The sequence below is a fragment of the Pseudarthrobacter phenanthrenivorans genome, assembly GCF_036455295.1.
GTDB classification, from domain to species: domain Bacteria; phylum Actinomycetota; class Actinomycetes; order Actinomycetales; family Micrococcaceae; genus Arthrobacter; species Arthrobacter phenanthrenivorans_C.
This window is the reverse complement of record NZ_JAYXNX010000011.1, coordinates 1-55,218: the sequence shown is the minus strand read 5'-3', so window position 1 is coordinate 55,218 and position 55,218 is coordinate 1. Positions and strand designations below refer to the sequence as shown.

The 55,218-nt window shown below is 65.9% G+C and carries 56 protein-coding genes and 1 pseudogene; 23 read left to right on the top strand and 34 right to left on the bottom strand.

Annotated features, from left to right (window positions below):
• Positions 1–68: 68 nt before the first annotated feature.
• Positions 69–386: a hypothetical protein gene (locus VXJ37_RS14925; protein ID WP_331323819.1), complete on the bottom strand. Its 318-nt coding sequence runs from the start codon at positions 384–386 to the stop codon at positions 69–71.
• Between the two features lie 132 nt (positions 387–518).
• Here VXJ37_RS14925 and VXJ37_RS14920 point away from each other — a divergent pair, with 132 nt between their 5' ends.
• Both VXJ37_RS14920 and VXJ37_RS14915 read left to right on the top strand, forming a co-directional pair.
• Positions 519–2,993, top strand: a complete 2,475-nt coding sequence (locus VXJ37_RS14920; protein ID WP_331323818.1) for a Tex family protein — start codon at positions 519–521, stop codon at positions 2,991–2,993.
• A 50-nt stretch (positions 2,994–3,043) separates the two neighbouring features.
• Positions 3,044–3,268, top strand: coding sequence for a hypothetical protein (locus VXJ37_RS14915; RefSeq protein WP_331323817.1), 225 nt, complete (start codon positions 3,044–3,046; stop codon positions 3,266–3,268).
• On the opposite strand, the gene VXJ37_RS14910 is transcribed toward VXJ37_RS14915, so the two are convergent.
• From VXJ37_RS14910 to VXJ37_RS14885, 6 genes are all read right to left on the bottom strand, one after another.
• Complete coding sequence (locus tag VXJ37_RS14910) at positions 3,265–4,074, bottom strand: YqjF family protein (RefSeq protein WP_331323816.1); 810 nt, start codon at positions 4,072–4,074, stop codon at positions 3,265–3,267. The genes VXJ37_RS14915 and VXJ37_RS14910 overlap by 4 nt on opposite strands.
• A gap of 39 nt (positions 4,075–4,113) precedes the next feature.
• Complete coding sequence (locus VXJ37_RS14905; RefSeq protein ID WP_331323815.1) at positions 4,114–4,893, bottom strand: isocitrate lyase/PEP mutase family protein; 780 nt, start codon at positions 4,891–4,893, stop codon at positions 4,114–4,116.
• Positions 4,890–6,665: an HNH endonuclease signature motif containing protein gene (locus VXJ37_RS14900; protein ID WP_331323814.1), complete on the bottom strand. Its 1,776-nt coding sequence runs from the start codon at positions 6,663–6,665 to the stop codon at positions 4,890–4,892. Before VXJ37_RS14900 ends, VXJ37_RS14905 begins: the two co-directional genes overlap by 4 nt.
• A gap of 74 nt (positions 6,666–6,739) precedes the next feature.
• Entirely contained in the window at positions 6,740–7,135 is a 396-nt protein-coding gene (locus VXJ37_RS14895; protein ID WP_331323813.1) for a DUF1622 domain-containing protein, read from the bottom strand.
• Positions 7,136–7,203: 68 nt separating this feature from the next.
• On the bottom strand, positions 7,204–8,064 hold the full coding sequence (locus tag VXJ37_RS14890; protein ID WP_331323812.1) for an NAD-dependent epimerase/dehydratase family protein: 861 nt from the start codon (positions 8,062–8,064) through the stop codon (positions 7,204–7,206).
• A 3-nt stretch (positions 8,065–8,067) separates the two neighbouring features.
• Positions 8,068–8,988 (bottom strand): MSMEG_6728 family protein, encoded by a 921-nt coding sequence (locus VXJ37_RS14885; protein ID WP_331323811.1) that lies wholly within the window; start codon positions 8,986–8,988, stop codon positions 8,068–8,070.
• A gap of 156 nt (positions 8,989–9,144) precedes the next feature.
• Between VXJ37_RS14885 and VXJ37_RS14880 the strand changes: the two genes are divergently transcribed.
• Positions 9,145–9,732, top strand: coding sequence for a hypothetical protein (locus VXJ37_RS14880; RefSeq protein ID WP_141943352.1), 588 nt, complete (start codon positions 9,145–9,147; stop codon positions 9,730–9,732).
• A 175-nt stretch (positions 9,733–9,907) separates the two neighbouring features.
• Here the strand turns inward: VXJ37_RS14880 and VXJ37_RS14875 are convergent, their stop codons facing one another.
• Positions 9,908–10,540 (bottom strand): transglycosylase family protein, encoded by a 633-nt coding sequence (locus VXJ37_RS14875; protein WP_331323810.1) that lies wholly within the window; start codon positions 10,538–10,540, stop codon positions 9,908–9,910.
• Positions 10,541–10,849: 309 nt separating this feature from the next.
• Here VXJ37_RS14875 and VXJ37_RS14870 point away from each other — a divergent pair, with 309 nt between their 5' ends.
• The 3 genes from VXJ37_RS14870 (at position 10,850) to VXJ37_RS14860 (ending at position 13,540) form a co-directional block, all read left to right on the top strand.
• Positions 10,850–11,911: an adenosine deaminase gene (locus VXJ37_RS14870; RefSeq protein WP_440589818.1), complete on the top strand. Its 1,062-nt coding sequence runs from the start codon at positions 10,850–10,852 to the stop codon at positions 11,909–11,911.
• 259 nt (positions 11,912–12,170) lie between these two features.
• Positions 12,171–13,106, top strand: a complete 936-nt coding sequence (locus VXJ37_RS14865) for a pullulanase X25 domain-containing protein (protein ID WP_331323809.1) — start codon at positions 12,171–12,173, stop codon at positions 13,104–13,106.
• 107 nt (positions 13,107–13,213) lie between these two features.
• Positions 13,214–13,540, top strand: coding sequence for an acylphosphatase (locus tag VXJ37_RS14860; protein WP_331323808.1), 327 nt, complete (start codon positions 13,214–13,216; stop codon positions 13,538–13,540).
• 29 nt (positions 13,541–13,569) lie between these two features.
• On the opposite strand, the gene VXJ37_RS14855 is transcribed toward VXJ37_RS14860, so the two are convergent.
• The 4 genes from VXJ37_RS14855 to VXJ37_RS14840 all read right to left on the bottom strand — a co-directional run bounded on the left by VXJ37_RS14855 (position 13,570) and on the right by VXJ37_RS14840 (position 21,450).
• A complete protein-coding gene (locus tag VXJ37_RS14855; protein WP_331323807.1) occupies positions 13,570–17,235 on the bottom strand; it encodes a TM0106 family RecB-like putative nuclease in 3,666 nt (1,221 codons plus the stop codon).
• 143 nt (positions 17,236–17,378) lie between these two features.
• Entirely contained in the window at positions 17,379–18,581 is a 1,203-nt protein-coding gene (locus VXJ37_RS14850; protein ID WP_331323806.1) for a TerC family protein, read from the bottom strand.
• Between the two features lie 35 nt (positions 18,582–18,616).
• Positions 18,617–20,359: a RecQ family ATP-dependent DNA helicase gene (locus VXJ37_RS14845; RefSeq protein ID WP_331323805.1), complete on the bottom strand. Its 1,743-nt coding sequence runs from the start codon at positions 20,357–20,359 to the stop codon at positions 18,617–18,619.
• 116 nt (positions 20,360–20,475) lie between these two features.
• Complete coding sequence (locus VXJ37_RS14840) at positions 20,476–21,450, bottom strand: aldo/keto reductase (protein ID WP_331323804.1); 975 nt, start codon at positions 21,448–21,450, stop codon at positions 20,476–20,478.
• Between the two features lie 231 nt (positions 21,451–21,681).
• Here VXJ37_RS14840 and VXJ37_RS14835 point away from each other — a divergent pair.
• Both VXJ37_RS14835 and VXJ37_RS14830 read left to right on the top strand, forming a co-directional pair.
• A pseudogene (locus VXJ37_RS14835) lies at positions 21,682–22,065 on the top strand (formaldehyde dehydrogenase, glutathione-independent); the annotation flags it as partial.
• Between the two features lie 113 nt (positions 22,066–22,178).
• On the top strand, positions 22,179–22,532 hold the full coding sequence (locus VXJ37_RS14830; RefSeq protein WP_331323803.1) for a GNAT family N-acetyltransferase: 354 nt from the start codon (positions 22,179–22,181) through the stop codon (positions 22,530–22,532).
• On the opposite strand, the gene VXJ37_RS14825 is transcribed toward VXJ37_RS14830, so the two are convergent.
• Positions 22,529–23,014, bottom strand: coding sequence for a hypothetical protein (locus VXJ37_RS14825; RefSeq protein WP_331323802.1), 486 nt, complete (start codon positions 23,012–23,014; stop codon positions 22,529–22,531). The genes VXJ37_RS14830 and VXJ37_RS14825 overlap by 4 nt on opposite strands.
• 440 nt (positions 23,015–23,454) lie before the next feature.
• Here VXJ37_RS14825 and VXJ37_RS14820 point away from each other — a divergent pair, with 440 nt between their 5' ends.
• The 3 genes from VXJ37_RS14820 (at position 23,455) to VXJ37_RS14810 (ending at position 26,636) form a co-directional block, all read left to right on the top strand.
• Positions 23,455–24,396 carry a serine hydrolase gene (locus VXJ37_RS14820; RefSeq protein WP_331323801.1) on the top strand — a complete coding sequence of 314 codons (942 nt, stop codon included), beginning with the start codon at positions 23,455–23,457 and terminating at the stop codon, positions 24,394–24,396.
• A gap of 67 nt (positions 24,397–24,463) precedes the next feature.
• Positions 24,464–25,825, top strand: coding sequence for an MFS transporter (locus tag VXJ37_RS14815; protein ID WP_331323800.1), 1,362 nt, complete (start codon positions 24,464–24,466; stop codon positions 25,823–25,825).
• 67 nt (positions 25,826–25,892) lie between these two features.
• Complete coding sequence (locus VXJ37_RS14810) at positions 25,893–26,636, top strand: dienelactone hydrolase family protein (RefSeq protein ID WP_331323799.1); 744 nt, start codon at positions 25,893–25,895, stop codon at positions 26,634–26,636.
• A gap of 15 nt (positions 26,637–26,651) precedes the next feature.
• Here the strand turns inward: VXJ37_RS14810 and VXJ37_RS14805 are convergent, their stop codons facing one another.
• The 4 genes from VXJ37_RS14805 to VXJ37_RS14790 all read right to left on the bottom strand — a co-directional run bounded on the left by VXJ37_RS14805 (position 26,652) and on the right by VXJ37_RS14790 (position 30,734).
• Positions 26,652–27,092 (bottom strand): hypothetical protein, encoded by a 441-nt coding sequence (locus VXJ37_RS14805; protein ID WP_331323798.1) that lies wholly within the window; start codon positions 27,090–27,092, stop codon positions 26,652–26,654.
• A gap of 243 nt (positions 27,093–27,335) precedes the next feature.
• On the bottom strand, positions 27,336–28,631 hold the full coding sequence (locus VXJ37_RS14800; RefSeq protein ID WP_331323797.1) for a hemolysin family protein: 1,296 nt from the start codon (positions 28,629–28,631) through the stop codon (positions 27,336–27,338).
• 77 nt (positions 28,632–28,708) lie between these two features.
• Positions 28,709–29,461 (bottom strand): ArsR/SmtB family transcription factor, encoded by a 753-nt coding sequence (locus VXJ37_RS14795; protein WP_331323796.1) that lies wholly within the window; start codon positions 29,459–29,461, stop codon positions 28,709–28,711.
• A 40-nt stretch (positions 29,462–29,501) separates the two neighbouring features.
• Positions 29,502–30,734: a mechanosensitive ion channel family protein gene (locus VXJ37_RS14790; RefSeq protein ID WP_331323795.1), complete on the bottom strand. Its 1,233-nt coding sequence runs from the start codon at positions 30,732–30,734 to the stop codon at positions 29,502–29,504.
• An 89-nt stretch (positions 30,735–30,823) separates the two neighbouring features.
• On the opposite strand from VXJ37_RS14790, the gene VXJ37_RS14785 reads away from it, so the two are divergent.
• On the top strand, positions 30,824–31,159 hold the full coding sequence (locus VXJ37_RS14785) for a cupin domain-containing protein (protein ID WP_331323794.1): 336 nt from the start codon (positions 30,824–30,826) through the stop codon (positions 31,157–31,159).
• Between the two features lie 115 nt (positions 31,160–31,274).
• Here VXJ37_RS14785 and VXJ37_RS14780 read toward each other — a convergent pair whose 3' ends face one another.
• From VXJ37_RS14780 to VXJ37_RS14720, 13 genes are all read right to left on the bottom strand, one after another.
• Entirely contained in the window at positions 31,275–32,111 is an 837-nt protein-coding gene (locus tag VXJ37_RS14780; RefSeq protein ID WP_331323793.1) for a hypothetical protein, read from the bottom strand.
• Positions 32,108–32,656: an RNA polymerase sigma factor gene (locus tag VXJ37_RS14775; RefSeq protein WP_331323792.1), complete on the bottom strand. Its 549-nt coding sequence runs from the start codon at positions 32,654–32,656 to the stop codon at positions 32,108–32,110. Before VXJ37_RS14775 ends, VXJ37_RS14780 begins: the two co-directional genes overlap by 4 nt.
• 103 nt (positions 32,657–32,759) lie before the next feature.
• On the bottom strand, positions 32,760–33,407 hold the full coding sequence (locus tag VXJ37_RS14770; protein ID WP_331323791.1) for a protein tyrosine phosphatase: 648 nt from the start codon (positions 33,405–33,407) through the stop codon (positions 32,760–32,762).
• Between the two features lie 154 nt (positions 33,408–33,561).
• The gene (locus VXJ37_RS14765; RefSeq protein WP_331323790.1) at positions 33,562–34,803 is read right to left on the bottom strand and encodes an MFS transporter; all 1,242 of its coding nucleotides are present in this window, start codon (positions 34,801–34,803) and stop codon (positions 33,562–33,564) included.
• 179 nt (positions 34,804–34,982) lie between these two features.
• The gene (locus VXJ37_RS14760) at positions 34,983–35,171 is read right to left on the bottom strand and encodes a hypothetical protein (RefSeq protein ID WP_331323789.1); all 189 of its coding nucleotides are present in this window, start codon (positions 35,169–35,171) and stop codon (positions 34,983–34,985) included.
• On the bottom strand, positions 35,164–36,438 hold the full coding sequence (locus VXJ37_RS14755; RefSeq protein WP_331323788.1) for an AGE family epimerase/isomerase: 1,275 nt from the start codon (positions 36,436–36,438) through the stop codon (positions 35,164–35,166). The genes VXJ37_RS14760 and VXJ37_RS14755 overlap by 8 nt, the downstream gene beginning before the upstream one ends.
• Before the next feature lie 37 nt (positions 36,439–36,475).
• Complete coding sequence (locus tag VXJ37_RS14750) at positions 36,476–37,219, bottom strand: sulfite exporter TauE/SafE family protein (protein ID WP_331323787.1); 744 nt, start codon at positions 37,217–37,219, stop codon at positions 36,476–36,478.
• Entirely contained in the window at positions 37,220–38,659 is a 1,440-nt protein-coding gene (locus VXJ37_RS14745; RefSeq protein ID WP_331323786.1) for an NAD-dependent succinate-semialdehyde dehydrogenase, read from the bottom strand.
• A 59-nt stretch (positions 38,660–38,718) separates the two neighbouring features.
• Complete coding sequence (locus tag VXJ37_RS14740) at positions 38,719–39,534, bottom strand: carbohydrate ABC transporter permease (protein WP_331323785.1); 816 nt, start codon at positions 39,532–39,534, stop codon at positions 38,719–38,721.
• Between the two features lie 4 nt (positions 39,535–39,538).
• Entirely contained in the window at positions 39,539–40,495 is a 957-nt protein-coding gene (locus tag VXJ37_RS14735; protein WP_331323784.1) for a carbohydrate ABC transporter permease, read from the bottom strand.
• Positions 40,492–41,781: an ABC transporter substrate-binding protein gene (locus VXJ37_RS14730; protein ID WP_331323783.1), complete on the bottom strand. Its 1,290-nt coding sequence runs from the start codon at positions 41,779–41,781 to the stop codon at positions 40,492–40,494. The genes VXJ37_RS14735 and VXJ37_RS14730 overlap by 4 nt, the downstream gene beginning before the upstream one ends.
• A 111-nt stretch (positions 41,782–41,892) precedes the next feature.
• Complete coding sequence (locus tag VXJ37_RS14725) at positions 41,893–42,777, bottom strand: aldolase (RefSeq protein WP_331323782.1); 885 nt, start codon at positions 42,775–42,777, stop codon at positions 41,893–41,895.
• A 48-nt stretch (positions 42,778–42,825) separates the two neighbouring features.
• On the bottom strand, positions 42,826–43,728 hold the full coding sequence (locus VXJ37_RS14720) for a PfkB family carbohydrate kinase (RefSeq protein WP_331323781.1): 903 nt from the start codon (positions 43,726–43,728) through the stop codon (positions 42,826–42,828).
• Between the two features lie 136 nt (positions 43,729–43,864).
• Between VXJ37_RS14720 and VXJ37_RS14715 the strand changes: the two genes are divergently transcribed.
• The 7 genes from VXJ37_RS14715 (at position 43,865) to VXJ37_RS14685 (ending at position 48,771) form a co-directional block, all read left to right on the top strand.
• Positions 43,865–45,007, top strand: a complete 1,143-nt coding sequence (locus VXJ37_RS14715; RefSeq protein ID WP_331323780.1) for a Gfo/Idh/MocA family protein — start codon at positions 43,865–43,867, stop codon at positions 45,005–45,007.
• Between the two features lie 70 nt (positions 45,008–45,077).
• Positions 45,078–45,860: a DeoR/GlpR family DNA-binding transcription regulator gene (locus VXJ37_RS14710; RefSeq protein WP_331323779.1), complete on the top strand. Its 783-nt coding sequence runs from the start codon at positions 45,078–45,080 to the stop codon at positions 45,858–45,860.
• A complete protein-coding gene (locus VXJ37_RS14705; RefSeq protein ID WP_331323778.1) occupies positions 45,857–46,774 on the top strand; it encodes a 2-hydroxyacid dehydrogenase in 918 nt (305 codons plus the stop codon). The genes VXJ37_RS14710 and VXJ37_RS14705 overlap by 4 nt, the downstream gene beginning before the upstream one ends.
• Before the next feature lie 114 nt (positions 46,775–46,888).
• Positions 46,889–47,233 (top strand): iron chaperone, encoded by a 345-nt coding sequence (locus VXJ37_RS14700; protein WP_331323777.1) that lies wholly within the window; start codon positions 46,889–46,891, stop codon positions 47,231–47,233.
• A gap of 67 nt (positions 47,234–47,300) precedes the next feature.
• Positions 47,301–47,624: a hypothetical protein gene (locus tag VXJ37_RS14695; RefSeq protein ID WP_331323776.1), complete on the top strand. Its 324-nt coding sequence runs from the start codon at positions 47,301–47,303 to the stop codon at positions 47,622–47,624.
• Between the two features lie 244 nt (positions 47,625–47,868).
• Positions 47,869–48,255 carry a VOC family protein gene (locus VXJ37_RS14690; protein WP_331323775.1) on the top strand — a complete coding sequence of 129 codons (387 nt, stop codon included), beginning with the start codon at positions 47,869–47,871 and terminating at the stop codon, positions 48,253–48,255.
• 183 nt (positions 48,256–48,438) lie between these two features.
• A complete protein-coding gene (locus VXJ37_RS14685; RefSeq protein ID WP_331323774.1) occupies positions 48,439–48,771 on the top strand; it encodes a cupin domain-containing protein in 333 nt (110 codons plus the stop codon).
• A gap of 48 nt (positions 48,772–48,819) precedes the next feature.
• Here VXJ37_RS14685 and VXJ37_RS14680 read toward each other — a convergent pair whose 3' ends face one another.
• A complete protein-coding gene (locus tag VXJ37_RS14680; RefSeq protein WP_331323773.1) occupies positions 48,820–50,076 on the bottom strand; it encodes an MFS transporter in 1,257 nt (418 codons plus the stop codon).
• Positions 50,073–50,534, bottom strand: coding sequence for a MarR family winged helix-turn-helix transcriptional regulator (locus tag VXJ37_RS14675; RefSeq protein WP_331323772.1), 462 nt, complete (start codon positions 50,532–50,534; stop codon positions 50,073–50,075). Before VXJ37_RS14675 ends, VXJ37_RS14680 begins: the two co-directional genes overlap by 4 nt.
• Before the next feature lie 134 nt (positions 50,535–50,668).
• On the opposite strand from VXJ37_RS14675, the gene VXJ37_RS14670 reads away from it, so the two are divergent.
• Both VXJ37_RS14670 and VXJ37_RS14665 read left to right on the top strand, forming a co-directional pair.
• Entirely contained in the window at positions 50,669–51,247 is a 579-nt protein-coding gene (locus tag VXJ37_RS14670; protein ID WP_331323771.1) for a DUF3592 domain-containing protein, read from the top strand.
• Positions 51,240–51,842 carry an SOUL family heme-binding protein gene (locus tag VXJ37_RS14665; protein WP_331323770.1) on the top strand — a complete coding sequence of 201 codons (603 nt, stop codon included), beginning with the start codon at positions 51,240–51,242 and terminating at the stop codon, positions 51,840–51,842. The genes VXJ37_RS14670 and VXJ37_RS14665 overlap by 8 nt, the downstream gene beginning before the upstream one ends.
• 31 nt (positions 51,843–51,873) lie before the next feature.
• Here the strand turns inward: VXJ37_RS14665 and VXJ37_RS14660 are convergent, their stop codons facing one another.
• Positions 51,874–52,272, bottom strand: coding sequence for a VOC family protein (locus VXJ37_RS14660; protein WP_331323769.1), 399 nt, complete (start codon positions 52,270–52,272; stop codon positions 51,874–51,876).
• A gap of 281 nt (positions 52,273–52,553) precedes the next feature.
• Between VXJ37_RS14660 and VXJ37_RS14655 the strand changes: the two genes are divergently transcribed.
• Positions 52,554–53,903, top strand: a complete 1,350-nt coding sequence (locus VXJ37_RS14655) for a GmrSD restriction endonuclease domain-containing protein (protein ID WP_440589817.1) — start codon at positions 52,554–52,556, stop codon at positions 53,901–53,903.
• A gap of 68 nt (positions 53,904–53,971) precedes the next feature.
• Complete coding sequence (locus tag VXJ37_RS14650; protein WP_331323767.1) at positions 53,972–54,688, top strand: PASTA domain-containing protein; 717 nt, start codon at positions 53,972–53,974, stop codon at positions 54,686–54,688.
• A gap of 218 nt (positions 54,689–54,906) precedes the next feature.
• Here the strand turns inward: VXJ37_RS14650 and VXJ37_RS14645 are convergent.
• Positions 54,907–55,218: hypothetical protein (locus VXJ37_RS14645; RefSeq protein ID WP_331323766.1), on the bottom strand; the 312-nt coding region annotated here is incomplete at its 5' end.

The following is a 55,218-nucleotide window of genomic DNA, read 5'->3' as shown; positions in this document are numbered from 1 at the left end:
GCGGTGATCAGATGATACTCCAACGAATGGACTCTTACCAGAGCCAGTTTCCGGGCCGGGAAAACTGTCTAGAGCACGGCTTCGCGGCCGGTGCCTTCCTTCATCCGCAGCCGCCCGTCCTCAATGGAGACCAGCACGCTTTTAGGCTTGCCGCTGACCTTGGTGATGGCCTTCAGCCCCCGATTGGTGACCTCCACTCCCACCTGGGCCCCCTTCGCCGGCAGCTCTACGGACACCTCCGACGCGATGCCCAGCAGGGGATTGGTGGAGACACCCACCTCCCTGCTCACTTCCTTGCCGTTGACGGTCATGGTGATGTTGGCGTCCTCGAACCCCTCCTGGAACACCACAAGCAGCTCCCGCATGACGGCCTCTTCCTCGAGCATGGAACGCCAGTAACGGCATGTCCACTACAGCACTTTGCAGGGCCCAAAGGAATACCCTCTCCCACCCCCTAGCCATCCACATAGAGGCATCGTCCGGTGGAGCCCGGCAGGCCGGTAGGGCAAGATGTTCTGGTGACTCAAGTGCCTGCGCCTTCTCCCGTTCCCACTTCCCCCGATGCCTCGGAGGAAGACGCCATCTTCGCCCAGATCGCGGCAGAGCTGGGCGTGAAGGCCTGGCAGGTGAAGGCGGCGGTGGGACTGCTCGACGGCGGGTCAACAGTGCCGTTCATCGCCCGGTACCGCAAGGAAGCCACCGGGACGCTGGACGACACCCAACTCCGTGACCTCGACGAGCGGCTGCGCTACCTCCGAGAACTCACGGACCGGCGTCGTGCCGTTCTCGAAGCGATCGAGGCGCAGGGGCAACTGACGCCGGAACTGCGCGCGGCCGTCCTCGCGGCAGACACCAAATCACGGCTCGAGGACATCTACCTGCCATTCAAGTCCAAGCGCCGGACCAAGGCCCAGATCGCCCGGGAAGCGGGCCTTGAGCCGCTCGCGGACTCGCTGCTCAAGCGCCCGGACCTGGATCCAGAGCGTGAGGCCGGAAAGTACCTCAACAGCGAGCACGCGATTGGTGACGCCGCTGCCGCGCTGGCGGGCGCGCGGGCCATCCTGGTCGAGCGGGTGGCGCAGGATCCCGACCTCGCCGCGAACCTCCGCGACCGGATGTGGACGCAGGGCCGGATGGTGTCACGCGTCAAAAAGGGCAAGGAAGCTGAAGGCCAAAAGTTCGCGGACTACTTCGAGTTCGCCCAGTCACCCGACCGCATGCCTTCGCACCGGGTGCTCGCGCTGTTCCGCGGCGAGAAGGATGGCATCCTCGAGTTGGACCTTGCCGAAGCCGACCCGGCGGACGACGCCGCCCTCACCGCCGCCCGCGCCCGCTACGAGTCCGCCGTGGCCAGGTTCCTCGGGGTTGCCGACCGCGGGCGTCCCGCCGACGCGTGGCTGATGCAGACAGCACAGGTGGCCTGGCGCACCCGGGTGCTGGCACGCCTCACCTCAGACCTCCGCGCCAGGTTGTTCATGGCAGCCGAAGACGAAGCAGTCCGGGTGTTCGCCGCGAACCTTCGCGACGTGCTGCTGGCCGCTCCTGCGGGAAACCGCCCCACGTTGGGCCTCGATCCCGGGCTGCGGACCGGCGTGAAAGTTGCCGTGGTGGACGGCACCGGCAAGGTGGTAGCCACTGACACGGTCTACCCGCATGCACCGGCACGTAAATGGGACGACGCCCTGGCCACCCTGGTCCGTTTGGCGCGGCAGCACGCTGCCGAACTCGTGGCCATCGGCAACGGGACGGCGTCGCGGGAGACGGACAAGCTGGCCGCCGACCTGATCAAACTGCTGCCCGAGGTGGACCGGAAGCCGCAAAAACTCGTGGTGTCCGAAGCAGGCGCATCCGTGTACTCGGCCTCCGCGCTCGCTGCCGCCGAACTTCCGGGAATGGACGTCTCCCTGCGCGGGGCCGTCTCCATTGCCCGGCGCCTGCAGGACCCGCTCGCCGAGCTGGTCAAGATCGACCCCAAATCCATCGGGGTGGGCCAGTACCAGCACGACGTAACGGCATCGAAACTGGACCGCAGCCTGGACGCCGTGGTGGAAGACTGCGTGAACGCCGTGGGGGTGGACGTCAACACGGCCTCGCCCGCGCTGCTAAGCCGGGTGGCCGGCGTCGGGCCCCTGCTCAGCGAGAACATCGTGGCCTACCGGAACGAACATGGACCCTTCAAGAAACGGGCCGATCTCAAGAAGGTGCCGCGGCTGGGCGCCAAGGCGTTCGAGCAGTGCGCCGGGTTCCTCAGGATCACCGGGGGAGCGGACCCGCTTGATGCGTCCAGCGTGCACCCGGAGTCCTACGCGGTCGCGCGGAAAATCCTCGTGGCCGCCGGCCCGGCACCCGCGTCGTCCCTGGACCCGCACAAGTTCGTGGACGATACCGTTGGCCTGCCGACCGTCAAGGACATCCTCGCCGAGTTGGACAAACCGGGCCGCGACCCGCGTCCTGCCTTCACTACCGCAACCTTCTCCGAAGGAATTGAAAAGATCTCGGACCTGCGGCCCGGCATGGTTCTCGAGGGAACGGTGACCAATGTTGCCGCCTTTGGCGCATTCGTGGACGTGGGGGTCCATCAGGACGGCCTGGTCCACGTCTCGGCCCTGTCCAACCGCTTTGTGTCCGACCCGCGCGAGGTGGTGAAATCCGGGCAGGTCGTCCGCGTCAAGGTCTTGGAGGCTGACCCGGAGCGAAAGCGTATCTCCCTGACGCTAAGGCTCGACGACGAACCTGCCGCCGCCGGTTCGGGCTCCGGCCGCCGTTCTTCCGGACAAGGCACGACGGCGCCCGCCGGCCAGGGTAAGCCGGGCGGGCAATGGAACCGTGAGGGAGCGGAACAAAAGGGTGGACGCAGCGGCCGGCCGGACCGGCAGCAGCAGGGAAAGCAGGTGCCGGGCAGGGGCGGCAGCGGTGGGAGTCCTGCCCCGAAACCCCAACCCGTCAACACCGCAATGGCCGAGGCGCTCAGGAAGGCTGGGCTGGGCAAGTAGCGGAGTGGGCTTTTGGCGACGGTGCCGCTCACCAGACCGACGCCGAACGTGTGCATACGCCCGATCTGCCGGCGCGGACCGGAATTATCGGTGCAACCGTACCTGAGGCGAAGCTTGAGGCTGAGCAGCTGATCACCCACAGCCGTGCGTCAACAGCGTCCCTGTACTTCGACCCTTCCAACTCTCTGCAGTCAGGGATTGGCACGTTGGTCAGTACCTACACGGAGGGCAGCGGCTGGCAGGACGTGCAGGATGTGCGGGAGGCTACTTTCTAGCCGCCGTTTCCGACCAGGCGCGGCCTGCCGAATCTCGTACGGACCCCAGGCGAGTACAGGACAGATTCCGGCGCCCCGCTAACGGGGATGCCGGCCGCTCCGACCAATTCGTCGCTGATCTGGTGGACGTCAGCCTCGAAGAGGGGCCACTCGTGGTGGGTATTCGGAACGTGAATTGTCCTGCCGTGGAACCGGCCGTGCATCCCGAACCTGGCGGTGAGGAATATGGACAGCGGATCGCATGCTGCGGTGCGGAGCCTGGGGATCACAGTGAAGTCGCTTCGTGCCCCTGAGCCGCCGAACCTGTGGACGGAATAGCCCAGGGGAAAGTCACCGGCACGGTTGCCGCCCGCGGCTTCGCTGGTGATCCCCTGGACCTGGCCGCCGTTCCCGGGAAAGGGCGGCCAGTGACGGATCCGCGACCACACGTAGGGGATTCCCGCTGCCCTGGTGGCCAGGACAACGGGCAGCCGGTTCGCATCCAGGGTCAGGAACACTACCCCGCGGGTCCCGTCCGCCTCCCGCGAGTAGAGCCGCACGTTGACCTCGTTGAAGCTCCCCAGATAGGGGATGCCGGGTCCCCGTCCAAGCCCGGCTTGCTCCATGCGGAATCCGATAAGGCCAACCCATGAGCTGCCATCGAACACATCCGGTTGTACACCGTCAGGCATAAAGCCGGCGGCCACTTCCTCCGGGATGCGCCAGTGGAGGAACACGGCGTCGAGCCACCGCTGGTCCGAGAATACCGGCTGCGGCAAGGCAGGCGGCAGCGGCCACAGTTCTGCCGCACTCAAGTTCCTCGTCAAGGTTTTCGGCTCCTTTGCTCGGTACGGCCGCGGCAGCCGCTAGTTCAACGGACGCGTGTTCCCAGGGAGCTGGCCACCTGCAAGAAGCTCGGCGGCTGTGTCCGCCAGGGCGGTCAGGGCGACCCGCTGCGTCCAGGGACCGTACGAGATGCGGGCGACGCCCAGTTCCTGCAGCCTGGCAGGCGGTAGTGATCCGGGGACGTTGATGACAGAGATCCTGTTCCAGCCGATGCCCTCCACCAGGGCAGTCACCGTCGGTTCGTCCAGGAGGCCCGGGACAAAGACAGTGGTGGCACCTACGTCCAGGAATGCCCTCCCGCGCCCGATGGCATCGGCCAGTACCTCACCGGGCTCCCGGTCCTTGCCTTTCAGGAAGGCATCGGTGCGGGCATTCAGGACGAAGTCGATTCCCTCAGCAGCGCCGGCGTGGACAACGGCTGCCATCTGGTTGACGGCGTCTGTCAGCGGCTGCATCTGGTCCTCGATGTTGGCCCCCACGATTCCCACGCCGATAGCCCTGCGGGTGGTCTCACCCGGATTGCCGTAGCCGGATTCAAGATCCGCGCTTACCGGCAGATGGGTGGCTGCGGCGATGCGGCCCACAAAGCTGATCATCTCGTCGACTGGAATGTTCTCACCGTCCTCGTAGCCCAGCGTTGCGGCGATTGAGTGGCTTGCTGTGGCCAGGGCAGTGGTTCCCGGGATGTCGCTAATGACTTTGGCGGTGATGGCGTCCCAGACGTTGACCACCTGGAGGATCTCCGGGGCGCGGTGGAGGCGGAGAAGTTCCGAGGCTTTGGCGCTGCTGGATTGAGTCATGCGTGAAGCCTAACCGACGGCTGGGGGCGGTGATTATTCCCGCGGGTGGGCGGTGGGGGTGGTTTGAAGTAGTCGTTTTGTTGGGGTGTTTGGGTGGGGTCGATGTGGGGTGGCGGGATGAATGCCGGCATGCCGTGGGTGGTGGTGATGGTCCATTGTTCTTTGTGGATGAGGTGGTGATGGTGGCCGCAGAGCAGGACGCCGTTGTTGGTGGTGGTGGGTCCGCCCCGTGACCAGTAGGTGATGTGGTGGGCTTCGCACCAGGGGGCGGGGATTGTGCAGTTGGGGAAGGCGCAGCCCTGGTCACGGGCGGTGAGGGCGGTGCGTTGGGCTGGGGTGAAGAGGCGGATTTTGCGGCCGAGGTCGAGGATTTCGCCTTGGGTGCCCAGGAGGGCGGGGATGATGTCGGCGTCGCAGGCGATTTTGCGCAGCGTGGCCGCTGCGACGGGTCCGGTGAACATGAACGCCCCGGTTGCACTCCCGGCGGATATCCTTGGCCGGAATTCCGGCACCGTTCCCCGTTCCGCTCCTGTGTGCGTTCGCGCCTCCGAACTTGGTTCTGATCTTTCGGACGCGGCGGTGGGCTGGGGGAAGAGATCCTGGTAATTGATGGTGGCGATGATTTGGGGCCGGTTGCCGCCGGTGGCGGGCAGGGTGTTGGTGGCGAGGGCGGTCTTGGCAGCGGTGACGATGCCGTCGAGTTGCTTTTGGGCGCGGGTGCGCCGGTCCAGGTCAATCCGTCCGGTTTGGCCTGGTTGGTAGTTCCCGCTGGTGCGGGGGTTGGTGGCGGTGTTCATCACCGTGAGGAGGTGTTCGTATTGGTCGGTGGTGGCGAAGATTTCGAGGTGGTGAAGGCCGTGGCGGGGCTTGCGGATGAAAGCGCCTTGGGTGTGGCGGAGGGCTTCTTCCGTGGGTTCGGTGCCGTCCGCGTCAATGGTGTCGGTCCAGCGCTGGGCCAGGCGGGTGAGGAAGTCAGGGTCGCACCTGGTGGCGGCGGTGGTGAGGTGGTGTTCGATCGTGTCCAGGGTCTCTCCGGTGGTGCGGTGCTGAAGCCGGTCGAGGGTGGCGGTGATGATGGTTGCGGCATAGGAGGACACCGCAGGGCCGCCAAGTGTTCCGGACCCTGTGTCTGCCCCGGCGGCGGTTTGGGTGTCAGTGCTGAGGGTGGGGACGAGGGCGGCGGCGAGGTGGGGCCGCCGTGGTGTGAGTGGTTCGCCGGTAAGGGTGGTGCCGGGCAAGATGTTGTGGGAGAGGGTGAGTCTGCGGCGGGCTTCGCGGATGGGGATCTGGAGGCGGAGGCGGAGGAACTCTGCGGTGTTCCGGCACCCGTCATCGGCCGGGGACACCACCGGGCGGCCATCCCGGGAGGGCCGCCGGGGCCATTCCGAATCGGTCTCGCCCGCAGCCTCAGTCCCGCTCGTCGAGAACCGGGCGGTGCGGGTCTTGGCAGCGGCCCCGGTGATGGCCTGGGTACGGGTGCGATCCACTGCACCGGCGCCCACCAGTTGCAGGAACTCCACGGTCCGGGCAAGTCCCTCGGCCCACGCCGCGAAGTCGGCAGCCTCGACATAACTGGCCGTTGCAAGCACCTCCGGGGCGGCAAGGGCCACGGCGGCGATTCGGACGGCCACCTCGGCCATGACGTCTCGGCTGCCAGGGACCGTTTCGGGTTGCTCTAGCCGGTCGCCGGGGACGGCGTGAAGGTGAGCCGGGCGCGGCAGCCAATTGCCGGCGTCGTACGCCCCACCAAGATCCTCCCCAATGGCCTCCATAACCCCACTCTGCCAGCCACCACTGACAATCAAGCCGGCCCAATACCCCTATGTGGAAAACCTGTCCACTGCCCTCAGCGCGTCGCAGCGGCGGAGGCGGAACGGGCCGGGGAGGTTTCCTTTTGCCACGGCCAGCGTCCGGTGATCTCCAACTTCAGGGAGAAGCTGAGGAAGGTCCTGATCAGCACGATGATGGCGAGCACGCCCACGCTGACGAACGTCGGGGTGACGGCGACGGTCCGGATGATGTCGGCGGCGACGAGCAGCTCAAGGCCCAACAGGATGGACCTGCCCAGCAGCTGCCGGTTCGAGCGGTAGAAGTTCAGCTTCCCAGTGCCTGGCGGGAGCTGCCGGGGCTGATGACCGCGGATCGCCAGCGGGAGGGAGACCACCGCCCCGATGACCATGACCGCCACTCCTGCGAAGTCGACCAGTTGCCCAACCGTCTCTATGATCTGCCGAAAGTCCATTCCCTGCCCTACCCCGGGCCAGGCGTCTCCGCAACCAGCCCGGCAGTGACTAAGGGAAGGCCGACCAGTTACGGATGGCGGACGCCGTTCCCCGCTATAACGTCCCTGTACCCTTCCCTGAAGGTCGGAAACGCCAGGGTGAACCCGGTGCTGCGCAGGAGGTCGTTGCGGCAGCGCTTGTTGCCGCCACGGGCAGGCCCCGCGTCACCGAGCCGCGGTGCCGGAAGGCCGAGTTCGCTTGCCAGGAAGCGCAGTACGCTGCCCAGGTCGGCAGGCTCATTGTCCACACCCACGTAGATGGGCGCAGGGGCAGCCTCCATGGTGGCAAGGTGAACGAGGGCCGCCGCAGCATCGTCGCGGTGGATCCGGTTGGTGTACCGGACGTCCTCGGGAATGACTGCCGAGCCGCTCCGCACCTGGTCGATCAGCCGGGTCCGTCCCGGCCCGTAAATGCCACCCAGCCTGACGGAGACACCGAGAGTGCTGGTTCCTTCAAGCCTTGCCTGCAGCAGTTCCTCCGCTTCCACCAGGATGCGGCCAGAGAAGCCGCCGGGGTCGGCGGCCGTGGACTCGTCCACCCACCCGCCGCTCGCGTCCCCGTATACGGCCGTCGAGGAGACAAAGATGATCCGCTTGGGGGTTACAGCATCCCGCTTCAGCGCAGCAAGGACGTTTTCCACTCCACGTACATACGCGGCCCGGTATGCCTCCTCAGTGGGTGAATCGGCGGCAACGGCAATTACGACGGCGGTGGCATCCTCGGGGACAGGAGGCAGGTCCCCAGCGGTAAGGTCAGCCGCGGCACCTTCGATTGCGGCCGGCAGCTTCGCCGGGGAACGGCGCCACCCGACAACCCGGTGGCCCAAGCCGGCAAACCGCAACCCCGCCTCAGTACCAAGATCGCCGCATCCGGCCAAGAGAATCGTCATAAGCTACGGTGCCTCCACCGGGAAGAAGACGCGCGGATCCTGCAGCAGCGCCGGGTAGGCGAACGCGGAGCGGTCCACGATCTCGGTGACTTCGAAGTTCCTGCCGAAACGGCCGTCATCGAGGGTGATGGGCCGCCCCACGACCTGTCCCACCGCGAACCTGGCCCCGTTCTCGAACGGGACCGCCACCGGTGTCTTTCCGGGAAGGGTCCGGAAGGCCTCCTCCTGCGCCAGCCGTTTGCGGGTGGGTTTCTTCGCCTGCGGCCTGGGCGGTGCCTTCTTCGGGGCACGGGACGGCCGGCGGGAGCCGTCTTCAACATAGACAGGGGAGTAGCCGTCGTCTCCGGCGGCCATTGCCGCAGCGGCGGCCGCGCTGCGGTTAACCGGCGGGAGTGCCACAGTCGTTAGGGACTGGGGGTCGAGGTCCTCATGTGGCTCCCGCAGGATCCAGAGAATATCCCCCTCCGGTTCCTGCGGAAGGAACTCGTGCCGGGGCTCGGGCCAGACGTAGTCCATGTCCGGGATCGCGTCGGGAAAGACAGCGGTGTAGAACTTGGGTTCCTTGTGGACCAACTTGGAACGGTGGCTCAGGTGGAAGTCGGGCTCACCCAGCCACGGCGGCATGACGATTTTGGCCGCGTAGTCCGGGTGCGCTGCCTGCGGGGCGAACTCGGCGATGTTCGCACGGGTGTTGTCCGGGTGGCCGCGTTCGATCCATTCGTCCACCATGGCCAGGCCGTACATGGTGAGGGCGGGCACGTGGCCCATCCACATCCGGATGGCCGGGTGGGTCTGCCAGCCGTAGCCCGGAATGACCAGCGCGCGCAGGGTTTGCAGCGCTTCAACCCGCTGCTTGCCCAGCCGTGCGGTGTCCAGGGCTGCGGCACTTTGGCGGAAGTCAGGGTACGGAAGGAAGGTTTGCATCTCTTCAGTCTGACGGTCCCCGGCGGAAGTGCCAATTGCTGTGCCTGCGGCCACACGCTGGGACCGGGAATGTCCAAATAATGGACGCCTGCATACGCCTTTCAGGTTAAACCACTAAGATCACCGCAACCACCCCCGCGTTTTGGAAGCTCACTCATGACATCTACACCGAACAAAGCCGTCAGCCCATCCCGCACTGCACTGCCCCGCTACGGGCAGATGCTGGGCCCGGAAGCCCAGGGAATCCTGGTTCTCGACGAGTTCACCATCGATCCTGCCGCCGCCCGCAAAGACCAGCACCGCTTCCGCGATGGCATGGCCACTGTTGCCAGGACTGTCCGCCGGATAGCTGCCCTCCGCGTTGTCATAGCGCTCGTGGCGATTGGCAACCTGCCGCTGTTCCTGCTGGGAAGTGGCTGGTGGATCTACGGCGTATCGCTGACCCTTGTTGTCGCGGTCCACGCTGCTGTGACGCTGCTCAACCGGCACGAGCCGCGGCTCAAGCAGCGCTCCGCCCTGGAGCTGCACATGCACCGGGAACGCAGCGCCAACTACCGCAAGGTGCGCGACGCCGTGAAGTACATGATCGACACCCCTACCCGCATGAATGAGCACCTCTACCTGGAGCTGCTGGCCGTCAAGCGGGTTGCCTTGAACCTCGCCCACGGCACGGTTGCGTTGCTGGACACCAGCGACGAATCGGCCTGGAAGGTGCGTATCGTCCGCGAACTGCACGCCAGCTGACCGCAGGCCGGCTGGCTGCTCCGCAGCGGCTGAGGCATTAAAGAACGACGCCGGCACATCCCTTGTGGGGTGTGCCGGCGTCGTTTTTGGTCAACGGAATTTGTCTATCGCCGACCTGTCTGTGTCGCCTTGAAAGGCGGTGCGGCCAAGGCCGCTGGTGGAACGTCCGCTGGTATTAGGCGGGGAGCTGAATGACCTGTCCCTCGAATACGAGGTTCGGATCCGAAATGGTGTCCAGGTTCGCGTCCGCGAGGTGCTGCCAGCCGCCCTGGATGCCCAGCTTCTCGGCGACGATGCTCAAGGTATCCCCGGCCTGCAGGGTGTACGTCTCACCGCTGAGAGGAACGGACGTCGCGTGCCGCGGCGCCGGCGCCTGCTTTACCGGGGCGCTCTGGACAGGGGCGCTCTGGACCTTGACCGGGGCGCTCTGGACCGGAGCGCTCTGTACCGGCGCTCCGCCGCCGCCGCTCAGTCCAAGCTGCGACGAGCAGGACGGCCAGGCTCCCCAGCCCTGGGAGGCCTGGACCCGCTCGGCTACAGCGATCTGCTGGTCACGGCTGGCGTTCTCCGGGGACCCGGTTCCGCCGTAGGCTGCCCAGGTGCTGGAGGTGAACTGCAGGCCGCCGGAGAAGCCGTTGCCCGTGTTGATGGACCAGTTCCCGCCGCTCTCGCACTGTGCGAGTGCGTCCCAGGTGGATGTGGGGGTGGCTGCGTTGGCCGCCGTGGCTGAGAGTGCCAAACCTGCCGCGGAGACGGCGGCCAGGGTGACTCCGCGGCGTGCGGCAGTACGGAATTTGGTGTTTTTCATGATGGTGATGCTCCTGAAGGCCACCAGCGCTGGTTCCGTCCCCGGAGATCGTCGCGCCACTGCCCGCCCCTGACGAATAGAGGTCACTGTCGGTGGCTGCCGCTGGGCAGTTCTGGTGGAGGCAGCACCGGGCAATCAAAAAGCCCGCCGAACGGGCATGCATTTCACGCTAGGACATCGTTTCTGCGTTATCAAATCGAGATTCAGGCGGGCGTGTTGGGTGTGGGCCAGGACACCCCCGGCGCCTCCCCCATAAGCGCATGAACACGCGGGCAGGCGCGAAGCCGGAAGGGGCATTATCCTGTCCGGATGGACAATTTAGCCGCTGGCAGCACCATGCCCGAAACCAACGTGGACGCTGCGGAAACCGCCGTTCCCGCCAAGCCCCTCCCGGTGGCTGAACTCCACCTGCACATCGAGGGCACGCTGCAGCCCGAGCTCATCTTTGCCCTCGCCGAGCGCAACGGCATCGAGCTGCCATACTCCGGCTTGGAGGAACTCCGCGAAAAGTACGAGTTCACGGACCTTCAGTCGTTCCTTGACCTCTACTACGCGAACATGGCGGTGCTTCGCACCGAGCGGGACTTCGCGGACATGACCCGGGCATACCTGGAGCGTGCTGCGGCCGCCGGCGTCCGGCACGCCGAAATCATGATGGACCCGCAGGCCCACCTCTCGCGTGGCATCCCCCTCGAAGCATGCGTCACGGGCGTGGCCTCCGTGCTGGCGACCTCGGAGGAGGAGTACGGCATCTCCACCATCCTGATCGCGGCCTTCCTGCGTGACCTGCCCGAGGACTCGGCCCTTGAAGTCCTTGGCAGGCTGCTGGCCATGAACGCGCCCATCGGCGCCATCGGGCTGGACTCAGCCGAAGTGGGAAACCCGCCGTCCAAGTTCGAGCGGTTGTATGCCAAGGCACGCGAAGCAGGCCTGCGGCTGACGGCCCATGCCGGGGAGGAGGGCCCGGCGTCGTACATCACCGAAGCCTTGGATATTCTGGACGTGGAGCGGATTGACCATGGCATCCGCTGCATGGACGATCCGGACTTGGTGGAACGCCTCGTGGATGCGCGGATTCCACTGACGGTTTGCCCCCTGTCCAACGTCCGGCTGCGCGCAGTGGACACCCTTGCGGACCATCCGCTGCCGGCCATGCTCGCCGCAGGGCTGAATGTTTCCGTCAACTCGGACGATCCTGCCTACTTTGGTGGCTACGTGGATGACAACTTCGCACAGCTGACCGCTACGTTCGATCTCTCCGACTTCGACAAGGCACGGCTGGCAGCGAACTCCATCCACTCCTCGTTCGCATCGGAGGAGCGCAAGGCGGAACTGCTGGCGGAACTGAACGGGCGGGAAGCGGCCGACTGACCACTTCTGTGTCACGCGCAACAGCAGGCGTCCGCGCCCGGTAAACTAAGTGCCGCAGGCGTGTCTGGGGAGTGCAGGGCAGCACCCATGTCAGCGCTTGAGGGTTATGCAGACAGCCCTTACCCGAGACCTCCGCCTCACTTGCGGCACCATCCGCTTCACAGTCGGTCACGACACGCAGAGTTAACCAATTAAAGTCGCGCGATTTAACGGGCAGTTGGCAAGATGCCTAAGACCGATCGCTTATATAAGGGGAATCATGGCCAAGTCCACCGCAGAAAACACCTACCTTCGACTCAAGACCGTCCTGGATGTCCTGACCGAAGGCGTGTGGTCCGGCGATGCACTCAATGCTGGCCAGGTCCTGGCGGAAGCCACTGCCCGCGTGCCATTCAACGAGCACGAGGCAGAACTCCTCAGCGGCGGAATCCCGCGCGGCCACAAGACCCTCACCTCTGCCACCGCGAAGCTGGTCAAGGCCGGCTGGCTGATCAAGGGCCGTTCCGGCTGGACCATCACTGAAGACGGCATGCGCGCCACTGTCGCCTTCCCGGACGTGGATTCCTTCGCGGCAGCGCTCGACGCCGGCACCCCGGTCCCTGCCGACACCCCCGTTCCCACGGCTCCCGAAGGATTCGTGCGTCCCGTTTCCGCCGCAGCCGCGACGCTGGAAGTTCCGGCCAAGGAAGAAGCACCGAAGAAGACCACCCGGAAGGCTCCGGCAAAGAAAGCCGCCTCCGCAGTGGGCAAGGCTGCAAAGGCACTCGAGGACGCCGTGGAGCCGGTGGTGAAGGCCGTCCGCAAGAAGTCCTCCCCGAAGGACAAGGCTGAAGCGGCTGCTCCTGCCGGGGCAGTTGCCGCCGAGCCGTTCGAGGGCCCGGATGTGGAAACCCTCCCGCAGCCTGAAGCTGTGGCCGTTGCCGGTGACTTCAACACCATCCTCGGCGCCCCTGAGAACTGGGCCCCGCAGTACGACGAAGCACAGATGGAGTTCGACTTCCTGGACCAGCTGTGGAAGAAGAGCGCGGAGCTTCCCGCCGGTTACTACACCTTCAAGATCGCACTGAACCGTTCGTGGGATGAGAACTACGGCGCCTTCGGAACGTTCGACGGCCCCAACCACGAGCTGCACCACGCCGGCGGCACCGTGACCATCCGCTACAACCACGCCACCCGCGACATCACCATCAACTAACCAGCCATTCCACCCAGCCGGGTTGCACGGGCTGCCGTTTCGGGTTCCCGGGACATCAGTTCGTGCAACCCAGCGGGCCAGGGACGCTGTCCTGTGAGGAGGCCACCATGGGTCGGCATGCAAGTTCAGCGCAGGACAGCCCGGCGCCTGAAGGTTCAGGGCAGGACGTCCGGCTGGCCGCCCGGGTTTTTGGAATGGTCCAGGGGGTCGGCTTCCGCTACTGGACCATGGGCACCGCTGAGGAGCTCGGGCTCTCCGGAGAGGTGCGGAACCTCGACGACGGCTCCGTGTCCGTGATTGCCGAGGGGCCCGAAAGCAAAGTCCAGCAGCTCCTGAAGTGGCTCAATTCCGACCGGACTCCGGGCAGGGTGGAACGGGTGGACAGTTCCCTTTCGAAAGCGGAGGGAAACCTCCGGGGGTTCCGCGCGCACTGACGTTCTCCGGGCCGCGTTGCTCCCGACGACTACTGCTGGGCGGCCTGCTCGTTGGGGCTCAGGCCGAGGAAGGCTCCAAGTTCCTCCAGCGCCGCCGGCTTGTGCGGCATGTAATTAGTGAGTTCCGGGGACCTGATGACCACCGCGCGCCACTGGCCGCGGGAGACAGCAACGTTGATGCGGTTCCTGTTGAGCAGGAACTCCGCTCCGCGCGGTGCCTCCGCCACCGCAGAGCACGCCATGGACACCAGCACCACCGGTGCTTCCTGGCCCTGGAACTTGTCCACCGTCCCCACACGGACCAGGGGCAGCCCCGCTTCTGCCAGGTGTTTGCGGATGAGGTGGACCTGGGCGTTGTAGGCGGCCACCACCAGCAGGTCCTGCTGTTCCAGCGGATGCGCCGCGCTGCCGGGGCCGGCGATCCACTTCACCCCAAGATGCCTGCGGGCCTGGCGGACAACTTCATCCGCCTCTTCTTTTGAGGCTGTCGTGTTGCCGCTGTGGTGTACGAAGACCGTCTCCACGCCGGGTGCGAAGGCTTCCAGTTCGCGGAGGGACGCGGCAGGAGCGGACTTCAGCTTCCCCTCGTAGCTGAGGTTCGATACGGCCCGGCACAGATCCGGATGCATGCGCCAGGTGTCCGCAAGGAAGTAACCCAGGTTCGGCGGAAGGGTGGCGTGTCCGGCCGCGAGCCATCCCAGGGCGGACTCATCAACTGGTTCCGGATGCGTGCCTTGTGAAACCTGCGGAAGCTGCTGCGGGTCACCGAGCAGGAGCAGCCGCTTGGCAGCGCGGGACACGGCGAGCGTGTTGGCCAGCGAGAATTGGCCGGCCTCATCAATGACCAGGAGGTCAAGGGACCCGGCAGGCACCTCCTTGCCGGTCATGGTCCACGCCGTGCCGCCCACCAGGCAGCCGCCCGGGGCCGACAGCAGGCGGCCCACATCTCCATCCGCCGTTAGCTGCCACGGAACATCATGGGGAGAACTTAGTTTTTTGCCCACGACAGCCGGGTCCACCCCACCTGTCTGGATGGCCCGGCACAGGAGGTTTTCCACCACATTGTGGGACTGGGCCACCACGCCGATCTTCCAGCCATCGGCCACGAGCCTGCCGATCACATGGGCGCCAACGAACGTCTTTCCCGTACCCGGAGGGCCCTGGACGGCCAGGTAGGAGCGGTCAAGGTCCCGCAGGGACTCGGTGATGGCGCCGGCATAATCGGCCTCGGCGTCCTCTCCGCGCGCCACTTCCACCGGCCCCTGCCGGGATTGGAAACGCGGTGGCAGCTTGCGCAGGATGTCTAATGCCGGTTGCGCGGGAAGGGTGGGCGCCGAGGCTCCCACTACCCGGGCTATGTCCGCTATGGCGGCCTCGATGTTGTCCGTGGGTATTGGTTTGTCCTCCGTCAACGCCACTGGAAGATGCACATGGGCGCCAACCTTTGCGGTCTCCTTCTCGGCGATGGTGATGAGGGTGTGCTCAGGATTGTCCGGCGCTGCCTCCAGCTCATGAATCCTGGTTCCGAAGGTGTAGGCCCTGGTCCCGGGAAGAGCGTCGGGAGCGAGCATGCCGTCCGGTCCCGGAGGGTCGTACAGCCGGCACCACTTGGAATTTGAGCGGAAGTCGGAGCCTTCCGTCATGGTGCCTCGGAGCTTCAGTACCCGGGTGCGCATCCGTTCCCGGGGCTTGGCCAATGCCCAGTCCGAGACGACTTCGGCTGATGACACCACGAAGACGTTCCTCTGGTCCGACCAACTGTCCAGCGGTGCCTCGACCCGGTCGAAGTGCTGCCACCAGAACTGCTTTTGCTCGCGCCGGTGATATCCGGTTGCGGCAGCGACCATGGCAAGGGCGCGCTCGTCGTTTGTCCAGGGCCGGTTGTCCGGCAGTTCCGCCAAGTACTCGCGAAGGCCCCGTTCTTCCTGGGTATCATCCCGTTCAACCGGCGACCCGTCGGCTGCCGGCCCCGCCAGGGGTGCACCTGCCGAGGGGCCGGAATCAGGATCTTCGGTGGCGGATTGGGCGCCTGCGGGGGCCTGGGAAGCGATCTGCAGCAGCCAGTCCCGGAGCCGCAGTGTGGAGAGGCAGTCGTACTGGTTGTAGTCGGAGATGGAAGCCAGGATGGCAGCGGCTTCATCCCGGTGCCCTTCATCCCGGGCCGCGCAGTAGGCGGCATAGGCCACAACGGAGGCGCCCGCATCCTTGACGTCCCCCGAGCGCAGGTTGTTTCCCATGTACAGCGGTTCGAGCTTCTTGATGGAATAGGACGCTTCCGAGATGCGGAGGGAATGCCGCACCGTGGCGTACAGGTCCACAAGCAGCCCCTGCCTCAGCCAGTCGTCCACGATGTCCTCACCGGCCTGGTGGGCGAGGGAGAGGTTGCGGAGCGCCGTCTTCTCGTACGGGGCGTAGTGGTAGACATGCATGTCCGGGTAGACGGCCCGCCTCTTTTCCACATAGTCCAGGAAGCCAAGGAAGGCGCGGCGCTCCTCCGAGCGGGAGTGCGCCCAGAACGGCCGGAACACCGGATCTGCCTGGTCCCCTTCGGCCGGGGCCTCGATGACGCCGAAGAGGTACTCGATGCCCCAGGCGCCGGTGGCGGGGTCCTGCCACAGCGGATCGCCCTCGAAGTCGAAAAAGATGTCTCCCCGGCTGGGGGCGGGAAGGTCCCGGATGGTGTTGTCCGGAAGAACGGTGTAGGAAACCGTGTGCGGTGCGCCGTCCTTGGTAAAGACACGGGAACCGGCCACCGAATCCAGGCCCAGCTGCATGCGTGCCTGGGCGCGCAGCCTTGCCAGGGAGTTTATTGCCTGGGCAGCGGGCATGGCAGCGAGTTGGTCGATGGTGGTGATGTTCGCTGCATGCAGCTTCCGCCGCTGGACCACGGACATGCCGGCTACCATCAGCAGGTCCCGGTGGAGTTTCACCTGTTCCGCGCAGTAGTCGCACCGTCCGCAATGGACGACGCCCGGCTGCTGCCACTGCACAACTGAACCGGCGGCGCGGTGGCTGGCCGTGAGTTGGCGGAAGCGCCGCCGTCGCTCGCGGAAGACGGGCAGCAGGTCCGGCAGGGAGTGGCTGCTCCGCAGCCAGTCCTGACCCACGCGCGTGCCCAGCACGAGGGCGACTACAGGCGAGGGGTCCAGCCCCATGCCGAGCAGTTGGTCGCCATAGGCGGCAAGCTGTAGCAAGGCTCCCACCTTGGCGTGCCTGGCAAGTTTCGTGTCCCAGATTTCGTACCGGCCCGGGTCCTCTGTGCCTGCGGCCTCGTTGACCAGGAAGTCCGCGTAGCCCAGGAATTCGCCGTCGAAGAAGGTGGCTTGGAAGACGACGTCCGCCCCGGCCCGGAGGGCGAGCTCTGTTTCGGCATGTTTCGCCTGCAGGTCGCTGCGCAGGGTCTGGCCGCGTTCCAGGGAGTAGACGCCAGACCCGCGGCTGGCGTCCCACTCACCGAATTTCTCTACGAGACTGGCAAGCACCGTGCGCTCGTGGCGATCGCCCAGCTCGCCGGCACGCTTCTGCATTTCGTCGGCGGGAAACTCGGCCTTGGGGGAGCGTCCCAGCTTTTCGTCCAGTATCCGGAGCGTGCGGTACTCGCATTCGGATGCAGCCACCAGGTCGCTCGCCGAAAAGACCAGGTCCGGCGGGGTACTGGAGCCGGAATCAGTGTCGGCTGCGTCGAGCAGAAACACGTGGCCTCCCCAACTGTTGGCGGAACGGGGGACGGTTCCCCCGGATTGGAATCAAACGTAGCAAGAGGGACTGACAAAGGCTCCCGGCCGGGAGCCCAGGCAGAATTGGCGCCTCGAGGCCGGTCCCCAATTCAGGTAACTCCTCAGCGCTCGGGGGCAGCGGCACGCACCTGGGCCTTGTCATGCTCGGCGTGGGCGCTGTGGATCAGGTCCATGAATTCGGTTTCGTGGCGGACCAGCCGTTTGTACTTCTCGGGAAGCTTGTGGATCTGGTCCTCCTCGCGGCACATCTTGGCGAAGATCCTGTCGCGTTCGGCCATGTCCGTTTCATAGTTCAGGTCCAGGTACTCCGTGGCGTGCCGCCGGGCGCCGGACACCGCATTCTTGGCTTTGCCCTTGGGGCTGAAGACCGACGCAAGGATGGTCACTACCAGGACGCCCAGGATTACGCCCAGGGAAACCCCGGTGCTGACTTCCACCACGTTCACGTGGCCGCCCTCGTTAATGAATGGCAGGGTGTTTTCGTGCAGGGCGTGCAGGATGAGCTTGACCCCGATGAAGCCCAGGATGACTGCCAGGCCATAGGAGAGGAAGATCAGCCGGTCCAGCAGTCCGTCAATGAGGAAGAACAGTTGGCGCAGGCCCATCAGGGAGAACGCCGTGGCGGTGAATACGATGAACACGTTCTGGGTGAGGCCGAAGATGGCCGGAATGGAGTCCAGTGCAAACAGGATGTCCGTGCCACCGATGGCCACCATCACCAGCAGCATCGGCGTGAGGACCCGTTTGCCGTTCTCCATCGTGAAGAGCCTGTCGCCGTCGTAGTGCTGCGAGGCCGGCAGGAGTTTCCTGGCGAGCCTGACCACCAGGCCTTCGGAATCGTCGTCGTGGTCGTCCGGCTTGAGCAGGTTGCCGGCCGTAACCAGCAGGATGAGCCCGAAAATGTAGAACACCCAGGCGAAACTGTTGATCAGTGCCGCACCCAGGAAGATGAACACCGTCCGGGCGATCAGCGAAAACACGATGCCGAACAGCAGCACCTTCTGCTGGTCCGCCCGAGGCACCTTGAAGCTGGCCATGATGATGAGGAAGACGAAGAGGTTGTCCACGGACAGCGCCTTCTCCGTGACATAGCCCGCGAAATACTCGGTGCCCATGTCAGGGCCGCCGAAGAGCAGTACGCCCAGTCCGAACAACACGGCAATGCCCACGTAGATCGCCGACCAGGCGGCGGATTCCGTCAACCTGGGCGTGTGGGCCTTCCGGACGTGGAAGAAGAAATCGAAGGCGAGCAACCCTACGATTCCCGCTATTGTCAGGGTCCAGACATACGCAGGTACTTCCACGCCGGGGCCTTTCGTTGGAGGTTCCCCCAGCCTACCTACGCGGGCTTCAGGAGTTTGTGTTCCACGACGGCTGACCGGGACAGCGTCTTGTACCCTTCCTGCTCGAAGAGCACCGTGATGACATCGTCCTCGTGCCGCATCACCAGGCCCGGCCCCCACTCCTTATGGACCACGGCTGACTGCAGCGGGAACGGCTCGTCTTCGGGGGTACCGGGGGCGCCGCCGTCGGACGCCTTGCCCTGCTGTTTCCTGCCCCGTTTGTCCTTGGACTGGTCCTTCCTGCCCTGCCGTTTCCTGTCCGTGGGCCCGCCATCTTCGGGAGCGGAGGCAGCAGCGGCGCACCCGTCGCAGTTTCCGCACGGCTCCGGCAGTTCCTCACCGAAGTAGCCCAGCAGGAACTGCCGCCGGCAGCCGTCCGTCTCCGCGTAGGCGCGCATCATGGTGAGGCGTGACTGGTCCACGCGCTGCCGGGCTTCGGCGAGTTCGACGGCGTCACTCACCAGGGTGGGCAGCTTCGCCTTGGACGTCAGCCGGACGCCGCGCTTGCCAACGGCCACCGCGCCGATCTCCTCCAACTGGTTCACGAGGCCCGTGACGCGGCGCGGCTTGAATCCTGTCAGCTCCGCGAGCGAGGACTTCGGAGTGGCCGCATGGGCAGCCTTTAGGGCCTTCAACACGGCAAGAAGGGAATCGGGATCAGGGGAGTGGGTGCCGAAGAACTTGCGGAGGCCCAGATCCTCCGACCGGTAGTGCAGCACCGCGGACGCGGGTTCGCCGTCCCGGCCTGCCCGGCCAATCTCCTGGTAATAGGAGTCCAGGGATTCGGGAATGTCGGCATGCACCACAAACCGGACGTTCGGCTTGTCGATGCCCATGCCGAAGGCGGTGGTGGCCACCACCACGTCCAGCTGGTCGTCCAGGAACAACTCGTGGATGCGCTCGCGGTCTGCGGCGGACCGGCCCGCGTGGTAGGCCTCTGCCCGCAGCCCTTCCTTGGCCAGCTTGGCCGCGTATTTCTCCGTGTCTTTCCGGGTGGCAGCGTAAAGGAGCCCGTGCCCGTTCCCCGCCAGGGCCGCCACCTGTTCCAGCACGGCCTGGCGCTTGCCTTTGTCCTCATGGTGGCGGACCACGTCCAGGCTGATGTTGGGCCGGTCGAAGCCGTGGACCAGCACCAGCGGGTTCTTCATGCCCAGCCGCTCCACGATCTCGTCCCGCACTGGCGGGGAGGCGGTGGCGGTCAGGGCCGCCACGGGCGGATTTCCCAGCTGCTCCCGTACATTGCCCAGGCCCAGGTAGTCCGGACGGAAGTCGTGGCCCCAAGAGGAGACACAATGCGCCTCATCAACCACGAAGAGCGAGATGTCCAGTGCTTTGATCCGGTCTACGGTGGACTGCTTGGCCAGCTGTTCCGGGGCGAGGAACACGAACACGGCCCTGCCGTCCTCGGCGGCCTGCCACGCGGCCTCCACTTCGGCGTCACTGTGGGAGGAATTGATGGCCACCGCGGTGTCCGGCCCCAGGTCCTGGGACAGGCTGTCCAGCTGGTCCTCCTGCAAAGCGATCAGGGGTGAAACCACGACGGCGGGACGTCCAGTTGCCTGGTGCAGGTGCAGGGCAGCGACTTGATAGATGGCCGACTTGCCGTAACCGGTGGGCATCACGGCCAGGACGTCGCGGCCATCGGCAAGGGCGGCCATACCGGCCAATTGGCCGTCCCGAAGGCGGGGCAGGGAGAAGGACGAGGCAGCAAGGGCCCGGAGGACAGGTTCGTCGGACATGAAACGGGACTCCGCACAGAAGAAAACCGCGGCCGCTTGCTTCAGCCGTAGGAACCACCCTACGCCAGCCCCGCCCCGCCGTCGTGCACCCCGGGCCCTATGTGGAAAGCCCCTGGCTACGTGTCGATGGTGGACATATTGGGGTAGCGGTCCCCGGCGGTGGCGCCGGCCGGCGCCAGCTGGTCCAGCAACTGCAGCTCGTCCCGGCTGAGCTCGACGTCTACGGCGCCCAGGTTCTCGCGCAGCCGTTCGCGCTTCTTGGTGCCGGGAATCGGGACGATGTGCTCACCCTGCGCCAGCAGCCAGGCGAGGGCCAGCTGGCCGGGCGTGCACTGTTTCCGGTCGGCCAGTTCCTTTACACGGTCCACAAGTTCGAGGTTCCGGGTGAAGTTTTCGCCCTGGAAGCGGGGGGAGTGCTTGCGGAAGTCGTCATCGGCGAAGTCATCCACGCTGCGGATCTGGCCCGTGAGGAAGCCACGGCCCAGCGGGCTGTAAGGCACAAAGCCGATGCCCAGCTCCGCCAGCACGGGAAACACCTTTGTCTCGGGCTCCCGCTCCCACAGCGAATACTCCGTCTGCAGGGCCGTGATGGGGTGCACGGCGTGGGCCCGCCGGATGGTGTCGGCGGAAGCTTCGGACAAGCCCAGGTGCCGGACCTTCCCGGCCTGGACCAGTTCCGCCATGGCGCCCACCGTGTCCTCGATGGGGACGGTCTTGTCCACCCGGTGCTGGTAATACAGGTCGATGTGGTCCACGCCCAGGCGCTGCAGGCTGGCGTCACAGGCGGAGCGTACGTACTCCGGACGGCCATTGATGCCCACCCAGGAACCGTCCGCGCGGCGTTCATTGCCGAACTTGGTGGCCAGTACCACGTCTTCGCGGCGCCCGGCGATGGCCTGGCCCACCAGTCTTTCGTTGGTGAAGGGGCCGTACATGTCCGCCGTGTCCAGCAGGGAGCCGCCGGCGTCCAGGAAGTCGTGGATGGTGGCAACGGATTCCTGCTCGTTGCCCTCGCCATAGAACTCGCTCATGCCCATGCAGCCAAGGCCCAGGGCGGAAACCGTCAGTTGTCCAATAGTGCGCGTCTTCATGCCGTTCTCCTCAAAGGTGGAACTTGCCTGGGGACCGGTCCGCCGGTGTTCGTTCGTCACAGCGGAAACCGGGTGGTGCAGCGTAGGCCACTATAGGCGCCTACCCAGTGGGAAGCCTTGGTAAACAGGGGCTTCCTACCCCTGGACCGCTATGGGGGCCATGCCTAGACTGGGCGGATCCCCACCCGGGAACCGGTACCTGACCATGCCCAACATCAGGAAAGCACCCTAGGGCCAGGCAAGGGAGCGCACGAAGCACCGGCAACCGTGCTGAACAGCCTGATGGACATTACCGCTGCCGGCGGTGCCCTGGGCATCCCCGGCCTGTACGTCACCGGCGATCCGGGCGGCATCGACCAAGCAGCCAAGAAGGGTTCCCTCAGCCTGAGCCTGGGCACCGGATGGGCGAAGTCGCTGAGTTTCACCACCAGCCGGTGCCCCGTCATGAAGTACAACCGGCAGTTGATGATGGCCATCCTCCATGACAAGGTCAGCATCGCCAAGAACGTCAATGCCAAGGCGATACTGCTCGAGGATGCAGCCAAGGGCTACGCGGAGTTCGACGCCGGCGCAGCCACCAAGTACGTCCTCAACCCGAACGGCTACTGGAGCTGACACGACGGCGGACGGGGATGGCCGCTGGGGACCACCGCTTGCGGAAATACGTGCCCGCCGGGCCGGGTTAGGCTGTGCACGGGAAGCACACACCGCAAACGAAGGAGTACCCCTTGAGCGACATCACCGTCCGCCACAACCCGGAGCGCGAACGCTTCGAGATCCTCGACGCCGGCAACGTGATTGGCAAGGCGGCATACAAGGAGTACGACGGCGGGGAGTCGCCGCAGCGGATTTTCTACCACACCGTCATCAATGAGGAATACGGCGGGCAGGGGTTAGCGGGACGCCTGGCCACCGCCGCACTGGACAGCACGGTGGAGGCGGGGATACGCATAGTTCCGGTCTGCCCGTTCATCAAAAAGTTCCTGGGCAAGCATCCCGATTACCTGCCCAACGTGCTGGCCGTTACCGCGCCGCACCTGGAGTTCCTGGATACGGCACTCGCCGCGCGTACCCGGGGCTAGAGCCCAACCCGGGGTCGCCTCAGTTTGTGCCCGAACCGCTCGCGGGCAGTTCGAGCGGATGTTCCGAGGGCGGCACCGATAACGTCCCAGGAGTCTCCGTTGGCGCGCGCCGCCCTGACGGCCGCTTCCAAGTCGGCTTCGGCCCTCGCCGCGGCTGTTCGGTCAGCGGTGATCCGGCGAAAGTCCACGCTGTCTCTATCAACGTGAGGCGCCGGGCTCAGGCGAAGGAGCGTCCCATCCACCCGCAGCGGCGCGGCCAAGTGCTCCACGTGCAGGACAAAACCGTCTTCGGGCCCGCGCTGAATGTAGAGGGTGAGGACGGCTTTCCCACTGTCATCATCAAAGTCCACCTTCCCGTAGCTCTCACGCGGGCCAACGGGCCACGGGCGCGGCCTTAGCCGCCCTCCAGCTTCGTACTGCGTAGGCTCGTGGACGTCCTCTCCGACCCGAAGGTCGGGGGCTTGTGCTTCATGAGGGGTCATACCTGCGTTCTCCTTCAAGTTGTCCTGCCACTGCACCAAGACGCGTCGGGGCAGCGCTCTGGCACAGATTCCAGTACAAGTCACGGCGGGTTGGAGCGCATGAGTACCGGGTACTCGAACCTCCCGCAAAGAGGTACACGACCCTGCAGGTGTACTGGACCAACAAGGAGCCGTCTCAAGCCCAAGGTGGGGTCCGGTCTGGATGTTCGACGCGCAAAATTGTTCCCGGGGCGCAGGTGACGCGGCGCGGCTGAAATTTGGGTCGCGGAATGTGCTTTGCGGGTCGGGGACGGATTTGCCTGTCGTCAAGGCCACTGCGGGACACTCCGCAAGCCTTCAGGAACCTCCCAATGTCCGGTGATTTAATCGGCATTTGTCAGCGCGGCTCATTGCCGCTCTGATTGTTTGTTGACAAGCCGAGGCTGGACAGGAGCCCTTGTATGTCCGTGCACCCCGTGGTGCCCAAGCCAGGCCGGAGCGCCCCGCCGCCGGCGCCCCGCAAGCCTGTTTCCGCGGAGGCCCGGGGCAACAGAAGGCTGCTGATCCTGGCCCTTGCCGTGTTACTCGTCATCGCCGGCACCATCACCCTGGCCGTGGTCCGGTCCGAACCGCGGTCCGGGGCAGTCGTGCCCACGCAGCCGGCCGTGCCCGCGGCCCCCGTGGCGGCAGCTCCAGCGTCCCTGAAGGACAGTGTGGACCACATCCTCAATGAAGCGGACCAGTACCGGATCGGGCTGGCGCTCGCGGACGTGTCCGGCGGCGCCGAGCGAACATTCGGTGACGGGAACACCTTTACTGCAGCCAGCACCGCGAAAATCCTGACTGCTGCCGCCTACTACCACTTGGTGGAAAAGGGGCAGGCCAGCCTGGACGCACCCATGGGAGACTATGATGCCGCCTTCCAGCTCAAGGCCATGGTCAACGACAGCAACAACGATTCGTGGCTGCTCCTGATGGATGCCGTGGGCCACCCACAGCTGACCGCCTATGCAGCGTCCATCGGAGTCACGTACGACCCCGAACAGAATCTCCTGACTGCGGCGGACATGGCCCTGATCCTGAAAAAGCTTTACGCCGGGGAACTCCTGAACAAGGACAACACGGCGCAACTGCTCAGCTACATGCAGGACACCAACAACGAGGACCTCATTCCCGCAGGTTCCAGGTCCGGAGTGGACGTGCACCACAAGTACGGGGAAGTCTCCGGGGAACTGCATGACGCTGCGCTCCTGAGCTACCAGGGTTCGACGTTCGCGCTGGTGATCTACACGGAGAACCGTGACGGCGTGACAGATGATGGCCAGGCGGAAGTCATCCGGGACCTCACCCGCGCGGTGGAGGACGCATTGTTCCCGGTGGGCCTGTCCAGCAGCAGCAAGTAGCAAACGCCACACCCGCCAGCAGGCCGCCAAGTCGTCTTCACCGGCGGCTTTAGGACAGACTGTTACCGTGAGCAACAAACCCCGGACTGCCCTGGCCGTCGCCGGCCTCAGCCTGGGCACGGCACTGAATCCGCTTAACTCCTCCATGATCGCAGTGGCCCTGGTGGTGCTGCGCGCGGACTTCGGTCTCGACGTCGCCGCCGTCACCTGGGTGGTCACGTCCTTTTACCTGGCCTCCGCCGCCGGCCAGCCGGTCATGGGAAGGCTTGCTGACCGGTTCGGGCCGCGGCGGATGTTCATGCTCGGCATGGGCCTGGTTGCCGTTACGTGCGCCCTGGCTCCGCTGGCCCCGAACTTTGCGCTGCTCTGCGTGGCCAGAGCGGTCATGGCGCTGGGCACCGCAACGGCATATCCCAGCGCAGTGGTGATGGTGGGCGCGCTGGCACACCAGGCCAAGGTGGACACTTCGCGTCCACTGGGGCGGCTGCAGATGGCCAATACATCCGCAGCGGCGGTGGGGCCCGTCGTCGGCGGCCTCCTGGTGGGCTTTGTGGGCTGGCAGTCGCTGTTCCTGATCAACGTCCCGCTGGCAGTGGCGGCGCTGCTGATTGTCCGCAGTGCGGCGCCGCCGGACAAGGTCCGGGAGCGCGGCAGCGTTGCTGCGCTGGTGCGCGATTCCGACGTCCCGGGCATTGCCGCGTTCATCGGCGCCCTGCTGCTGGTCATGATGGCCGCACTGAACGTGGCGCCGGATTACCGCTGGGTGATGCTGGCCGCAGGTACCGTCCTTGCCGCGCTGTTCGCTTGGCGGGAACTGCGGTTCGCCAAGCCTTTCCTGGACCTGCGGCTGCTGGGCCGGAACCGGCCGCTGATGCTCGTGTACCTGGCCTTTGCCGTCTTCAGCAGTGTCTACTACTTCGTTTTCTTCGGCCTGCCGCAGCTGCTGCAGGAAGCCGGCGGCTACGATCCCGGCATCGTGGGGCTGCTGATGCTGCCCCTGGCCGGCATGTCCGTGATCGCCACGCCGTGGGCAGTCTCAGCGATGGGAAGGTTTGGTGTACGGCGTGTGCTGCTTGCCGGCGTCGTCCTCCTGACCCTGGTGGCGGCACTCATGTGGCTGCTGACAGGAACGCTGGCCATTCCCTTCGTCGTGGTCCTGACCGCCTTGATGGGTATCCCGTATGGAACCGTGAGCATTGCGTCCAACCAAGGCATGTTCGTCTCCACCCGGCCGCAGGACCGCGGTGTGGCCGCCGGCATTTACCAAACCTGCCGCTACGTGGGGGCGATTACGGCAACGGTGATGATCGGGGTGTTCGCCTCGGGAGGGGTGCACCAGGACAGCTGGATGCGGATGGTGCTGGCCATGCTGGTGCTCTGCGCGGTGACCTTCGGGATTTCGGTTTTCTGGCGGCAGCAGAAGGCGTAGCCAAACCCCTTCAGGGAGGGGGCCGGGGCCCCTAGGAAGGCCCGGGGGAGCGTGCCATGCTGGCCAAATGGGAAACATGATGACTCTCGGCAACGCCAAAACCTCCGTCCAGGCGTACGTCAGCGAACCGGCCGGAACCCCCAAAGGCGGCCTGGTGGTGGTCCATGAAGTGTGGGGCCTGGTGGGCCACACCAGGGATGTGGCGGACCGCTTCGCTGCGGAAGGCTACCTGGCGGTGGCTCCGGACCTGCTGTCCGGAGCCGGTGGCACCGCCGACCTGACAGGGGAGTTGCAGGAGGCGGCGTTCGATCCCGAACAGCGCAGCAACGCCCAGCCACGCCTGCGGAAGCACATGGCGCCCATCCGTTCCCCTGAGTACGGCAAGCACGCGGTGGCCGCCCTCCACGTTTGTTTCGACCACCTGGAAGGCGTGCCCGGGCTGGCGGGCCGGGTGGCCGCCACGGGCTTCTGCCTGGGCGGCACCTACACGTTCTCCCTCGCCGTTGCCGAACCCCGTCTGCGCGCCGCTGTTCCCTTCTACGGGCACGCAGAGTTCAAGGACGCCGAACTGCGCGCCATCAACTGCCCTGTGCTGGCCTTCTACGGTGAGCAGGACACTGCACTTATGGAGGAACTGCCCGGGCTGAAGACGCAGATGCGGAAAGCCGGGGTGGACTTTGAAGCGGTGGTGTATCCCGGCGCCGGCCATGCCTTCTTCAACAACACCAACAAATACACCTACAAGGCCGACGCTGCCGCCGACTCCTGGACACGGACACTCGCTTTCCTGGAACGGAGCCTTGAGGCCTAGGAGCGGCGGCACCGGTTACGGGCAGTAGTGCGCCTCACGGTCGTACCGGACTTTGGTCGCGGTCCGGTGGGAGTCCTCCCTTTCCCAGCACTGCCGGGTGCCGTCCGTGGTCTGCTCCCGGTAGTGCTGACCCGACTCCACAACCTGCCCGTCGCGGACCAGGAAGTGGGAGTGCGTTTGGGTGTGAATGGTGTTTAGGAGAGTTCCGCCGTTCGTCGTGGTCAATGTGTCTGTGTAGTTGCTCGAGCTCGAGTTGGACTGGATACCGCTGGGCGTCGAAACCTGGTGGCTGACAGCCATGCCCGTGCGGCAGGAGCTGTACAAGTCCCCGCTCTGGCAGTCGTTGAACTTGGTGACGTCTGCGCCGTTGCTGCTGGCGGCCTGGGCGGGGGCCGCGAAGGCTGCAGCGCCAAGGGCCAAGGCTGCGCCGATGAGGGCCGTGCGTTTGATGAACATAGCGATGTGTCCTGCCGGGGTAAGGGAGCACGTGCCCTGTGCCCCGATTCGTGCAGCGGAAACAGCCCCCAGCCCCTCCTGGCCCCTTCGGCCAGCCGCCCCTTAACTGTGGCCGCTGGGAGGTGCTGCCTCTAGGGCCATAGGTCCCTGACGGGAGGACGGAGGAGGAATCAAAACGGCGACGCGTTTCGTAAACGGAGCCTTCCGGCGGAAGGCGCGTCCCGCCGTCGTACTTGCCAGCCCTCAGCCGGGCTGGCCGCCAACAGGAGTGACCCGGATGCGGGCGATCCGCAGCCTGTCCATGCTGAGGACCGTCAGGAGATAGCCGGGAACCTGGACCTTGTCTCCGGCAGAAGGGAGCCGCCCCAGCCGGTCCATCATGAAGCCCGCCACCGTTTCGTAATGGCCCTCCGGCAGGGCGATTCCGGAGGCTGCCCTGAACTCCTGCAGGATCAGGCCGCCGTCCACGACGATGGTTCCGTCGGCCGTGGTGACGCGGTCCTCGTGCTCGGCCCCGGTGTCGTACTCGTCATAGATCTCGCCCACCAGTTCCTCCACCAGGTCCTCGAGAGTGACGACTCCGTCCGTGCCCCCGTACTCGTCCACCACCAGCGCGATGTGCTGGTTCGCCTTGCGCATCCGGGACAGCGACGGCAACACCCGGTTGGTTCCCGGCAGCGGCATGATGTCCCGGACGATGCTCCCCACCGGCTGCTGGTCCTGCAGCTCGCCGCGGGGCATCAGGTCACGGATATGCACGAAGCCCAGGACATCGTCCGGGCTCACCCCCATCACGGGGAACCGCGAGTACGGGCCGTCCCTGACCATCCTGCGGGCGTCCGCGATGGTCATTGCACCGTCGATGAACGTCACCTCCGTGCGGGGGCGCATCACCTCCTGCAGGGTCCGGTCCCCGGCGCCGAACACATCTGCCAGGATGTGCCGGCTGTTCTCTTCGAGCAACTCGTTCTCTGCCACCATGTCCCACAGCTCCTCCGAGCTGATCCCCTCCCGCTTGGCATGCGGATCACCGCCGAGGAGCCTTACTACGGCGTCCGTTGACAATGACAGCAGCCAGATGACCGGCCGCATGGCCCTTGAGAGGGCGATCAGGGGCGGAGCCAGGAGCCGGGTGAAGGCGACCGGCCGCTGCAGCGCCAGCCTCTTGGGCGCCAGTTCCCCCAGGACCAGGGACAGGTACGCCACCAGCAGGGTCATCCCAATGAAGGCCATGGGCGCGGCGGCAGCACCCAGCCCGACGCTTTCCAGGAAGGGCACGACGTCGGGCGCGATCGCCGAGGCGCCATAGGCCGCCGAGAAGAACCCGGACAGGGTCACTCCGATCTGGACCGTGGAGAGAAACCGGTTGGGGTTCCGCGCCAGTGCGGCAGTGCGGGCGCCGGTCTCGCCCGACCTCTCGATGCGGCGGACCTGGCTTTCCCGCAGGGAGACCAGGGCCATCTCCGCCGCGGCGAACACCCCGCCCAGCAGCACGAATCCGAGAACCAACGCAACATTGACCAAGGCGCCGCTGTCCATGACAAAACACTACCGACCTGCGGATCGGTTGGCGCCTTGCGGCCGCCGCCGTCGTGCCTCAGCTCAAGATCCGCCGCTTACGTGTACATCAGCGAGCCGGGCGTAGTGAGCTTTTCGCCGGTTTCCAGCCAGGTCTTCAGGCCGGAGAGGATCATCGGCCAGCCGCCGTAGAGCTGCTCATTGGCGCCTTCACGCAGGTCGCTGTGGGTGACCGTGAGGTGGCAGGAATCGCCTACCGGTTCGATTTCCCAGGTGATTTTGGACGTGCCCTCGGCCTTGACGTCCTCGCCCCACAGCGCGCGCATGGTCTGGACCAGGCGGCGCGGCGGGTCCACTTCCAGGTTCTCGCCCTCGCCAAGGATCTGGCCTGCCTTGGGGTTGCCCATTTCGAAGCGGCCGCCGGGGGACCAGTCGGCCTCGAGGGTGTTTCCGAACTGGTACTTGCTGCGGATGTCGCTGTCCGTGATGGCTTCCCAGAGCCGTTCGGGCGTGGTCTTGATGTAGATCTCGAAGATCTTTTCCATGGGACTTTCCAATCTGGATTTGAGGTCGCTGAGGGCAGCGGCCCATGGTTCTGCGTATTTGCTGACCCAGCGGTCATGGACCAGCCGGATGGGGACAGGGTTCAGGAAGTGCAGCTTTTCCCGGCCCCGCCGGCGGGTGACCACCAGGCCCGCGTCCTCCAGGATGCGGAGGTGCTTGGCGATCCCGAACCGGGACATGGTGAACCGTGCTTCAAGCGCGCCCAGGGTCTGGCCGTCCTCGCGGAAGAGCTCGTCGAGCAGGTCTCTGCGCGTGGGGTCGGAGAGTGCCTTGAACACGTCGTCCATGCACCCATAATAGGTGACTAAATGGTCACATATCAAGGGTTCAGTTTCGGGATGCCAGGTTCCTGTCGCGCTCCTCGAATACCTCTTCGCCGGGCCCAGTGAAGGCACGGGAGCGCTCCACAGCCTCGATGGAGCCGGTGAACAGCTGCGATTCGTGCGGGTCCGCCGGAGCCGGCGACGCAACCGCCCCGGACGTCCCCAGCCCGCGCAGCGGTGCCTTGCGCTGGTTGGCCGTGCCGGCGTCGTGCGTGTGTTCCCAGCGCTGGTGCGGCAGGGCTTCGGGATGGTTCTGCTGGAGGAACGTGACCATGGTTTCGCGGACCAGGCAGCGCAGGTCGAAGAGGGCTGCGCTGTCAGCGGCGCTGACCAGGATCCGGACCCGGACGAAGCCGCCGGTGGCATCGGTGATCTGCAGGACGCCCACGCGCTCATCCCACAGTTCGGTCCCGGCCAGGACCCGGCGCAGCTCGGTGCGCATGTCCTCCACGGGCGCGCGCCAGTCGAGGTCGAACTCCACGGTGCCCATCACCTCGGACTGGCGCCTGGTCCAGTTTTCGAAGGGTGTGGTGGTGAAGTGCGTGGACGGCAGGATCAGCCGGCGGTCGTCCCAGAGATGCACCACCACGTAGGTAAGCGTGATTTCCTCGATCCGGCCCCACTCCTTCTGGACCACCACCACATCATCCACGCGGATGGCATCGGTGAAAGCGAGCTGCATGCCGGCGAAGACATTGACCAGGGATGTCTGGGCCGCGAGCCCGGCCACGATGGAAATCACGCCCGCAGAGGCCAGGAGTCCGGCGCCGAGCGCCTGGATGGCGGGGAATGTCAGCATCGCCGTGCCGGCCGCGAGCACCACCACCAGTGCCACGGCGATCCGGCGTGCCAGGATCATCTGCGTGCGCAGCCGCCGCGCCCGGCGGTTATCGGCAACGTCAACGCTGTGCCGGTTCAGCACCACCGCCTCCACGATGAGCAGCACCGCGATGGCGAGCCAGGCCACCGCGCCGATGAGGGCTATCAGCAGGAGATGGTCGACGCCGGCATGCCAGCTTTCACTTCCCGCCGTCAGTCCCAGCGCAATGCGGACGCCTACCAGGCACAGTGCCAGCCGCAGCGGCTGGCGGGCCACCCGGGACGTGGCCTGCAGTTCCGGGCGCTTCCGGTTCAGCTTCAGCACGATCTTGCGCAGCAGCCAGGACAGTGCCAATCCGGCCACCACCGCCAGGGCCATGGCGATGAAAGGCAGGGCAGGGTTCAGGAGCTTGAGCATTCCTTAAGCTGTATCAAGCCCGGGCGTCCGTTCGAAATCGGGGCAGGAAACTGGACCCAAGCGGAAGGAGCGCGGGTAGCCTTGGGCGCATGCAAAAGATATCGATCGACGCGCTGGCCCGTCAGCAGCTCGAGGCGGCCGTCACCTCCACCAACGGCCGCGCTGCAGACACTGTGTACGGCGGCCACGAAAAGATCCTCCGGCAGACTGTCATGGCCATGAAGGCCGGAACCCAGCTGAGCGAGCACCAGAACCCCGGCGACGCCACAGTGTTCGTGATCCAGGGCTGTGTCAGCCTCAGGGCCGGCGGTGACTCATGGCAGGGCAAATCCGGGGACCTGCTGATTGTCCCGCCCGGACTGCACAGCCTTCACGCCGAAGAAGACTCCACCTTCCTGTTTACGGTGGCCAAGTACCGCGACTGACGCCATCAGGCGCGGCTGCCGGGCTTCCCCCAGCGGAAGCCCGGCAGCCGCCGTCGGTCCCGCAGGAGCGCCCATCGCGGCGGGCTTGCCACTGCGGCCCGTCAGTGCGGGTCCCTCAGCGCTGCGGGTCCTGCTTGGTCGCTGTGGGACGCGGGGCATCGGTGGTTTGGGTGTCCGGGCGCCTGGTGGGCGTGGCCTCGCCCGGCTGTTCCTGCCTGATGGCGCCGGGTCCATCAACTTCTGCTGCGACACCCCCGGGTTGCCCTGCGGCATCCTTTCCTCCCTGCTCCGCCGGCCCGCGCGCAGCATCGGTTCCTCCGCCCGGACTCTCCGGAAAGGCCGCCGGTGCTTCCGGCCCGTCCGCTGCGCCGGGGTCCCCGCCCGCCGGTGCCGGTCCCAGCTCGGGGTGTGGCAGCGCTGGTGGCGAAGGCACCGAATGCGGTCCACCGGCCGGGGAAGGCACGACGACGGCACCAGGGCCTGGTGCATCCGCACCGGTCTGGGGAGGCGTCGCCGGGGCCCGGGTCGCCGGGTCAGGGATGGGCGGTGCCGGGGGACCTTGTGGGGTCAATGACCGGACGATAGTGCTGATGGTTCCCTCCGCACCTCGGCGGATGGTCTCGTTCCCAGCCGCAGCAGTGCCTGCCACGCCGAGCGACGCGGCCACGGCGAGGGCCGTGAGGACCGCGCGCCGCTTACTGCGCTCCGTTCCGGGTCTGTGCGGTGTCCTTGCCTGGTCCAGGGGAATGACGTCTGCTGTTGCAGGTTTCCCCATGAGGGCCAGGACCTCGACGGAGGGCGGCGGGACGTCGGCATCCCGAAGGGTCCTTAGCTGCAGCAGCACCAGCCGCAGCCCGGCATCGTCAGGGAAGCCTGCATCGGCCAGGAGTTCGTCCACGGCATGTTCGTCGTCGGGCCGGAACCCGGTGATGCCTCTGTTCATGCTCGTCATGACCGGTCTTCTTTCAAATACGGGCGCAGCTTCCGGAGCCGGCAGAGGGCCCGGTGCTGCAGCTGCTTGATTGCGCCGGGAGTCTTGCCCATGATTTCGGCTGTCGTTTCCACGGAGAGATCGGCCACAACCCTTAAAGCGATGACTTCCTGCTGGTCGGGTTGGAGTGTTTCAAGCAGTTGCCTGACGTTGGATGCCCCTTCAACTGCCAGGAGCTGGTCCTCCGCGGAGTCGCTGCAACGGGGGTCGGCATCCGGGTTGTAGTCCGTGGTGGCTGGTGCCTTGAGGCGGCGGCGATGTTCATCCACGTACCGGGCGTGCGCAATCGAAAAGAGGAGGGACCTGGCCCCCTTCATCCCGCCGCACAGTCTCCCCAGTTGAGGGTAAAGCGCCAGGAAAACCTCCTGGGTGAGCCCCTCAGGATCCTCCACGTTCCGGGAACGCAGGTAGCTCAGCACCGAAGGGGAGAATTCCCGGTAGATGGCACAAAACAGGCCCTCGTCCGGCTGTTCAGGCGCCGGGGCTTCTTCCTTGACCGTTGGCATTTGCCCCCCTGCGGCAGGTTCCCCTTGCGGGATCTCCTTGGAACAGGCGGCCGCTCCGTCGTAGTTTATTGATCCCGGAGCGGCCGCTGAACTTCGCGACAGGTTACCGCTGTCCGCCGGAGTGCCTGGTTCCGGTGCTGGACTGGTGCTCCGCGCCACCGTTGAGGGCGCCTGTTTCCTGGCCCTGCTCCTTTACCTGCTGCTGTTGCGCCTGGTGTTGCTCCGGAGCTGCGGGGGCCGCACTGCCGTTGTCGGCCTTGCCCGTGGGACCGGTGACCGTTGCGCAGTAGGAGCCGACGCCGTCCTCGCTTCCCGCAGCCCGGACCAGCGCGGTGTAAGCGGTGGAGGATGTGCCCAGGCCGCCATTGGCAAAAGCGGTGCACAGGCCGAATGCTGCAGGTCCGGTGGCGTCGGGCCCCGCAGCGGTCGACGTCGGCGCAGGATCAGCAGTCTCGGTGGGCGCCGGGTCCGGAGCTTCGGTTTCCGTCTCGGTGGGAGCCGGGTCCGGAGCATCAGTTTCGGTTTCCGAGGGAGTGGGGTCGGGGGATTCTGATTCCGTCGCCGTGGGGCTGGGCGACGGTGATTCGGTTTCGGTGGTGGCAGGCGACGGCGATTCCGTGCCTGCCACAACCGTCGGACCGTCGGGCAGTGATTCGGCCATGGCTGCCACACCCGTGCCGCCGACTGCCAGGGCACCGGCGGCCAGCACAGTCATGGCCAGTTTGTTGCCTGAAAAGGTGAAGAACGACATGAGACCCTCCGTTGACGAATTTTAAGGATTGCGATCAACTTCGCGGGATACCCCCGCACTTAATGGATCGAATCCCGCGTCATGGAGGTTACGGCTTTGTGGGAATCTTTTGACTAATTTGTCATTTTTCGTCAACCCGGCACGGGGGAGCGGGTCAGGCCGGGTCCTTGACCATGTCCTTAACGGGCCGGGGTTCCAGCCAGATCCGTTCGCGCGGGCCGGGCGGGTATGCGTACCTCTTTCCGGCAATGGTGATGACAAACGCCGCTACCACCGGAATGCCCGCCGCGGCCGGAACCAGCAGCGGGCCACCCACCACCAGCGCCGCAGAACCGTACAGCGCGCCAATGGTGATGCCCAGCTGGATGGTCAGGACCGTGAGTCCGTTGGCGGCCTCGCTGTATTCGCCGCCCGCGCGGAGGATTGCCGACTGGTTGTAGATGCCGATTGCACCCAGGCCGGCTCCCCAGACTGTCATGAGCACCAAAGCCACGATGAGGTTACCCACTGCGAAAGGCAACAGGAACATCGACGCGGCGATGGCCGCCGTCGTAAGCAGCAGTGAACGGCGCGGGCGCGAATCCACGGTGAGCCCGGCAATCCAGATGCCCAGCAGACCCGAACCGCCCAGCACCGTGAGGGAGAGGCTGGTGGCGTAGTCGGGCAGGTTCGCCTCCCGGATGAACGGCGCGATGTAGGTGAACAGGGCAAAGTGGGCCAGGACCAGCAGCGGCCAGGCGACGGCCACGGATTTCACGCCGGGCTGGCCGATTGCCTTGCGGAGGGATGGGCGGGCGGCGCCGCTGATGCGCTTGACGCGGGGGAGCAGCCAGAACGCGAGAACCGTCAGGACCACACCGAATCCGGCGAGCACCAGGAATGCCGAGCGCCAGCCAAGGAAACCGCCGAGGGCCGTTCCCACGGGCGCGCCGATGGCCAGGCCAAGACTGTTGCCGCTGAAGACGATCGCCAGGGCTTTGCCCACTTTGTCCGCAGGTACCACCCGGGAAACGAACGGCGCCATGGTGGTCCAGAGCAGGCCGTGCGCCAGGCCGCCCACCAGGCGGGCAACCATTGCCGCGGTGAAGTCCGGTGCCAGGCCCACCATCGCATTGCTGAGTGCGAAAGTCAGGACCAGCCCCACCAACAGGGCATGCCGCGGTATTTTCCCGAGCAGCCGCGCGGCGGGAACCACCGTGACCACGATGACGGCGGCGTAGGCAGCGGCAAGGTAACCGGCTACCGGTTCGGAGACGCCCAGGCCGCTGCTGATCTGGGGCAGCAGCCCGGACGGGAGGAGCTCGGTGGTGATGGCGGTAAAGGCAATGGTGGCAAGGACCACCATGGCGGCGTAGGGAAAGCGGGCAGGTTCCGGCGCTGGGATCGCGGAAGACATGGCGGAGTGATCCATTCAAGGGAAGGGGGGAAGGAATGCGGCTCTGCTCGCCTGCAATTCCTCCCTTAAATCTACCGGATGGAAGGACGTGTCACAGACGTGACACGTCCTTCCATCCCTTCCCTGCGAGACGATGTCCCAGCACAACCGCCGCGACTCCATGGCTGGCGTAAAAAGGGCTACCGCCTGCCGAAATCCGTGTCCGTGTAGGAGCCTGGCCGGCGGGAGGTGCCGTGGCAGCTGCACGTGCCCTGCACCTCGATGCGCACTGCCGCCGGGGCGCCTGCCTCGAGCCGCAGGTCCACGGATCCGGCGTCCGCGGCCGCGACGTGCAGGACTGGTTCCTGGGAGGGGGAGATGTTAGGCATTTCGGTTCTTTCCTGAGTCAAGGTTGGCGTTGATCCCTGCGTCCAGCAGGCCTGCCGCTACCGCCGGGGCCAGCCCGGGCGCCAGCGGCAGGCGTGGTACCACCAAGCAGTGCCAGAGGTGGTAGATGTCGGCTTTGCCCGACCATACGGTGGAGCTGACATTTCCGTTCTCGTCGAGTTCCTGCTTCCAGGACCCGTGCTCGTAGTCGATGAACCAGTCCCGGGCGTGGTCCCAGATCCGCTCGTACCAGTCCGCATACGTCTTCTCCCCGGTGGCGATATACAAGGCCGCCGCGCCTCCGATCGCCTCTGCAGGCACCCACCGGATGCGGGTGGTGACCACCGGCTTGCCTTCCCAGTCCACGGTGTACACGAATCCGGGATGGCCGTCCGGCTGCCAGGCGTCGCGGATGGCGGCGTCGAACAGGCCCCGCGCGTCCTCCAGCAGCCAGGCAGGGACGTCCAGGCCGCGGGATTCGAGCCCTGCCCGGAGGTGGAGCAGCAGGCGTGCCCACTCGACCCAGTGTCCGGGAGTCCCGCCGTAGGCCCGGAACTGGCTGGCACGGTCGTCCGTGTTGTACTCCGGCATCGGGTTCCACTCGGGGTCGAAGTGCTCGAACACCCGGTAGTCGTTGTTGCGCGCGAAGTTGTGGATGAGCACCTCGGCGATGTGCAGGGCCCGATCCAGCCACCGGTTTTCCCCGGTGACATCGGCGACGATGAGGTATGCCTCCACCGAGTGCATGCTGGCGTTGCCGCCGCGGTACGCCTCGGTCTCGGTGAACTCCCGGTTCCACGAGTCGAAGCACATGTTGGCCTCATGGTCCCAGAATTTCGTGTCGGAAATGCGCAGCGCCTCAGCCAGCAGTTCCCGTGCTCCCGGGCGCCCGGCGGCAACGGCGCTCGCGGCAGCCAGGAGCACGAAGGAGTGCTGGTAGCCGGATTTGGTGTCGTTCACCGGTCCGTTCTGGTCCACCTCGGCGTACCAGCCGCCGAACTCGTCGTCGTGGAGGGCCCCGTTGAGGGCCGCGATGCCGTGGTCCACCAGCGTCCCGGCGCCGGGCCGTCCCATCAGGGCGGCAACGGCAAAACTGTGGGTCATCCGCGCGGTGATCCACAAGTGGGTTGGTTTGTCGGCGAACACCTTGCCGTAGTTGTCCAGCCAGCCGAAGCCGGTGGGGACTTTGGAAGCCTCGGCGAAACGGATCAGCCGGTCCGTTTCCGCTTCAAGCCATCGTGCGTGGGCCGCACTGTCGAGCCACGTCATGTTTAGTTCCTCTCTCAGGTGCAGGTGAAATGTCGGTTCAGGCAACGGCGTCGGATATGCCGCGGATGATGGTGGCTGCCGCCCCCAGGTAGGCCAGGATGATCAGGAGAAACTGCGCTGCCCGGGCCGGGACGTGCTTGGAGGCGAGGTCGCCCAGGACCAGGCCGGCCAGGCAGGCGACGGCGACGGCCAGCCACATCGCCAAGGGCAGCACGGGGAAGGTCGCGGGAGCCGTGATCGCTTTCGAGATCAGCGAGAACGTTCCGATGGTGAAGAAGTACGGCTGCATGGTGGCCGCGAAAGACTTGTGCTGCCACCGGGTGGCGATGGAGTACATGCTGACCGCCGGACCGCCCACGCCCGCCGCTGTGTTCATGAAGCCGCTGAGGCCGCCTGCGGTCAACAGGTAGCGGCGGCGCTGGGGCAGTGTGGCGGACTTAAGGACCAGCAGGACGGTCAGCCCGACGGCGAGGATCACCCCGATGGAGATCTCCAGTACAGGTGCCGGAATGAGCCGGATCAGGATGGCTGCCGGAATGATGCCCAGCAGCGCCGAGGCCGCAAGGGCTGCGTAGCGCTTCCAATCGATGTCCTTCACCACCCGGAAGATGATGGCCCCCGCCGTCACCGCGCCGCACACGTTCACCAGCACCACCCCTTCCACCGGACCCAGGAGCAGGACCAGGAAAGGGGCGGCGACCAGGGCGAACCCCATGCCGGTGACGCGCTGCATCCCGGCGCCCATGACGACGGCGGCCAATACCAGCCCGGTGGTCAGCACTTATGGCCTCCAGGCCACGTACTGGACCTCCTCGAACTCTTCGAGGCCCAGGCTTGATCCTTCCCTGCCCAGGCCTGATTGCTTGGCGCCGCCCATGGGGGCGAAGGCAACAGACGGCAGCGGGTCATTCACGCCCACGATGCCGGCCTCAAGCCGCTCGGGGATCTCCCAGCCACGCTTGGGGTTGCTGCTCCATACATAAGCGGCCAGCCCCATCTCGGTGTCGTTTGCCTTCCGGACGGCTTCGTCCTCCGAGGAGAACGTCACGACGCCGGCCGCCGGACCGAAAACTTCCTCGGTCACCAGGAGTGCATCGTCGGGGACGTCGGTGAGCAGGGTGGGTGCCATGAAGGCTCCTTCGCCCGGCACGGAGGTCCGCTGGGTGACCCGGCGGGCGCCACGCTCCAGGGCGTCATCCACCAGTGCCTGGACAGCGGATACCCTTTCGGCGTCAATGACGGGACCGAGATCCGGGACGGGCGCGCCGCCGTCGGGAACCCCGTGGCCGATGCTCATGGCATCAAACCGGGCACCCAGTTTCTGTGCGAACTCCTCCGCGACGGTGTCCTGGACCAGGAAGCGGTTGGCCGCCACGCAGGACTGGCCCGTGTTGCGGAGCCGGCCCAGGATGGCGCCCTCGACGGCGGCGTCCAGGTCGGCGTCCTCGAAGACGATGAAGGGCGCGTTGCCGCCCAGCTCCAGCAGGGGCCGGACCACACGCTCCGAGGCGGATGCCATGATCTGCCGGCCGACCCCCGTGGAGCCGGTGAAGCTGACGGCGCGCACCGCCGGGTGGGACATCAGGGCGCCGGTGACCTCGCGGGACGGTCCGTGGACCAGGTTGACCACACCGGCGGGGAACCCGGCGTCGTGCAGGACCTCGAACAGCCCGGTGGCGGCCAGCGGGGCCTTCTCGGACACCCTGCCCACCACGGTGCAGCCGGCGGCGAGCATCGCGGCGAGCTTCCGGGCCTGGATGGAAACCGGAAAGTTCCAGGGCGTCAGGCTGAGGGCCACGCCGAGGGGCTTGCGGCTGCTGAGATGGCGCCGGCCCTGCAGTTCAGGCGGGCTGATGGTGCCGGTGGCGCGGCGGGCCTCCTCGGCGAACCATCGGAAGTACTCCACCGAGAAGTCCACCTCGCCCTGCGCTTCGGGGAGCCGCTTGCCCGCCTCGAGCGCCAGGGTATGGGCGAGTTCATCGCGACGTTCGGCCAGGAGGTCGGCGGCGCCGCGCAGCAGGTCGGCACGGTGGCGGGCAGTGGTGCGGGACCAGGCGCCGAACGCTTCGGCGGCCGCGTCCGCGGCCTTGGTGGCATCCGCGGCGGAGCCCCAGGCCACCTCGCCCACGGTGCTGCCGTTGCCCGGATCAGTCACGTCCCTGGCGGTTCCGGCACTGTGCCAGGAGCCGTTGACAAGGTGCCGGGCTGATTTGAGATTCATGGATATTGCCTTTCGTTGGGCTGGGATGGCACCGACGGTGCCGCCCGTCGTCGTCGTGCTCATCCCTTGCTTGCACCCGCCGTGATGCCGGCCACGAAGTAGCGCTGCAGGAAGACGTAGGCCACCACCACGGGCAGGGACGCCAGGATCACGCCGGCAAACAGCAGCGGGTAGTTGGTCTGGAACTCGCCCTGGAAGCTCAGCAGCGCCAGCGGCAGGGTCCGGTTCCCGGGGGTCTGGATGAACAGCAGCGGGTAGAGGAGTTCGTTCCAGTGGATGACGAACAGGAAGATGGCGGCCGCGGCGATGGACGGTGCGGACAACGGCAGGGCGATGGAGGAATAGGTCTTCCACGGCCCGCTGCCATCAATCGAGGAGGCTTCGTAGAGCTCCTTGGGCAGCGTCCGCATGAACCCGCCCAGGATAAAGACGGCGATGGGAAGCGTGGACACCACGTTGGCCAGGATCAGGCCGGCCAGGTTGTCCAGCAGGCCCAGCCGGCCGAACAGTACGTACAGCGGCACCATGTTGGCCTGCGCCGGGATGGCCATGCCCAGCACCAGGAAGCCGAAGATGGCCCAGGCCATGAACCCTTTCAGGCGGGAGACCGCGTACCCGGCCAAGCTGGCCAGGAACAGGGTGAGCGGGACGGAGATGCCGGTGACGATCACGCTGTTCAGGAAGGACGAGCCCAGGTTCTGGCCGCCCACCACTTCGGTGAAGTTGTCAGGGGCGAGGGAGTGCGGCAGGCTGAACGGCCCGGCGAACAGTTCCTGCGTGGATTTGAAACTGCCGAAGGCCACCACGGTCAGCGGAATAATGATGATGACCGCGTAGATGGCCAGGATGGCGCGGCGGCTTACTGAGGCGAGCATGCTGCTAGTCCCCCTTCGGGGTCAGCCGGAGCAGTCGGCGCTGAAGCCACGTGACCAGGGCGATCATCGCCATGAAGATGATCGACTGGGCGGCGGCGTAGCCGAACTCCGAGTTGGCAAAGGTGCTGTAGATGCGGGTGGACAGTATGTCCAGCGCGGCCTTGGGCGGGTTGCCCGCGATGCCGAGGATGAGGTCGAAGGCCTTGAACGACTGCACAGTGGTGTAGGCCACCACGATGGACGTGGCGGGAGCCACGAACGGCCAGGTGATGGACTTGAACTGCTGCCACTTGTTGGCACCGTCCATCTCCGCCGCTTCGTAGAGTTCCTTGGGGATGGCCTGCAGCCCCGCGATGTAGACCACCATCATCTGGCCCGAGTGGAACCAGACCTGGGTGACGGCCACCCAGTACAGGGCCTGGGCGTCGTTGCCAAGGTAGGCGCCGCCGTCCACCCCCACAGTCCTGAGGACTGTGTTGGCAAGGCCGAAGTTGGGGTCGTAGATGAACTTCCAGATGAAGGCCACCGACACCGAGGACAGGATGGTGGGAAAGAAGAACAGGGCGCGCAGCAGGATGCTGCCCCGCGAGTTCTTGGTCAGCAGCAGCGCCAGGACCAGGGAGAACGCAGTCTGGGCGATCACCACCAGGAGCACGAACTTCAGGTTGTTGGTCAGGGCGTTGGTGAACAGCGAGTCCTTGGTGAACGCCCGGATGAAGTTGTCCAGGCCCACGTAGTTGAACGCGGCCGAGAAGCCGTTCCAGTCCGTGATGGCGTACTGGAAGGCCTGCAGCGTGGGCATCACCAGGAAGAAGGCGATGACGGCGACGGCGGGCAGCGGGAACAGGTACAGTGCCGGATTCACCCTGGTGGGGGAGCGGCGCCGCACCTTGGCGGCGCCCGCGGACGCCTGGCCTTCCGGCGCCTTGCGCTTGGCGGCGGTTCCGGGATGGATGCTCATAGCCGTTCGTCAACAATCTTCTGGGCGGCAGCGGCTGCCTGCTCCGGGCTGGTGCCGGAGATGACGGCCGTGGCACTGGCCTCCACCGCGTTGCGGACATCAAGGTTGTTGAACTGGAACCGGGCGGCGAGCGCCGTCTTCTTCTGCAGCCAGGGGCTCAGCCGCTTCAGGTCAGGGTTGGTGTACTCCACCTTGTCCACGGAGACGTGCTGGGCGGTCTGGTTGGCGTAGTAGCCGGCGTTCTCGGGCTCGGACAGGAAATCGATCCAGGCCGCTGCGGCGGCCTGGTTCTTGCTGGCCGAGTTGACGCCCAGGATGAAGGTGGCGTTGTAGGCACCCTCGTACTTGCCCTTGCCGTCGGAGGTGGTGTTGGGGAACACCAGGTCGATAGGGAACTTGGCTCCCAGGCTCCGGACTGCCGCCAGGTGGTACGAACCGGTGGCCAGCATGGCGGCCTTGCCCTGGGAGAACAGGTTCTGCGCGGGCTCAACCGCGGTGCCGGTGGCGTTGGGCTGCACGAAAGGCTTCAGGTCCTTGTACTGGTTGAGCATCTTGATGAACCAGTCATCGGTGCACTTGAGCTTGCCCTGTTCGATCTGGGCGCACATGTCGTCGACGGGGGCATTGTTGGCGATCATGCAGTTGAACAGCTGGCCGCCGTTTCCAACATCGCCGCCCGGCCAGGAGATGGGGATGACCCCGGCAGCAGCGAGCTTTTCGCACATGCCCAGGAAGGCGTCCCAGTTCTTCGGGGCCACGTCCGCGCCGGCCTTGTCGAACAAATCCAGGTTTGCCATGGGCATGGGGAACACCACCTGGTAGGGCAGCCCCAGCTGGCTGTCGCCGTTCTGGCCGGCGGACAGGAGCCCCTTCTGGTAGTTCTTCACCGCCTGGCTGTCCTTGAGGTCGGTGTAGATCCCCGCTTCGGTGAAGTTCTTGAACTGTGCGCCGCGGAAGGTGGCGAACGCGTCGCCGATGGAGCCGCCGCGCAGCTTCTGCAGGGCCTGGGCGTTGTAGTCGTTGGAGGTGGAGATGTCCTGGGCCACCTCGACGCCGTCGTGCTTTGCAGTGAAGCGCTTGATGAGTTCGTCGAACACGGCCTTGTCCTCGCCGCGCCAGTGGGCGAAGGACACCTTGCCGGTCACGGCTCCGGTGGAAGGCGCAGCCGGTCCGGTGGCCCCTCCGGGTTTGGTGGAACCGCCGGGTCCGGCGCACGCTGCCGCAGCGGCTCCGAAGCCCATGGCCCCGAGAAGGGCGACTGCCTGCCTGCGTGAAATCTGACTCACAATAATCTCCTCGTTGAGTGTTTGCTGTGCCTTGCTTGCTTACTGCGTTGCTTGCTTACTGCTGGAAAGGGGCCGGGGCCCCGTGAGGGTGCTGTGGCGCTGCAGGAGTGCCTAGGCGTTGGTCCTTTGGGCGGACACCACGTCGTCCACCACGGCGCAGAGGCGCTGCAGCCGGCGGACGGCATCGGTGGACAGGGATTCGACGACGTCGGGCGCCCCGATGCAGGAGGCCCAGACCGCGCGTCCGGAGAGGAAGCCGCTGGCGCCTTCCAGGCAGGCCCACCGGACAGCGTCGGGGAAGACGTCCTCGGGAACACCGGAGGAGAGGACCACCCAGGGACCGTCAATGGCTTTGGTCAGTTCGGCGCAGGCGGCGCGGACCTCTTCCTCGGATGCCTGGCCCTTGAAGGGGACCTCGGCCTTGTAGAGGTCGGCGCCCAGGCTGCCGAGTTCCTTGGCGGCGGCCAGGATGCCGGCGTTCCAGTCGAAGTCACCGCCGGCCAGGGGCTTGCGGGAGACGGGTTCAATGATGCTGATCAGCCCGGCGGACCGGCAGCTCTCCACGAACTCACGGACCATGGCCACGCGTCCCTCCGCGGCCTCGTCCGGGCGGTAGAGCACCAGCAGCTTGAGGGCCTTGACGCCAAGCGCCTTGTACTTGTGCGGGTCCACCAGGCGGTCGATGGTCACCTCGCCCACCAGCTCGCCGTGCGCGGACTCGAAGTGGTCTGCGGAGGCGATCAGCCCGCAGCCGGGGTCCACCACGCCGGCTTCGATGGCCTGGTCGAGGGCGAACTGGCGGTCGATCAGGATGCCGGACGCATAGGGAGTGAGGATCCGCGCGGCCTGGAGCTTGAAGTCGCGCAGGTCCTGGTCGGTGACGGGCTGGTCGGTGTGCTCGGCGAACATGTTCCGCATGGCTTCGCGCTGGTCGACGGCCAGCATGGCAAAGGCGCCTGAGGGGCGTTGGAGGGAGGAAAGGTCTGTGGTGCTCACGGGCTGCTTCTTTCAGTGGTCAGTTGGAGCTGTTCAGCGGGAAGCTGTTCAGTTGGATGCAGGGACGAGATTGATGGTTTGGCGCGGGATGGCGGAGCGGCCGTCGAGGCCGCCGCAGGAGGCGGCGGCGGTGCGGCCGGCGAACGCGGCGGCCTCCACGAGGGGAAGGCCGGCTGCGACGGCGGCGAGCAGGGCGCCGTGGTACACATCGCCGGCGCCGAGGGTGGAGACGATGGTGGCAGCCGAGGCAGGGACGTGGACCGCCTGGCCGCCGCGTTCCAGAACCCACGCCCCGTCCGAGCCGGCGGTGGCGACGACGGCGGAAGCGCCGTCGTCGAGCGCTTTGCCCAGGAGGGCCTCGGGGGAGTGGCCGGCGCCGTACTCTGCCTGAAGCCGTTCGATGGTGGGCACGTACAGCGCGACGCCAAGCGGGCTGAAGGCGGGAATCGGATTGCCGGCGTCAACGCTGACGTGGACGTTCCGGGGGCGGTTGGCCGCCGTAGCCACGGCGTTCCAGCCAAGGTGGTCCGTGTGGACCCATGCCGCCGACTCCAGCAGCTCGAAAAAGCGGCTGCCGGCGGGAAAGCTGACCGGCGGCACCGGGCGGGTAACGATGGCCCGGCTTTCGGTGGCCCTGCTGACGATGATCACGCTGGCGCCGGTTTTGACGCCGGCGTCCCTGACCACGGCGGACGTGTCCACGCCCTCGGCCTCAAGTCCGTGGATGATGCGGTCACCTTCCTCATCGGTGCCCAGGACGCCCGCAAAGGCTGTCCTTGCCCCTGCCCGGGCCGCCGCCACGGCTGCGGTTGCCGCCGGGCCGCCACCCGCCGTCGCAAAATCCGTGGCAACCGTGCGGCTGTCCGCGGCCGGGTAATCCTGCACCAGGGCAATGGAGTCAAGAGTGGCGCATCCTACGAAGAGCAGGGTTCCGGTTGTCGGTTGGGGCACGATCCACCTCGTTGTAGTTCCGGCTGGTACTGAAGAAATATACACACGCTATGTTGGAAAAACAACACTTTCTGTATAGTTGTGTTTGGGAAGCAACGCCGCGGCCCCCACTCAACGTAGAGAAACGGAGCAGTTCATGTCATTGCCTACTGCGGAACCAGTACGGACAATCCGGTACGGCCTGATCGGAGCCGGCCACATGGCCCGTGAACACGTCAGGAACCTTGCCCTGATCCCTGGAAGCAGGATCACCGCAGTCTCGGATCCCACGCCGTCGTCCCTGGAGGAGACTGCCAAGGAGATCGGCTATGAGGTGCAGACCTTTTCCACCCACAACGAACTGCTGGCCTCCGGCCTGGTCGATGCGCTGGTCATCGCCAGCCCCAACGACACGCACCTTGGAATCCTGAAGGACATCTTCGCCAGCGGAACCAACCTGCCCGTGCTCGTGGAAAAGCCCGTGTGCACCAGTGCGGAGCAGGCTGATGAGCTGGAAACCCTCGCCGCCACCTACCCGGCGCCCGTGTGGGTGGCCATGGAATACCGGTACATGCCGCCCGTACAGGAAATCATCAGGGCAGCGCATGGCGGCAAGCTCGGCAACATCCACATGCTCTCCATCGTGGAACACCGGTTCCCGTTCCTGCACAAGGTGGACGCCTGGAACCGTTTCGCCGAACGGACGGGTGGAACCCTGGTGGAAAAGTGCTGCCACTTCTTCGACTTGATGCGGCTGATCCTGCAGGACGAACCCGTCCGCGTCTACGCCAGCGGCGGGCACGATGTGAACCACATGGACGAGGTGTATGACGGCCGGGTATCTGACATGGTGGACAACGCCTACGTGATTGTCGACTTCAAGGGCGGCCGCCGCGCCATGCTGGAACTGTCCATGTTCGCCGAGGGCTCCAAGTTCCAGGAACGGATCTCCATTGTGGGGGACGCGGCCAAGATCGAGACCCTCATCCCCGTGGCCGCCAACCACTGGATCCCGGGCGACGAGGCTGAAGCCACTGTGGAATTCAGCCCGCGTTCTCCGCTGGGCCCTGAAAAGCACGAGGTACCGGTGGATGAGGCGGTCCTCGCAGCAGGGGCCCACCACGGTTCCACCTACTACGAACACCTGGGCTACCGGAAGGCCATCCTGGGCGAAGGACCGGTGGAAGTGACCGTCGCGGACGGGCTGCAGTCGGTGCGCATGGGCCTCGCCGCCGAACGTTCCATTAAGGAAGGACGCCCCGTGGAGCTTGCCGATGCCGCCATCGGGGTACGTTCGTAAGAAGATACATGTTGGAATTGCAACATCCCGCCAGGCGCCTGCCCGGCCTATTGGGGAGGGAGAACGGCCTATGGGTACCGCACAAAAGGAAGGGCCGCTGACGCCCCGTCAGCAGACCATCCTGGATGAGCTGGGCCGGAGGGGGTTCATTTCCACGAACGATCTGGCCGTGAGGTTCTCCGTCTCTGACATGACGGTCCGGCGTGACACCCGGGTCCTGTCCAAGCGCGGGCTGGCCCGGGTGGTCCACGGCGGAGTCAGCGCCGTGGACGGCCACGGCCAGAGTGCGGACTTTGCCGCAAGGGTCCGGGAGGATGCCGACGCAAAGCTCCGGGTGGCCCGCGCCTGCGTGTCGCTGGTCGGCGAGCGTGACGCCATCATCCTGGATGCCGGCACCACCACCTACCAGATCGCACAGCAACTGCCCACGTCCTTCACCGGCACCATCATCACGCACTCCGTGCCCGCCCTCCAGCGCTGCCTTCAGCTGACGGCGGCACGGACCATCTGCCTGGGCGGGGAGCTGCTGCTGGACAGCCAGGCCTTCAACGGCCCCATGACCGTCGGTGCCGCCGCCGGCCTGCGGGCCAAGACAGCGTTCATCGGCGTATCCGGTATCCACGACGAGGCGTTCTACATCGAGCGGGACGTGGAGCGGGCCACTAAGATCGCCCTTATGAATTCGGCAGAACAGGTGGTGGTGGTGGCAACCCACCAGAAGATGCTGCGGTACGCGCTCGCGCGGTTGGCGGCTTTCGACGCGGTGGACATCCTGGTGACTGATGCGCCGCCGCCACGCGAAATCGAAAACGCCCTGAGCGCCGCCAACGTGAAGCTGATGGTCGCCGCATGAGCGCCCGCCTCCGCGTGTGCCTGCCCTCCCAGGACCTGCTGGACGCACTTGCGCCCATGGACGGCGTCGAATTTGTCCTCTGGGACCTTGCGGGGCCTGCGCCGGAGGGCCGGCTGGACCTGCTGGTGCCCGGGTACATGGGCAAGCCCACGGCGCTTGCCGCACTGGAAGGCGTGGACGTGGGCCTGGTGCAAAGCCAGTCCATCGGGTACGACGGCGTCGCCTCGGTTTTGCCCGAAGGCGTCACCTTCGCCAACGCGGCGGGAGTCCATGAGACGTCCACGGCGGAGCTCGCTGTGGGCATGATGGTGGCGTCCCAGCGCGGGATCCCTGACTTTGTCCGGAACCAGGAGACGGGGATGTGGGACAACAGCCAGCGCCCCAGCCTGGCCGACCGGCGGGTGCTCCTGGTGGGCTACGGGGGAGTGGGCAAGGCCATCGAGGCCCGGCTGCTGCCGTTCGAAACCGAGGTCACCCGGATGGCCAGCCGTGCCCGGGAGGACGGAGGCGGAACCATCTACGGGATCGACTCGCTGTATGAGCAGCTGCCGCTGCACGAGATCGTGGTGGTCAGTGTTCCCTTGAGCGAACAGACTGAACGGCTGGTGGACGCCAAGTTCCTGGCCGCCATGCCGGACGGTGCCCTGCTGGTGAACGTGGCCCGCGGGCCGGTGGCCGACACGGACGCCCTGCTCGCCGAGACGTCAAGCGGCCGGCTTCGGGCTGCCCTGGACGTGACGGACCCGGAGCCACTGCCGGCCGGCCACCCGCTGTGGACCGCTCCCGGCGTTCTCATCACCCCGCACGTCGGCGGTGCCAGCTCCGCCATGTTCCCCCGCATGGTGCGCCTGCTCAGGAAGCAGATCGGGCTCCTGCAGGAGGGCAGGGACCCTGTGAATGTAGTCCTCCCTTAACGGCAGCAGTTCCCGGGCCTATGCTGGGCGCATGTCCACATTCGAGGGCCGCAGCAGCGCCGTCATGCCCGTGTCCACGGATGGGCCTGCAGCGAGCAAAAGCCGGGGTTCCTGATGGGAGTTGTGGATGATGCGCTGGCCGCGCTGGATGAACCGGACCGCAGCTGCCTCCAGCGCGTGGTGCAGATCGCACGGTCCCTCGCTCCCGATGCCACGGAGGGCATGAGCTACGGCATGCCTGCCCTGAAGCTGGACGGCAAGCCCCTGGTCGCCGCCGTGGCCGCCGCCAGGCACCTTTCCGTCTTCCCGTTTTCCTCCGCAGTGGTGGAAGCGGTTGCTGGCCGACTGGAGGGTTACTCCCTGTCCAAGGGAACCATCCGCTTTACCGCCGGCCATCCTGTGCCGGACGACGTGGTGGCGGACGTGATCCGCCTGCGGATGGCGGAAATCCGGAAGTAGGCATTCGCTCGCACCAGTGGGACTTATGGTCCTTCCGGTTCCGCGTGCCCCTCCCTAGCCTGATGGAATGGCTGACACTCTTGCATCCCTGGCGGACTCGTTCAAGAACATGGGCGTCGCCCGTGCGTACGGCACCCCGGTGAACCTGGGCGGGGAGGAAATCGTGCCCGTGGCGCTGGTGTCGTTCGGCTTCGGTGGCGGCACGGAGTCGGAAGAGGGCCCCTCGGGCGGAGGAGGGGGCGGCTTCGTTGTCCCCCTCGGGATATACCGCACGGTTAACGGCCGCCCCGCCTTCCGCCCTAACACCATCGCCGCCCTGGTATGCCTGGTTCCGCTGGTATCCGCAGCCGGGGCAGCGGTGCGTAAGGCAGTCCGCGCGGCCCGGAAATAGCGGCCCGAAACGGCAGCGCGGGGGCAAAAAAATACCCTATTCCGCCGCGTGGGTTTCAGTCCCATAATGTCCTCGTAGACTTCGGGAACCCCGCGTCGATGGCTGCTGCCACGGCGGCAGGCGGGGTTCCGGGTGGCCGCCCCGGCAGTCGGCGGGAAGGACGGACACGTGGCCCGGCGGGGGACGGCCGGACTGTTTTCGGGGGAGAGCGTCGCCATCACAATCGCACAGGGAGTTGCTTGTCATGCTCAAAGATATGGAAGTCATGGCCGTTTTGCCCGCCAAGGACATCGACCGGGCCAAGGATTTTTACCGGGACAAATTGGGGTTTGAGCCCGAGCGGACGATGGCCGACGGCGGCCTTGTCTACCGGTGCGGAAAGGGGACATCGTTCCTGATCTACCAGACGGACAACGCCGGCTCGGCCAAGAACACCCAAATTGGCTGGGCCACCGATGACGTTCAGCGGGACGTGGATGAACTGCGCGCCCGGGGCGTCGTTTTCGAAGACTACGACATGCCGGGGCTGAAGACCGAGAACGGCATCGCAACGATGGAAGGTTACGGCCAGGCGGCCTGGTTCCTGGACAGCGAGGGCAACATCCTCAACATCTCCTCGATGCAGTCTTGACGCCCGGGCCCGCAGTTGCAGGCCCGGCAACAGAAATACGACGCCGGCGCCGCGCCGCCCGAAGCACCCGCAGGATGGGTGCGTGGCAGCGGCGGGCCGGCGCCGCCGTCGTTCAGCGGCCAGTTCATCAGTGGCCAGTTCAGAATGGCCCGGAGTTAGGGGGAAGCGGTAGGCGTGGAAGAGGTGGCGGCGGAGACGAAGGGCGTCTCTGTGGAGTTGCTGGCAACCGTAGACCTTGCCGGTGAAATCGACGGCATGGACGGGCGGCAACTGCGGATGCGGCTGGTGACCATCGAGCCGGGCGGAGTGTTCGGACCGCTGCATGACCATGTGGGCCGTCCCGGAACGGTCTACATCCTGCAGGGAACCATCACCGACCACCGCGATGGCGTGGCCACCGAGTACGGGCCCGGGGTGGGGTGGCCGGAGGACCGCAACACCCTGCACTGGCTGGAGAACCGCGGAACGGTCCCGGCCGTCGAGGTCTCGGTGGACATCGTCACCAAGCCGGCGTAAACCGTTCCCGCAGGGCTGCCCTGTAAAGGAGGAGCCCGCGTGGCCTTCTCAGACCGCGGGCTCGCGCCTGCCAAGGGCGATCCGGACCGCACCCCGGAGGGTAAGCCGGTTCCGCCGGGTCACTGCAACCACGGCGGCGACGCCCGCCAGCAGCACCACGATTCCGCCCGCCGCGACCGCCCACCGGGCGCCGAACTGGCTGCCTATCCACCCCACCAGCGGTGAACCCACGGCGGTCCCACCCTGGAGGATGGCCAGGTACAGGGCCAGGACGCGGCCGCGGAACTGCGGCTCCACGGACAGCTGGATGCTGGTGTTGCAGCTGTTCAGGAAGGTGATGGACGCCAGGCCCACGGGAACCAGGACGGCGGCGTAAACCCAGAATGTCGGCGCGATGCTGCCAAGGACCGTGAAGATCCCAAGGCCCAGCGCTCCGCCCAGCAGGAACCGCAGCCGCGGGCCGGACCGGCGCGCCGCGAGGAGGGCGCCGCCCAGGGTCCCTACGGCCATGATTGAGCCGAGGAGGCCGAATTCGCTCGGTCCCATGCTGAACTCTGTGGTGGCCATCAGCGAATTGATGACGGGGAAGTTCATGCCGAACGCGCCCAGGATGCCCACCAGGACCATGATCAGCATCAGGTCAGGCCTCCTGCGCACATACCTGATACCTTCGGCGACCTGGTGCTTGTTCCGGGCGCCCTTCGCCGCTGGGGCGGCCTGGGTGATGCGGATCCTGAACAGCGAGACCAGGACGGCGGCAAAGCTCGCGGCGTTCAGCAGGAACACCGGGCCGGTGCCCACCCAGGCGATGAGCACGCCGGCGATGGCGGGGCCCGTGAGCCTGGCGGTGTTGAAGGACGCCGAGTTCAGCGCCACCGCATTGGAAATGTTGTCCTGGCCCACCAGTTCGGACACAAAGGCCTGCCGGGCGGGCGCGTCCACGGCGCTCGCAATTCCCAGGCAGAAGGCCGCCACATAGGCGTGCCACAGTTGGGCTGTGCCGGTGACTACCAGGAGCCCGATGGCAAGGCCCGTAAACCCCATTGCCAGCTGCGTCCACATGAGGATGATGCGCTTGCGGTAACGGTCCGCCAGCACTCCGCCGTAGGGGCCGAACAGCAGCATGGGCAGGAACTGCAGTCCCGTGGTAAGTCCGACGGCGGCACCCGAGTGGTCGGTGAGGACGGTCAGGACCAGCCAGTCCTGGGCCACGCGCTGCATCCAGGTGCCGATGTTGGAGACAATCGCGCCGCTGGCCCAGATGCGGTAGTTGGGGTTTTCGAGGGCCCGGAACATTGCGCTCATTTGCCGCTCATTTCCTGCATGATGCTGGCGGCGCGGCTGAGGACAAGCCGGTCTTCCTCACTCAAGCCCGCAACACGCTGGGCCAGCCAGGCGGTCCGCTGGCTCCGTGCCTCTGCCAGGACTGTCCTGCCTGCATCGGTGATGTCCACGCGGACCTGGCGGCCGTCGTCGGGATTGGTGCTCCTGGTGACGAAGCCCTGGTCCGCCAGCGCGTTGACGATCCTGGTCATGGACGGCGCCTGGACATGCTCGCTTTCGGCGAGGGCCCGGAGCGTGCTGGGTCCGCTGCCGTTCAGGAGGGCCAGGACGGTGTACTGGCCGGGGGTGATGATCTCGCCGGTGGCTTCGACCCGGAGCCGGCGCGAGGTTCGCATGACGGCGGTGCGGAGATCGATGGCGAGGGTGTCCGGAGCGGTGGGATCTGCGGTTGGCTGGTTCTTCGTTGGAGTAGGGGACATGTAAGCGGGTGCGCCTCCTGCGTGCTTTTCTTAGCACTGCTAATTAGTTCTGCTAACTATTGTGTCCGAAATGCTTGCCTATGGCAACGGACCTGCGTGTGGCTTTGGCGACAGGCTCAGGCAGAATAGGGGACGTGACTGGGGGCGGAACTGACGGCAAGCGCAAATCCAAGCTGACCTGGAAGGGGAAACTCAACCTGGTAATTACCGTCCTGGTCCTGTGCCTCGGCCCGGTCTTCATCGGAGTGGGCAGCTTCATGATCAACGCGGACGAGGAGCTGGGCCGTACGGGTTTCCAGGCCACCGGGACGATCGTCCATTTCGACGACGTCACCAAATCTTCCAACCGCCGCATCCAGGTCGATTTCACGGCCGCCGACGGCTCAGCCCACCGCACCTTCGCGGCGGTGGATTACGACCAGCACCCAGTGGTGGGCGACGAGGCAACGGTTGTCTATGCCGACAATGACCCCGGCCGGGCGATAGTTCTCGGCTACCAGAGTGACGGCGTGGAGCTGCGCGGTTTAGGCGTTGTCCTGACAGTAATCTTCGGCGTGCTGGGCCTCCTGTTCGTCATTGTGGTTGGCAGCGCTGTGCTGCGCGCAAGGGCCGGAAGCGGAACACCAAGGGAGCGGTCTGAGCGCGGCAGGGGCGGGACTTCCGGGTCTGGCTGTGCGGGGAGGACGGGCGTAGGCTCTCACCACCATGACTGAACAGCAGCCTTACGAGTTGGTCCGGCGCTATCCGCACTTTGAACTCCGCCGGTACCCGGAGTACGTTGTGGCCGAAGTGACCGTGACTGCGGGTTTCGACCGCGCCGGCAATGCCGCCTTCCGGCATCTCTTCAATTACATCAGCGGCAACAATACAGCCCGGCAGAAGCTGGCCATGACCGCTCCCGTGCTCCAGGAGACGGGGCCCCAAAAGCTGGCCATGACCACCCCCGTGCTACAAAGCGGGCCGCTGGACGGTCCCGGGAAGCCGGGGGAATTCACGGTGGCCTTCGTCCTCCCCGCCGGCGTGACCGCCGAAACCGCGCCCGTTCCCACTGATCCCGAAGTCAGGGTGCGCGCCGTGCCGGGCTCCCTTGCCGCAGTGATGGGTTTCTCGGGCGGCGGCTCTGCGTCCGCTTTCGAGCGGCACACCAATGGCCTGCAGGCCGCGCTCACCCTTGCCGGGCTGACCGCGGTGGGACCGCCCAGGTTCGCGCGCTTCGACCCTCCGTTCAAGCCGTGGTTCCTGCGTCATAACGAAGTGGTCCAGGACGTTGCCGAACCCGCGCCGGGAGAAGCTGTGCCGGGCCCCTGAGCCTGGGCGACGGCCCATCACCTTTGGTGGCTCATCCTGACGTTTTGTGCGCGTCCCGGATGTGTTGCTGCGTCTGGCCCTGGATGACCCAGCGGTTGCCGTCCGGATCACTGAAGTAGGCAAACAGGACGCCGCCCAGGTCCTGCACCTCGCTGATGTCCGCGCCGCGGCTGGTCAGTTCACTGTGGACCTCAGCGATGTCCGGGACCACCAGCTGCAATCCCTCCAGGCTTCCGGGCGTCATAGTGGTCATCCCCGTGCCGATGACCACCGACGTGGCAGACCCCGGGGGAGTCAGCTGGACCACCCGCATCCCCGGGATGTGCTCCACATCGTGGTCGAGCACGAATCCCAGCTTGTCCGTGTAGAAGGCTTTCGCCCTGTCGACGTCCGAAACCGGGATTTGGACAACTTCGAGTCGCATTTGCATGCGCCACACTTTATCTTGGCGTTGCACCGTGCGGAATGGACCCGCCCCTTCTCCCAGGGGATTAGTTGCCGGTCAATTGTTAAGCCACTGGGAGTAATTGCGACCCATTTCCTCAAGGTCCCATCAAGACTGGCTGAGGGTTAGCTGAAGATCCGGCGCCCCGGGCCAGAAGCCTCTGGCCGCCGCATAGGCTCGTCCGCGACGAGTCTTGCCGGGCTTAGCAGCAGGCCCGGCAAATGCGGGGGCACCGTCATCCGGCGCCCCTTTTAAATGGGGAAAAATTGTCCGACTACCAAACCCTCAGGGGTTCCTTTTCGTCTGCGCCGAAGCCGCCGCGGAAACCTCGTACTTCCACATTCGTGGTGGGCTTTATCACCGCGTTGTTCATGCTCTTGGGCGGATTGAGCAGCGGGATTGGAGGTGCCTTGGTCTTCCTTGGCATCGCGGCCGCGCTCACCGGTCTCTACGTCCTTCTCACTGGACGGCGCTCATGGGCGTGGCTTCCTGCTAAACGGAAGGCCGGCGCCGTCGCGATCGCGGCCTCCCTGGTCCTGATCGCAGGCGGCGCTTCCGCAGTGCCGCACGTTGCCACTGCGGACCTTGAAGCTGCTTCCTCCGAAAGCACGCCGAAATCCCCGTCCGCAATAGCGAGCCCAACCGTGACGGCCCAGGCGTCGCCGTCGTCCACTCCCACTGCCCAGGACTCGGGTGAACCCCTGGATCCGGACAGTCCCAATTCTTTGGCTGCGGGCGTCACCGCAACCGCGCCGAACGCGCAACCGGCCTACGCAACGAAAGCCATGGATCTGCTCGCCGCCCTTCCCATCAAGGGCCGGGCGCCAAAAACGGGCTATGACCGGGCGCAGTTTGGCCAGGCATGGGCAGACGTGGACCGAAACGGCTGCGATACCCGCAATGACATTCTTAAGCGGGACCTCACCGCGATCACGTACACCAACAGCGTGCCGTGCAAAGTGCAGTCCGGCACCTTGGCGGATCCCTACACCGGGACCACCATCAGTTTTGTCCGCGGCGCGGCCACCAGCACAGCGGTGCAGATCGACCACGTGGTGGCGCTGAGCGATGCATGGCAGAAGGGTGCGCAGCAGCTGACTGCCGAGCAGCGGACGGCGTTTGCGAATGACCCACTGAACCTGCAGGCCACGGATGGCCCCACCAACCAGCAAAAGGGCGACGGCGACGCTGCCACCTGGCTGCCCCCGAACAAGGGTTTCCGGTGCGAGTACGTAGCGCGCCAGATCTCCGTCAAGGCCACCTATGGGCTGTGGGTCACCCAGGCCGAGCACGACGCGATGGCCCGGATCCTTGGCGATTGTTCCGGCCAGCTGGCTCCGACAAACCAGCAGGCTCCGGTTGTTGCCGCGCCGGCACCCGCGGCTCCAGCCCCGGCACCGGTTGCTCCGGCTCCTGCCGTTGTCGCTCCGGCTCCGGCACCTGTCGCGCCGGCACCGGCTCCGGTTGCGCCCGCGCCCGTTGCTCCCGCACCTGCTGCTGTCTACTACGCCAACTGCACGGCCGCGAGGGCAGCCGGAGCTGCCCCGATTTACGCCGGCCAACCAGGCTACCGGTCAGCGCTGGACCGTGACTCGGACGGCATCGCCTGCGAGTAGGCGGCTTCCGCCCGGCATCGCCCGGGCCCAATGTTTACCACCATCACATGCATTCCTAGGGGGAATTTATGAAAGAACAGTTCAGTCCTGCCGCCGGCAGGTTAAAGAAGACGCTGGCCCTGGCAGTTCTGGCCGGGCTCATGCTGACCGGTTGCGGCGGCAAGCAAGCTGCGACGCAGCCCACAGCAACTGCAACGGCAACCTCTGTTTCGGCAACGACAGAGATGGTCACGGTCCCGGGCGTTGTAAACCTGACGCTGGATAAGGCAACGGATCAGCTGGAAAAGCTCGGGTTCAAGGTAGAAGCCGCGGACACGGCCCACGGCAAGTCAATCGACATAAAGAAGAACTGGCAGGTGGTCTCCCAGGATCCTGCCTCCGGTGCACAGGCGCCGAAGGGATCCCCCGTGCGCCTGGGCGTCAAGAGCCTCGACGACCTGGCTGCGGAGAAAGCTGCTGCGGACAAGGCAGCAGCGGACAAGGCTGCAGCCGAGAAGACCGCTGCTGCAGCAAAGGCCGCAGCAGACAAGGCAGCAGCGGATAAAGCCGCTGCTGACCAGGCGGCTGCTGCCAAGGCTGCCGCGGACCAGGCGGCTGCCGATCAGGCAGCACAGGCGGCCGCTGCCCAGCAAGCGCCTCAGGCTCCTGTCGACGTTCCTGCTGCGCCCGCGGCCCCTGCCGGTGGTGGCGCTACAGCCTTGTGCGTGGATGGCACATTGTCCTACTCCGCAACTCACCAAGGCACCTGTTCACACCACAAGGGCGTTGCGGTCTGGTACAAGTAGTGAAAATCAGCAGAAGGCCTGCCACTGGGTGGCAGGCCTTCTCGCTAGTCAACAAAAGATGCTGTTTGTTGGACGGTGGTATCCCTCCGGCCGGCAGAAAATATTGCTTGTCCTGCACACTCTCGTTTGCCGCGGTGAAACGTGAGGCAGCCCACGTCTGGTGATGGCGGCGGCGAAACTCCTAGCGCTCCGATTTGTGCCCGTTCTGCCCCGGATTTTCAGGGATCTGTCGGCGGACGAGCCCGGTTTGCGGTGGGGGCGGGGTGCGTGTATTGTTTTCTAAGTCGCCGCGGGGGAGACATTGAAGAACTGTTGACCGGGCGGCCAAAAACCCCCAAATCAAAGCCATTTTCTGGTTGCTCTTTAGGGCGCTGGAATTGGGTTGGGGCGGTCTTCTTGCTGATGGAAATCCTGGTTGATGGATTTGCGTTGGGGTGGGGGATCGGGTAACTTTGAAAAGTTGCTCCGGAGCGATCCTGAACGAGAGTTTGGGTGGTGCCGGGTGTGTCTGTTGTTTGAGAACTCAATAG

Bases quoted from the DNA above. Each gene is read 5' to 3' on its own strand.
- VXJ37_RS14735 (WP_331323784.1), bottom strand. From the start codon at position 40,495: ATGAGCATCCATCCCGGAACCGCCGCCAAGCGCAAGGCGCCGGAAGGC.
- VXJ37_RS14780 (WP_331323793.1), bottom strand. From the start codon at position 32,111: ATGACGAGCATGAACAGAGGCATCACCGGGTTCCGGCCCGACGACGAA.
- VXJ37_RS14860 (WP_331323808.1), top strand. From the start codon at position 13,214: ATGGGTCGGCATGCAAGTTCAGCGCAGGACAGCCCGGCGCCTGAAGGT.
- VXJ37_RS14760 (WP_331323789.1), bottom strand. From the start codon at position 35,171: ATGCCTAACATCTCCCCCTCCCAGGAACCAGTCCTGCACGTCGCGGCC.
- VXJ37_RS14650 (WP_331323767.1), top strand. From the start codon at position 53,972: ATGAAAGAACAGTTCAGTCCTGCCGCCGGCAGGTTAAAGAAGACGCTG.
- VXJ37_RS14745 (WP_331323786.1), bottom strand. From the start codon at position 38,659: ATGAATCTCAAATCAGCCCGGCACCTTGTCAACGGCTCCTGGCACAGT.
- VXJ37_RS14665 (WP_331323770.1), top strand. From the start codon at position 51,240: ATGACTGAACAGCAGCCTTACGAGTTGGTCCGGCGCTATCCGCACTTT.
- VXJ37_RS14680 (WP_331323773.1), bottom strand. From the start codon at position 50,076: ATGAGCGCAATGTTCCGGGCCCTCGAAAACCCCAACTACCGCATCTGG.
- VXJ37_RS14740 (WP_331323785.1), bottom strand. From the start codon at position 39,534: ATGCTCGCCTCAGTAAGCCGCCGCGCCATCCTGGCCATCTACGCGGTC.
- VXJ37_RS14785 (WP_331323794.1), top strand. From the start codon at position 30,824: ATGCAAAAGATATCGATCGACGCGCTGGCCCGTCAGCAGCTCGAGGCG.
- VXJ37_RS14690 (WP_331323775.1), top strand. From the start codon at position 47,869: ATGCTCAAAGATATGGAAGTCATGGCCGTTTTGCCCGCCAAGGACATC.
- VXJ37_RS14715 (WP_331323780.1), top strand. From the start codon at position 43,865: ATGTCATTGCCTACTGCGGAACCAGTACGGACAATCCGGTACGGCCTG.
- VXJ37_RS14820 (WP_331323801.1), top strand. From the start codon at position 23,455: ATGTCCGTGCACCCCGTGGTGCCCAAGCCAGGCCGGAGCGCCCCGCCG.
- VXJ37_RS14700 (WP_331323777.1), top strand. From the start codon at position 46,889: ATGGGAGTTGTGGATGATGCGCTGGCCGCGCTGGATGAACCGGACCGC.
- VXJ37_RS14870 (WP_440589818.1), top strand. From the start codon at position 10,850: ATGGACAATTTAGCCGCTGGCAGCACCATGCCCGAAACCAACGTGGAC.
- VXJ37_RS14905 (WP_331323815.1), bottom strand. From the start codon at position 4,893: ATGACTCAATCCAGCAGCGCCAAAGCCTCGGAACTTCTCCGCCTCCAC.
- VXJ37_RS14710 (WP_331323779.1), top strand. From the start codon at position 45,078: ATGGGTACCGCACAAAAGGAAGGGCCGCTGACGCCCCGTCAGCAGACC.
- VXJ37_RS14755 (WP_331323788.1), bottom strand. From the start codon at position 36,438: ATGACGTGGCTCGACAGTGCGGCCCACGCACGATGGCTTGAAGCGGAA.
- VXJ37_RS14840 (WP_331323804.1), bottom strand. From the start codon at position 21,450: ATGAAGACGCGCACTATTGGACAACTGACGGTTTCCGCCCTGGGCCTT.
- VXJ37_RS14695 (WP_331323776.1), top strand. From the start codon at position 47,301: ATGGCTGACACTCTTGCATCCCTGGCGGACTCGTTCAAGAACATGGGC.
- VXJ37_RS14790 (WP_331323795.1), bottom strand. From the start codon at position 30,734: ATGCTCAAGCTCCTGAACCCTGCCCTGCCTTTCATCGCCATGGCCCTG.
- VXJ37_RS14675 (WP_331323772.1), bottom strand. From the start codon at position 50,534: ATGTCCCCTACTCCAACGAAGAACCAGCCAACCGCAGATCCCACCGCT.
- VXJ37_RS14895 (WP_331323813.1), bottom strand. From the start codon at position 7,135: ATGGACTTTCGGCAGATCATAGAGACGGTTGGGCAACTGGTCGACTTC.
- VXJ37_RS14800 (WP_331323797.1), bottom strand. From the start codon at position 28,631: ATGGACAGCGGCGCCTTGGTCAATGTTGCGTTGGTTCTCGGATTCGTG.
- VXJ37_RS14925 (WP_331323819.1), bottom strand. From the start codon at position 386: ATGCTCGAGGAAGAGGCCGTCATGCGGGAGCTGCTTGTGGTGTTCCAG.
- VXJ37_RS14865 (WP_331323809.1), top strand. From the start codon at position 12,171: ATGGCCAAGTCCACCGCAGAAAACACCTACCTTCGACTCAAGACCGTC.
- VXJ37_RS14765 (WP_331323790.1), bottom strand. From the start codon at position 34,803: ATGTCTTCCGCGATCCCAGCGCCGGAACCTGCCCGCTTTCCCTACGCC.
- VXJ37_RS14705 (WP_331323778.1), top strand. From the start codon at position 45,857: ATGAGCGCCCGCCTCCGCGTGTGCCTGCCCTCCCAGGACCTGCTGGAC.
- VXJ37_RS14660 (WP_331323769.1), bottom strand. From the start codon at position 52,272: ATGCAAATGCGACTCGAAGTTGTCCAAATCCCGGTTTCGGACGTCGAC.
- VXJ37_RS14900 (WP_331323814.1), bottom strand. From the start codon at position 6,665: ATGGAGGCCATTGGGGAGGATCTTGGTGGGGCGTACGACGCCGGCAAT.
- VXJ37_RS14845 (WP_331323805.1), bottom strand. From the start codon at position 20,359: ATGTCCGACGAACCTGTCCTCCGGGCCCTTGCTGCCTCGTCCTTCTCC.
- VXJ37_RS14795 (WP_331323796.1), bottom strand. From the start codon at position 29,461: ATGGACGACGTGTTCAAGGCACTCTCCGACCCCACGCGCAGAGACCTG.
- VXJ37_RS14885 (WP_331323811.1), bottom strand. From the start codon at position 8,988: ATGCAAACCTTCCTTCCGTACCCTGACTTCCGCCAAAGTGCCGCAGCC.
- VXJ37_RS14880 (WP_141943352.1), top strand. From the start codon at position 9,145: ATGACATCTACACCGAACAAAGCCGTCAGCCCATCCCGCACTGCACTG.
- VXJ37_RS14775 (WP_331323792.1), bottom strand. From the start codon at position 32,656: ATGCCAACGGTCAAGGAAGAAGCCCCGGCGCCTGAACAGCCGGACGAG.
- VXJ37_RS14875 (WP_331323810.1), bottom strand. From the start codon at position 10,540: ATGAAAAACACCAAATTCCGTACTGCCGCACGCCGCGGAGTCACCCTG.
- VXJ37_RS14825 (WP_331323802.1), bottom strand. From the start codon at position 23,014: ATGACCCCTCATGAAGCACAAGCCCCCGACCTTCGGGTCGGAGAGGAC.
- VXJ37_RS14890 (WP_331323812.1), bottom strand. From the start codon at position 8,064: ATGACGATTCTCTTGGCCGGATGCGGCGATCTTGGTACTGAGGCGGGG.
- VXJ37_RS14805 (WP_331323798.1), bottom strand. From the start codon at position 27,092: ATGTTCATCAAACGCACGGCCCTCATCGGCGCAGCCTTGGCCCTTGGC.
- VXJ37_RS14810 (WP_331323799.1), top strand. From the start codon at position 25,893: ATGGGAAACATGATGACTCTCGGCAACGCCAAAACCTCCGTCCAGGCG.
- VXJ37_RS14770 (WP_331323791.1), bottom strand. From the start codon at position 33,407: ATGTCGTTCTTCACCTTTTCAGGCAACAAACTGGCCATGACTGTGCTG.